A 57,671-nucleotide genomic window follows, 5' to 3' on the forward strand; every position below is an offset into this window, starting at 1 on the left:
CGTAATAAGCTTCCGATCCACCGAATGGGACTGCCATCGGATCCGCCTGACACACTGAGATTCCAATCAGATCTTCACGAGCTGCTTGCTGGACGAAATATGCAAGTGCCCCGCTATGGGAGATTTGGCGTACCCCTACAATTGCTACACCATTCGTCTTCGCCATTTGAATCGCTTCATCCATCGCCTGCTTTGCAGCAACATGTCCCGTCGCATTATCTCCGTGGAACACGGCTGTACTTGGTCCGGTCTTTTCAAATTTGAAATTCGGGTTGGCATTGATGCCGCCTTTAACGATTCGTTCCGCATAATATTCCACGCGGATTGCACCGTGTGAATGCGCACCTTTCGCATCAGCGAATGCCAGCACATCTGCAACGACTGATGCGTGCTCCCCGCTCAGTCCGGCTTTTGTCAGTTTCGCTTGGATCAAATTCATCAGTTCATCTTTTGTGACGTTCAAATCTGTCCCCTCCTGCTTCTTGTTTACTCACTTAGCCGCTTATCAATATTCCAACACACGGTTCCGCACGTTTCGTACGTGCCCGGAAATTGCTGTTAATGTTCGAAAGACATCACGTGTCCGCAGCGCTTCGATAATCTCTTTATGCTCTTTGACCGCGTCTTCCTGATCTACTTCCCCTCTCACATGGTAAAAACGTGCGATATGAAGGTGGCTATATAAATTTGCATGCGCACTCGTCAAGAAATCGTTGCCACCCGCCTCCATTAAGAGGTGATGGAACTGATCGTCTAATCGGACAAACTCGATGACTTTCTTATATGACTCGTTTGTATCCACCAACGACATCTCTTCCGTCAACTCCGCCAGTTTCGGCAAAAGCTCCATCTGGTTGGCGCGGATGATTTTTTCAGCCGCATCGCTTTCCAGCAGGATACGCACCTCGAGCATATCCCTCATGCTTTTCGCATCCAGGATCTCACTGACACGGTACCCTTTGTTATGTTCTTGGATAACCAGCTTCTCGACACTCAAGCGAGTCAGTGCTTCACGTATCGGAATCGTACTGACATCGATTCGTTGTGCTAGCTGGGAAATATTTATTTTCTCACCAGGAGGCAATTGCCATTCAAAAATCATTTCTTTCAATGAGTTATAGGCATAGTCGGTGACTTCCCGTTTCATCGTCGTCATGGGAGACCTCCTTCTGAATTAGTTGGAATTAATTGAATATAAAATTAGTGTACTAATAATATATGATTTAGTCAATAAAAATCGTTTTCAATATGACAATCATTAAAAAACAGAGAAAGGATCATTAAAAAATATACGATTAAACCCAAAAACAGCACCACTCATAATGAGCGATGCTGCCAAACATTCATTTAATCAAGTAAGCCGGATCTTTCCCAGTCGCTTTATCCACGATATTCATGACTGCTTTTTCTCGGATTTCACGGTAAGCATCTACTGAATACCATGCAGCATGAGGTGTCAGAACAACTTGATTCATCTCGCGCAGTGCGTGTTCACGCGGCAAAGGCTCTTCCTCTGTCACATCGAGGAATGCACCTGCAAGCTGCCCTTTTTGCAGAGCAGCCACCAGTGCTTTCTCATCGATGATCGGACCTCTCGCCGTATTGACGATATAGGCGGTCGACTTCATCATGTTCAATTCGGCTTCTCCGACCAAGTGATGCGTTGCCTTGATCAGTGGTACATGAACCGAAACGAAGTCACTGCTCGACATGATTTCATCGACTTCCGCTTTCACAACTCCTTCTTGCGCCATCTGTTCTTCCGTGACGAAAGGGTCGTAAGCTTTCACTTGGTAACCGATCGCTTTCAGCTTTTCACCTAGACGGCGCGGAATCTTCCCGTAACCGAGAAGGCCGACGACCGCTTCACTTGAGCGTAACGGAATTTCAGCTTTCTTGAAATCCCATTCGCCGTTTCTTGTGTGCCGATCATGGAGGAACAATCTTCGTGCTGCAGAAAGGATTGACGCAAGCGCATGATCGGAAACTTCATCTATACAATAGTCATTGACGTTCGCCACTTGAATGCCAAGCTCTTTAGCTGCTTCAAGATCGACCATATTGATGCCGATCCCAAAACGTGAAATCAGCTTCAAGTTCGGTGCTGCTTCCATGATTTCCCGGTCAATATTTGCATACAAGATCAGCAGAGCATCACTTTTCTTAGCAGCCTCGATAATTTCAGCTTTGTCATGCGATTGAAGAATCGTCAATTCGACCCCAGCTTCTTTGAAAATCCGTTCTTCCAGAAGCGTATCTTCCCAATCATGGTCGACGAGCGTTACTTTAAACATAATTGATTCTTCCTTTCTACGTCAAAATCAAAGACAATCCTGAAATATAAGTTACAATCAACAACGTGATAACCAGCCCTATGAAAGGTGGAATGATCGCTTTACTCAATTGAACGATCTTGATATTGGATACACTTGAAGCTACGAATAAGTTTAATCCGAGTGGCGGTGTAATGAACCCAAGACTCAAGTTGACGATCATGATGATCCCGAAGTGAATCGGGTCGATGCCCATTTGCATCGCCAGCGGCAATAGGACTGGCGTCAGGATAATGACTGCCGCGATGGTTTCCATGAACGTACCGACAACCAAAAGCAAAACGTTGATCAATAGCAGAAAGATAATCGGATTATCCGTAATGCTCAACATTGCAGATGCCACTTCATTCGGAATTTGTTCCAGTGCCAAGATACGGCCGAATACCGCAGCTGCTGCGATGATCAGCATGATTGTTCCAGTTGTAAGTGATGAATCGTAAACAGCAGCCAATGATTCTTTCCAAGTCATCTCGCGGTAAATCAAGAAGCTTAGAACTAAACCGTATACAACCGCTACAACTGCAGCTTCTGTCGGTGTGAAAATCCCGCCGTAAATCCCGCCCAAAATTACGACCGGCATCAAGAGTGCACCTTTCCCACGGTTGATTGCCTGTAATCTCTCTTTCCATGTAGCACGTGGGTCTGTCTCATAAGCATGTTTACGTGCATGCAGAACAGCCCAAATGATTAAACTTAAGCCCATTAAGATACCCGGGATGATTCCTGCCATGAACAAGTCCCCAATGGACGTTCCAGAAGAAACCCCGTAAATTACCAAAGGAATACTCGGTGGAATGACGATTCCGATTGTCCCTGCTGCTGCGATCAATGCTGTAGCGAATACTTTACTGTAGCCGCGCTTGACCATCGCAGGAATCATGATTGTTCCGATCGCTGCAACAGTCGCAGGACCTGAACCCGAAATAGCCGAGAAGAACATTGCAGTCAAAATCGTTGCAATCGCGAAACCGCCGCGGTAATGGCCGACGAACGAACTTGCGATGTTCAATAACCTCTCAGAAACTCCGCCTTTCCCCATCAGCACTCCTGCCAAAATGAAGAATGGAATCGCCATCAAAGGAAATGAGTCGTTAGCTGTAATCATTACTTGCGTCATCAAGCTGAACGGCAAAGAAACATCAGTGAATAGAATCGTCACTAGGCTGGCGATCAATAATGAGAAGCCAACCGGAACAGACAATAATAGTAGAACGATCAGTGAAACGAATAAAACGATTGAAGCACTCATACAATCGGTCCCTCCTTATGCTCTGGTTCCTCATCTTGATAAATATGGATAGATGCTTGAACCAAGCGGAGGATCGCAAAGAGAAATCCTACCGGTAGGGAAGTATACACAATCCACATCGGTATTTGTAAAGTTGCAGACTTCTGGTTGAAGGTCTGCATTTGTTCAACCAATAAGTAACCTTGAATCAATAGGAAGACAGAAAGAGCCATCAATAATATGTAGACAAATTGCTGAAGAACACGTTGAAGTGTTTTTGGTAAACGCTCCATGATGAGATCGATTGCAATATGCCTCTTCTCGACAAAGGCAATGCCGACTGATAGGAAAATCAGCCAGATGAACAAATAACGTGAAGCCTCTTCTGTCCAGGACATCGCATCCCCAAGGACATAGCGTGTAAACACTTGAAGGAAAATCAAAATGACCATAACAATCATCGATGCTGTAATAAATGCTTTCTCGAATCCATTCAAGATCCTAAGCAAGTTTTTCATAAGACGACCTCCCTTAAATAGGACCGGACAGTCATTGGCTGACTGTCCGGATTTAGTTCATTATCGGCCTAACTCTTCCATCAAAAGGTCAAACAATTCCGCACCAGCCAATTCCTTGATTTCAGGGTAAACGACTTCCATCGCTTCTTGGAAATTCGCTTTCTCTTCATCAGAAATCTCGACCAATTCCAATCCTTCACCTGTTAACAACTCAAGAGATGCACCTTCATCTTCAGCGGATAATTCACGGTTATAATCACGCGCCTCGATTACTGCATCTTCTACAACTGTCTGCAAATCTGCTGGCAAGCTATCATAGAATCCTTGGTTGAAAATTACTGGCCAAGGAGAATACATGTGGCCTGTCAGTGTCAAATACTCTGTTACTTCCTGGAATTTCTGTGCATACGTAAGTGCTAACGGTCCTTCAGCAGCATCAACTGTCCCTTGTTGCAATGCTGTATACAGCTCGTTGAATGCGATCGGTGTAGAGTTCGCTCCAGTAGCATTCCATGCTTTGATCTGCTGCTGGCTTTCTAGTGTACGCATCTTTAATCCATTCATATCTTCCATTGAAGAAACTGCTACATTGTTATTGAACAAATGACGGAATCCATTTTCCCAATAACCGAGCCCTTTGATGCCGACTTCCGACAATTGATCCAGTACTTCCTGACCTACTTCCCCGTCCAACGCTTTATGCGCTTGAGCAGCATCGGTGAACAAATACGGGATATCCCACAAGTACATACCAGGGCTGAATGCTGTCAATGGTGCACTTGAAGGAGCTGCCATCGTCAAGTTGCCCAATTGAACCGCTTCGATCATTTCACGTTCCCCGCCCAGCTGGCTGTTCGGGTAAATTTCTACAGTGATCTTTCCATCAGAATTCTCTTCGACCAATTCTTTAAATTTCTCGAAAGATTTGTGTCCAAAGTGCTCAGTCGTTGTAGCATGTCCTGCTTTAATTACGAATGCATCCCCGGAGTCTGATGACTCACCTGCGTCAGCTTCTTCATCGCCACCACACGCTGCCAAGATTGTCATAAAAGCAGCAATTATTAATACTAATCCCCATTTTTTCATTTTTCATTTCCCCCTTATGCTTTTTGTTTTTCTTTTGCCAGTTCCTGTGCAATTCCGATGATCCAATCTTCTTGTCCACCAACAGCATTCATTTCTCCAACACGAACTAAAATATCACGTGCATCTACTCCGTATTCTTTACCTGCCCGCTCAGCGAACAAGAGGAAGCTCGAGTAAACGCCTGTGTATCCAAGCATCAAGCTCAAGCGGTCAATCTGCACCGGACGCGTCATCATCGGTTTCACAACATTTTCTGCTGCGTCCATTGTCTTGAACAAGTCCACGTTATGCGGAATGTCCATTTTGTTCATTACTGCTACAAGTTGTTCCAGTGCAGCGTTCCCCGCTCCAGCTCCCATACCAGCAAGACTCGCATCGATCCGGTCGACACCTTCTTGAAGAGCGACAATTGAGTTCGCAACGCCAAGAGACAAGTTGTTATGCGCATGGAATCCAATATCTGTAGAAAGATTCTCTCTGAACAATGAAACGCGACGTTTTACATCATCCATCGTCAAAGCACCTGCAGAGTCTACGACGTAAATCGTTCCTGCACCGTACGACTCCATTTTCTTCGCTTCTTCCAACAAGTTTTCAGGAGTGGTCCGATGAGACATCATCAAGAAGCCGACTGTATCCATTCCAAGCTCCACACCTGCTTTGATGTGTTGTTCTGAAACGTCCGCTTCCGTACAATGTGTTGCAACACGTACCACTTCCGCTCCAAGCTGCTGCGCATTTTTCAAGTGGTCGATCGTTCCGACACCCGGCAGCAACAAGACTGCAACTTTTGCGTTCTTCGCGTTCTCGACTGTCGTACGGATGATATCATCTTCCGTTTCTTTCGAGAATCCGAACTGGATTGAGCTTCCGCCAAGTCCATCTCCGTGTGTCGCTTCGATAATGTCGACTCCTGACTCGTCAAGCAGTCGTGTCAGCAATGCAATTTGCTCATTCGTGTACTGGTGAGAAATGGCGTGCATGCCATCACGTAATGTTACGTCGTTAATCAATACTTTTTTTGAAGTCATGCTTGTACCTCCTTAGCCATTGATCCTGCAATCAATTCAGCTGTACGAATGGCAGCCGATGTGATGATATCCAAATTCCCTGCATATTTAGGAAGAAAATCACCCATGCCTTCTACTTCGATTTGAACAGTTACTGTATCTTCCTTGAATACCGGCTCTGACTTGTAGCGGTAACCTGGTACGTATTGCTGAAGCTTCGCGATCATGTCATCGATTGAAGCTTTCACTTGCTCATGTATCTCTTCTGAATGCTCTTCGATTTTTACGAAGATTGTGTTACGCATCAAAATTGGCGGTTCTGCCGGGTTCAAGACAATCAATGTTTTCGACTCTGCAGCTCCACCGACTTCACGCAACGCTTTCGCTGTCGTCACTGTGAATTCGTCGATGTTTTGGCGAGTTCCTGGTCCAGCACTTTTACTTGAAATCGATGAAACGATCTCAGCGTAAGGCACTTTCACAATATCCGAGATCGCTTTAACGATCGGAACCGTTGCCTGGCCACCACATGTCACCATGTTGACGTTGTCCAAGCTCGTAATGTCTGCAGATTCCAAGTTAACTGCTGGAATGATGAACGGCCCTACTGCAGCTGGCGTTAAGTCGATTGCTTTTTTTCCGAGCTCTTTCAGGATCTTCGCGTTTTCCAAGTGGGCTTTCGCTGAAGTTGCTTCGAAGACGATATCCGCTTGCTCATGGATTTCCTTGAATCCTTCGATTCCGTTATAAACAGGAGTTAACCCATGCTCTTTCGCTAACGCCAATCCTTTGGAATTCGGATCGATACCGATCATAACCGTCGGCTCCAATGTTTCACTTCTCAATAACTTATACATAAGATCTGTTCCGATGTTTCCGGAACCGATAATCGCACATTTCACTTTTTGTTGTACCATAATCAATTTCTCCCCTCTTGCAGTTCCAGGACTGCTTTGCTGTAGTAGTCGGATGCACCAGTCAAGTGGCGTTCGAGAAGCTGTTGTGCCAGCTCGATGTCACCATCGAAGATTGCATCCACCACGACCTTATGTTCTGAAACGATATCTTTTTGCCTTCCGGCAGTGAATTCTGATGTGACTTCGATCAGTGTCTTAATGACGCCATTCATCGAAGACCATAAACTGATCAATGTTTTGTTTCCTGTCATCTTGACCAAACAACAGTGGAAACTCAAATCCGCATCAACGTTCAACCCTTTGCCTGCGACTGTTTCTTCCATCTTCTTCAAATCTTCATAGAGGAGCTGTTTTCCTTCTTCCAAGAGATCTGGTTCCAGCTGAGTCAAAGCGTAGGTCTCAAGCAGAATACGACTATCGTATAGATAACGAATATCCTTTTCGCCGAATGGTTGTACAATTGCGCGCCCATTAGCGGCTCTTTGCACGAGTCCTTCTCGTTCAAGCTGAGAAATTGCTTCTCTGATCGGACCACGGCTGATATTCAGTTCTTTAGAAAGGATGGATTCCTTAAGATGCTCCCCTTCTTCAAAACCTTGCAGTAAAAGCTTCTTCCTCAAATAATCCAAAACTTGGTCGCTTATCGGCCTTTTTTCTACCTCAAGCAAACAACCACCTCATAATATAGTTTTCTGAACTCTCGTTGTAAACTGTTAACAGATAACACTACAAGTAATGTAACCGCTTGCAGTCAGAATTGTCAATACTATTTTAAACATTAAATTTTTTTTAGTCTTATTTCTTTCTGAAGATATAGATTGAAAAAGAGGCGTGGTACAGATTTTACGACACGGAGCAAATGCCACCCTTTCCACCTCCTAATGACCTGTAATGGGGGCGTACGAGATTTTTTCTGAATCATATCACTTAATTTAGAGGAGATTTTGAATGGCTAGATTAGACAATAAAATAGCAATCGTAACAGGAAGTGGTTCGGGATCGGAGCGACAATCGCAAAACGCTTCGCGGAAGAAGGCGCGAAAGTTGTACTTGCGAACGCAGCACTTTACTTGGCGTCCGACGAAGCTGGGCGTGTGACTGGCACCGAGCTTGTCGTCGATGCGGGCATGTCGTTGTAAGCGGAAGTTTCCTCCTAATCATATGAATGCCCCAGCGGATTGATCTGCTGGGGGGTATTTGAGGTGCCAGACACAAAAGTGCCAGACACTTTTGTGTCTGGCACTTTTTCTGAACTTATCTCATCCCGATCGATGTGAGCAGGACGATCCAAAACGGTCTGATCGGACGGTTTTCTTTGTGGCGGAATTGCTGTTTCAAGTGGCGGGATTTGGCTTCTGAATGCAAGTCAGCGATTTTCTGTTTGACAACTGCATCATCTGTCCGGAACATACGATTTCCTCCCATTTACAGGGATAGCTCCCCGATATTTTGCATAGCGGCTGCTGGATTGACTTCTTCTGTCGTTTGTTCTTTCAGCTCTCCGCTATTCGCACGGATTTTCGCTTGCACAGCGCCGAATAATTTCGGCTCCATGACTTGGATTTCGCCCAGCAAATCAATAGAAGACAAGCTATTTTGGACCGTCTCTTCTGTCACATCCGAAGAGATTGTGAGAAGCCCGTTCACAATGAGTGTCAATGGTTCTGCGAACGACTCGAAGCGGCTCTTCGTCCATGTCTCATCCCCTTCGATCAGAACGAATCGATCATCAAATGACAACACTTCCGTTTCCAAACGGTCCAGCTTTTCATAGACAAGATCTTCGATTTCTTCATGGCAAACGATGAAGGATTTAGAATTGATTCGTGAAATCGCTGCGTCAAACGCTTCGCGCGACAAATCCTTTTCAAGAATGAGCGGTTTTTTTGTCAGCAGCTTCGCTTTCTTCAAGCTGCGGATCGAGCGCGAGTTGAGTTTCAAAGACTTACGTAACGGCAGATAGCCCGCCGGAATGACTTGAACGACGCCATTCGGTGCGCTGCTCATCTTTGCATGCAGCGATTCTTCCTGCTCTGCATGCACAGTCACCAAGCCGTTTACTTCGATATCGCTGATTTTTTGGTTGAACAGCTCCATATCCAAGTCTTGCGGTAACGTCAGAGTTCCGTTAACGACCAGATGCAGCGGTCCTTTCGCTGCGCGCAAATAGGAATTGCTCAGCTCGACAGCACCATTTTCAAAACGGGGCGGAGTGTCTTCATATGTGTGAACGGAGCGGCTGCCTTCCGAGAACAGCTGACTCACCATGCCCGTCAAATGTGCTGGCACATAAATCGTACCGTTGATGATGAAGTCCATGTTTTCCGTTTCCAACTGCTCAGCTGTCAGGTCGTTCGCCAGAATTACTGTGCCATTGACGACCATTTTCAACTGTTTCGTCAGCGAGCTAACATACGCCGCATCGATCGTCAGAATACCATTGAAATAACTGTAGCCGTCCGGCACTTCGATCGTCTTCCCGACGTTGCCGATATTCAGCGATGCGAGCAGCCCGCTTTGGCCTGTGCGGTATAAGACCACCCCGACATTGCCGATTTTTTCATATCCTTGTACGCTTTCTTCCGTTGCATTCAATAAATTCAAGACGCCTACGTTCCCGATTCGCTGTTTCATCAAAAATCCTCCTCCATCGCTTTTCTCAATTTTTTAATCGCAACATGCAATTTGTAGCGCACGGTCGCTGCCGGAATGTCCAGCTGCTCCCCGATTTCCTTGCTTGTCATGCCGAGCCAATAGCGTTTGAACACGAGGTCGCTCAAATCCGGGGACAAGTGGGATAATAAATCACTCATTTCCAACTGGCTCACAGCGTATTGCCGCTCGGGAAAATCCGTCTCCTCTTCCCAGATGGACAAACGCGCCTCTTTCCTGCGGTCATCAATCAAGCGGTTCTTCATGACTCGGAAGAACCAGGCCCGCTGCTTGTAAATCGGCAGCTCCAGCAGATTGTCCTCTCCCAGCGACTTTTCCAGTGCATCTTGCACAAGATCGTACGCTTCCTGCTCGTGCCGGGCGATGGAACGGGCAAAACGGATCAAGTCATCTTCGAGATTTTCATACATCAATTCCGCTCCCATTCCATCCCCCACTTTCTGTGTATTTCCTTATTCCCTAAGATAACGGATGAGAAGCGCGAAGTGTTTGAAAAAAAATGAGTGCCAGACACTTTGGTGTCTGGCACTCGCCTTTCTCTTACTGGACCGTATACCCGCCGTCCAGGACGACCGCTTGCCCTGTCATGCCTTTCGCCGATTCGCTGGCAATATAGAGCGTCAAGTCTGTGATTTCCTTGATGTCGAGCAAACGTTTTTGTGGAACGAGTGGATAAAGCACTTCTTCAAGTACTTGTTCCACTTCGATGTTGCGCGTTTTCGCCAGGTCTGCGAATTGATTGCGTACGAGCTGCGTGTCGACGTAGCCCGGGCAGATGGCGTTGACTGTAATGCCGTCTGCTGCTGTTTCCAGTGCTGCGACTTTCGTCAAGCCGATGACGCCGTGCTTGGCAGAGTTGTAAGCCGCTTTTCCTGCGAACCCGATGACGCCGTTGATCGATGCCATGTTGATGATGCGGCCAAATTTCTGCTTGCGCATGTGCGGCAATGCGTGCTTTGTCGCGATGAATGGTGCCGTCAGCATGATCTGGACGAGGAGTTCGAATTTTTCTGTCGGGAAATCTTCAAGTAGTGAAACGTGCTGCATGCCGGCATTATTGACGAGAAAGTCCAGCCGTCCATATTTTTCCACTGTGAACTCGATTGCGCTCTTGATGTCCGCTTCTTTCGTCACGTCACAGACGATGCCTGCAGCAATGCCCGGCAGTTTCGCTGCAGCCGCTTCTACTGTGTCTTGTACTAAGTCGGAGATGACCACTTTCGCGCCCGCCTCCGAAAACGCCTGTGCGATGTCGTAGCCGATGCCCCGTGCCGCTCCTGTAATGAATAATACTTTTCCTTCCATCTAAACCCCTCCTGATTAGATCGCGGTCCAGCCGCCGTCCACTTTGATCGTTTCGCCCGTGACGAAATTCGCTAAATCCGAAGCGAGGTACAACACCGCTCCCGACGTGTCTTTCGGCTGGGACAATCCGTCCAGCAAGATGCGGCTGTGGACTTCTTTTTCAAAGTCTTTATCTTCGAACATTTTCGCTGTGAATTCCGTTTCGATGAAGGTCGGTGCGACTGCATTGACCCGGATGCCTTCTTGCGCCCATTCAACGGCCAGTGCCTTCGTCAGCTGCACAAGGCCGCCTTTGCTCGAACAGTATGCCGCGCGCTTGATGAAGCCGACAAACGCCATTTGGGACGCGATGTTGATGATGCGCCCGCCCTTTTGCGCGAGCATATACTTCGCTGCAGCTTGGCTTGCGAAAAAGGCTGTCTTCAAGTTCAAATCAAGAACAGTATCCCAATCTTCCTCCGTTACTTCTATCGCAGGCTTCGCGATGTTCACGCCTGCGTTATTTACGAGCACATCGACTGTGCCAAACGTTTCTGCAGCGGTGTCGACGAGCCGTTTCACTTCTTCGATGTCGCTCAAATCTCCTGCAACTGCAATGCACCGTGGATTATGTGACTGTAATTCCGCCAGCGTCTCATCGAGTGCCGCCTGATTTCTCCCGGAAATGACGACATTGGCATTCAGCTTGGCGAATGTCAGCGCGATGTCTTTCCCAATTCCTTTACTGCCGCCCGTGACGATGATCGTCTTATCTGCAAGTTCCGTGAAATAATTGCTCATTTTCCCGCCTCCAAGTCCTGCTTCAGGAAATGAACGAGTGTCTGCTCCCGTTCCGCATTGATTTCCCGGGAAGTTTCCTCGTCCCACTCATAAAATCCTTCGCCTGCTTTGTCACCTAGCTTCTTCTCTTCCACGAGTCCTGTCAACACTTCGCCGGAGCTGTCCGCTTTCGACAAGTCTTCGAACAAATAATTCGAAATGGCCGAGAACACGTCCAGTCCGCCCATGTCCGCTGTCATAAGTGGCCCTGTGACAGGGAGCCTGTGCCCGATGCTGTATGTCACTGCTGCGTCGATGTCTTCTTTCGACGCTGCGCCTGAGTCAAGAAGTGCCTGCGCTTCACGGAACAACGCATACTGCAGACGGTTGCCGATGAATCCTGGCAATTCTTTGTTCAAGAGAATCGGTTTCTTGTTCATGACCTTCAACAGTTCCATAGCACGTTCTACAGTTGACTCATCCGTGTGCTGTCCTTTAACCACTTCCACAAGCGGAATAAGGTGTGCCGGGTTCCAGAAATGTGTCACGACGAAACGGTTCGGGTGTTTCAAGTGTTCTGCAAGCAGGCTCGGTTTGAAACCGGACGTGTTACTCGCGATGATGACGTCTTCCGCCACCAGTTCTTCAAGCTGTGCATACAGCTTATGTTTCAACTCGAGTACCTCAGGAATCACTTCAATGATGAACGTAGAATCTCCCACAACTTCTTGAAGAGATGTCGACAAGGAAATACGTCCGTTGATCGCTTCCGCTTCCTCTTTAGAGAACAACTCGTTGTCCGTCATGACCTGGAGCTTCTGGCCGAGGCCTTTCGCGGCAGTTTGCAGATCGGTCTCGCTGATGCCGTAAACTTTCACAGGCTGTCCTGCCCATGCTGCTGATAACGCGATTGAATGGCCCATCGTACCGCAGCCGAGAATCGAAATCTTTTCCATCCTGAACACTCCCCCAAATAATGATATGTATAACGAATGATACCCAACAAACCGGAATGCTTCCAGTCTGTTGGGTAGATGAATCTTATAGGCCTAGACCGAATGAAAAGAGAATGACTGCGACCACTGATCCTAGTAATGGAACGACGACGGTCATTGCACCGAATGCAGGGTAAGCATCTTTGTGCGTCTCACCAGCGATCGAGCGGATTGTTGTGACAACGTAACCGCCCTGCGGCAAGGAATCAAGAGAACCGGAAGAAATGGCAACCGTTCTGTGCAATGCCTCTGCGTTGACCCCCAAGTCGAGATAGTGCGGCGCAAGAAGTGGCAATGCGATTGCTTGTCCACCGGATGATGAACCAGTCAAACCAGCGATGATCGCAACCGCTAGTGCCCCACCGATCAGCGGGCTTCCTGGAATGTCTGTCATGACGCCGACTGCTGATTCGAATGCTGGAGTCGCTTTTACGACACCGCCGAAACCAACAACTGCAGCGGTATTCGCAATTGCGATGACCGCTCCCATTGCCCCTTCACTGAATGCTTCCCCGATGTTCCGGAAATACTTGCGGTTGATGATGTAAGTCGCAAGAATACCACCAGTCAAAGCAATGATCAGTGCAGATGTACCGAGTGAATCGTGGAAGAAGAACGAAATAAGCAAGACCACAAGAAGCGGGATCATGCTAAGTAGCGGATCCGGCAAATCTTTCCGCGCTTCCGCAGAAGGATCTGTTGCACGTTCAACAAAGTGCTCGCCTTTTGAAATGGCTTTGTTGATCATCTTCTTCAACCACCAGTAACCGAAAATCATCATGAATACTGCAACGAAAATACTAACTTCCCACCCTGCAAGTGGAGACGTTCCCAAGAATTCGATCGGAATCCAGTTCTGGATTTCAGGTGAACCAGCAGACGTCATCGTGAATGTCGTAGAACCGAACGCTAGTGTTGCTGGGATAAAGCGTCGTGGCAAGTTCGCTTGTTTGAACAAGCTAAGTGCCATTGGGTAAACCGAGAATGCTACAACAAACAAGCTCACGCCGCCGTATGTTAGGACCGCACAGGCGATGACAACAGCCAAAGCCGCACGTTTCATACCGATTTTGCTGACTATCCATTTCGACACACTGTCAGCCGCGCCGCTATCTTCCATGACTTTACCAAAAATGGCACCCGTCATGAACATTAGCCACCAAGAAGCGATGAAGCTCGTGAAGCCGCTCATATAGTTCGTTAAAAAGTTCTCTGCGCCTTCAGCAGCCAGCTGCGGAAATATCGGCAATCCGTTAAGGATCGCTACGCATAGCGCTGTAAGAGGGGCAGCAATCAGCAAGTTCATCCCTCTCATCGTCAAATAAATCAGCAGCGCCAGTCCGCCGATCAAACCAATCATACCTAACATAAAAAATTCCCCCAAACCCCTTTAAATAGTTACTGAATAGATAATTTCTTTCATGCAAAAAGGCGTGCCGAACGAGGCAGCCATCCTTTTAAGAACAGAAACTGCGGGAGTCACTCCCGCAGTCTGGACCAGCTCTTATTTTTTGCCGTAACGTCTTACACGCAGAAGTGCTTGTTCTGCGTGACCTGCAAAGTTTTCCAACTGGCACAGGCGTGCAGCGTATTCGCCGATGTACGCACTCGCTTCAGGAGTCGTCACTTTTTGGTATGTTACAGTTTTGATGAACTTGCCAACCCACAGACCACCAGTATAGCGTGCTGCGCCTTTTGTCGGCAATGTGTGGTTTGTCCCGATTACTTTGTCTCCGTAAGCTACGTTCGTTTCAGGACCCAAGAATAAGCAACCGTAATTCGTCATGTGCTCCAAGAAGTAGTTCGGGTCCTCCGTCAAGATTTCAACGTGCTCGAATGCAAGACGATCCGCTTCGATACGTGCTTCTTCGATGGAATCGACGATCAGGATCTGGCCGTAGTCATCCCAAGAAACGCGTGCGACGTCTGCAGTCGGCAATGTTTCCAGCTGACGTTCGATTTCTTTCACTGTTTCTTCAGCAAGCTGTTCAGAAGTCGTGATCAATGCACCTGGTGACGTCGGACCGTGTTCGCCTTGTCCAAGAAGGTCTGTCGCGATCATTTCTGCATCTGCCGTGTGGTCTGCAACAACAAGCGTTTCAGTCGGGCCAGCGAACAAGTCGATGCCGACTCTTCCGTAAAGCTGGCGCTTCGCTTCTGCTACGAATGCGTTACCAGGTCCGACGATCATGTCGACCGATTCGATTGTTTCCGTTCCGATTGCCATCGCCCCCATCGCCTGGATTCCGCCAAGCAAGTAGATCTCATCAGCTCCAGCTAAAGACATTGCAGCGATTGTTGCGTGTGGAATCTCACCGTTGATCGGTGGTGTACAAGCGATGACACGTTTCACGCCAGCGACTTTCGCCGTCATGACGCTCATGTGCGCAGATGCAACCATCGGGTAACGGCCGCCCGGTACGTAACAGCCGACGCTTTCGACCGGAATGTTCTTATGTCCAAGAATGACGCCTGGGATGTGCTCCACTTCCACATCGTTCAATGAAGCAAGCTGTGCTTCCGCGAATGCACGGATGTTTTTCTGAGCGAATTTGATGTCTTCGATCACTTCGCCCGGCACTTTGGAAACGATTTCATTTATTTGCGCTTCAGTCAGTCGGAACGATTCAGGTGCCCATTTATCGAATTTCTCCGAGAGTTCTCTGACCGCCGCGTCACCGCGTGTTTCAATATCTTTCAAGGCGCCCGCTACGATTTCCGACACTTTGGAATCATTCGCGCTCACTTCTTCCTGTGATTTCCCTGCTTTAAACACTTTCACCATAATTAATTCCTCCATTCTAAATGAATACGTATGCAAAAACGTTCTAGAGAAAGAATATGGCACATTATCAAAAAAGTCAACCATCTTTTCACGTGGTTCTCCGTTCAACAAGACTGCCGTCCACTTCGACTGCCTGTGCGAGCCCAGTATACGCCTCGATTTCCTTCAGTAAATAACCGACCGTCTCCGCAACCATTTTTTCAATCGGCTGTTCCCAAGTCGTCAAGCCATACGAAGACCAGCCGGCCATTTCAATGTTATCGAACCCGACCACTTTCGTCTCTGCCGGCACCGCAACCCCGTGCTTTGCAAGCGCATCGAGCACACCGAGCGCCATAATGTCATTGGCTACAAAGAACGCATCAGGCAACTGCTTCCCCTCCACGATCTGCACCGCCGTCTTATATCCACCTTCATATGTATAGTCCGACGCATACTTCCGGTAATCGACGTTCCGCTTATCAAGCACCTCGAAAAAGCCTTTCTGCCGCTCCCGACTTGTCGACGTATTGGCGTTCCCCGCGATATAAACCATATCCTCCGCGCCTTTATCGATCAAATACTCCGCAACTTTCCGGCTCGCCTCAAAGTTGTTGCAGCACACCGAATAAAATTCATCGGTATCCAATTTCCGGTTGAAAAAGACGACCGGAATTTGATTGACCCGGAACTCCTCCGCTACCTGCAAGCTCAGCTCCGCATCGGTAATGACCACGCCCGCTACGTTATAGTTCAGCAGCATCTCTACATCGTCCGTCTCGATTTCGTCATGGTTCGTATGCACGAACAGCACACTGTATCCCCATTTCTTAAAAGCCGTCGTAAACTGCTTCAGCACTTGCGGATAAAACGGGTTCTGCACGCCTTTCATCACCAGCCCGATGATCCTTGTCCGGTTCGTAATCAAGCTGCGTGCAAACTCATTCGGCCGGTACCCTAATTCTTCTGCGGCCGCCATTACTTTATTCCGCGTCTTCTCCGACACTTTCGCCCCGTCAAAAAACACTCTCGATACGGAAGACTGGGAAACGCCTGCCAATCTTGCCACATCTTTCGCCGTTACAGCAGCCTTCATCCTCCTCAGCCCCTTCCAAATTTCTCGACTTTCAGAATACACTATAATGGCGGTGTTGGCACGTGGAAATTTATTTTGGAATTTTGGAGGTGGAAAAAGAGTGTCAGACTTTAGCGTCTAACACTCATCCCCCTGTCATCCGAATGGCCTAAACGCCCACTGAAACTCGTCGAACGGCTCATCAATCAATTTCCGGTAAACAACTGGCAGCGCCGTTGCGGTGAAGTCGATGGATTTGCGTTTCCTCAATATGCTCGAGTAGGTCGTGTATTGATAACGATAGCGCAGCTCGAAGCTAAGTTCCGGGAACTCATCGAACATGGTCTCAAGAAGCGGCAGCGGCGGATCCCACGGCGTCATGAATGCATAGAAGATGCCTTCTTCCCGTTGTTCGACCATGCCGTGGGGTGCCGTGTTCCACTTCGTCCCCCAGTTCGTGAGCTCCCACGAGAAGTCATCTCTCTCCTCTTTGGGACTTGGCACCAACGCTTCGAACGATAATTTCACGAGCGTGCCATCCGCACCTCCCAAAATCTGATTCCACTTCTCCAAAGCCAGCTCATCCCCGCTGACAACCAGTAAATTCTCAACCCAATCTGCCATGATTCCCGCTCCTTTCATTCGAACACAAAAATATCTCCTAAAATTGAACACACTACATCAATTTCCCAAGAAAAAAGTGCATGAAAATGTGTGTCTAATATTTTAAGAGATAGCAAAGAGCTCCATATTTCACGTGCTAGTGAGTTTCATTATAGTGAAGTGGATTTGATTGTCAACAGAAGGTAATTTCCAGCGACGTCTAGAGTCTGAAATCTTATGAATACCGATTAAATCCTGTACAACGTCGGTTATCGCCCGTTTCCCACTGTATCCCCGGTTATTTGGAGCGGATGCCCGGTTATCTGCTTCGGTTCCCCGGTTATTCGACCTGGATGCCCGGTTAAAGCTTCCCGATACCCGGTTACCCGTCCCAGCTCTGCCTCTGAACCCCCAGCTACAGAAACAAAAAATGCCAGACACCCAAGTGTCTGGCGCAATCCCCTTCACAGCTTCATCAAAAGTTTCGCGATAAGCGCTGCGCGTTTCGGGAGTTCTGAGATATTGATTTGTTCGTTGCGCGCATGAATTCCGACGCCGGATACTCCGAGGCCATCGATTGTCGGAATGCCCATGGCAGCAGTCAGGTTGCCGTCGCTTACGCCACCGACTGCAGCTTCTTTCAGATCAAGACCAAGTTCCTGCCCGACTGCACGCGCCATTTCGAACAATTGGGCAGATGCTTCTGTCCGCTCCATCGGCGGACGTGAGATACCACCTTGTACTTTAAGTTCCGTACCTTCGAGAAGTGGCGTGAGACCATGGATCAACTGATTGATGCGTTCCTGTTCGGCATTCGTCGAGGCCCGAACGTCTACACCAATTTCTGCACGGTCCGAGACGACGTTCAGTTTCCCGCCACCCTGGAATAGCCCAACATTCAGCGTAGTGCCAAGCTCGTAGTTCGTTTGTGACTCCAGATATTCGGTCACACGTACCGCGGCCCGAATCGCACTCGCTCCTTCTTCATGGTTGTTCCCCGCATGCGCGGACTTCCCAGTGAACTCGATAGTGTAACGCGCCGAGCCTTTACGAGCCGTTTTCAGCGCCCCAGTCCCGACGACAGGAGGCTCCGTGACGAGTGCATAGCTGCAGCCTTCCGCTTCTCGTCGGATGACATGACGCGAAACGGGACTGCTCAATTCCTCTTCACTTGTAAACAAATACTTGATTTTCTTTTCCATCGGCAAGCCGAGCTCGCGAATGGCTTTCAATGCCCAGATTGCTTGAACGAGACCACCTTTCATATCGAGGATGCCTGGTCCGTAAGCAATATCGCCTTCTACACGATAAGTTAGCTCGCCCGGATCCCAAACCGTATCGAAATGGGAAAGAATTAATACACATTCTTCTCCTTCTCCCGACTCGAACTTCAAGTGGTCGCCGTAATCTTTCTCTGGAATCACTTCCGCCTGGTGACCAAGGTGACGTTCGAGCAATTCCTGGATACGCGCTCCACATTGATTGCTCAGCTCTTTGTTCAAAGATGGCGAATCGCTTTCGACAAGATAGCGAATATCTTCAAGCAATTCTTCGTGATGATCTTCCATATATTTCAGTACTGGATCCATTCGTTTCACTCCTGTTCTACGAATTATTTATACCCTGTAACAACTGCGAGGCCGACCATGACGATGCCGACGATTACCCAAAGAAGGACGAGTGGCAGGACAAACTTGAACCATTTCGAATATGGGATCTTTCCGACTGCAAGTACTGCCATAAGAATGCCCGAAGTCGGCGCGATGATGTTCGTTGTTCCATCACCAAGTTTGAACGCAAGAACCGCCGTTTGGCGTGAAATATCAAGCATATCTGCAAGTGGCACCATGAACGGCATGACGATTGCTGCTTGGCCAGTACCGGACGTGACGATCAAGTTGAACAACAAGTTGAAGAGGAACATCGCTTGTGCCGCTAAGAATAGCGGCAACTCTGCCATTGGCGTAAACGCTCCGTTGACGATTGTATCGAGGACTTTCCCGTTTTCCAGTACGATGACAACCGCCTTAGCCAAACCGATGACAAGCGCACCGTATACGATTCCTTGCGCTCCTTTAATGAAGACTTGCACATATTCATTCATTCCAAGACGTCCTACAATTGCTGCAGCGATCGACATCATGATGAAAATACCTGCAAGTTCATTCGTGCTCCACTCGAATTGGAAGACACCAAAAATGAACGTTGCCATGAAAATAAGTGCAGTCAAAAGCACCAATTTGTGACGACCCGTAAACGGCCCGAATTCCTCAATTTTCAGCTGATCTGTTCCGTCTGTTTCAGAAAACTTCAGAAGACTCTTCGATGGATCTTTACTGATACGTTTTACGTAAAGCAAAATATACGTCATCGTAATCGCGAGTAAGATAAAGAATGCAACAAGACGTAAATGCCAGCCCGAGAACAGCGGCAGTTCCGCAATCGATTGCGCAAGTCCGGTAATGACCGGGTCGAATGTGCCTGTTGCGACGCCGACATATTGCCCCAGGTAGACCATTGCGACACCGATGATTGGATCTAGCTTCAGCGCTTTGGCCAGAACGATGCCGATCGGGATGAAGGCAATGATTGCATTTCCGCTAATCCCGACAAAGTCCATGACGGCAAAAATCATGATGAAAACGGCAACTAATATGTATTTCTGATTTTTTGCTCGTCCGATCAAGGCATTGACACCTGAATTGATTGCGCCGGTGTGATCGATGACGCCGACCGCTCCACCAATGATCAAGACCATGAAGATGATTGGTGCCGAATCAATCAGTCCTTGCTGGATTGATGTGAATGTCGACAATAAAGTTGTCGGCTGATTGTCGATGCGCTCGTACGTTCCTTCTATTACAATGTTACGGCCATCGACTTCCTCTCGTTGGAATTCGCCTGCTGGCACGATATAAGTCAGCAGTACTGCCAGAATCAATATCCCAAAAATGATGACGAATGCATCTGGCATTTCAAAACGCTTCTTTTTCACTGTGTCCATAATTTACTCTCCTTCGTCATCGGGTAAGGTGTCCCAAGCCAAGTGGCTGTTCCTCTTCTTTCCCAAATAGTATGTATTTCAAGATTATCGTATCAACTGCATAAGAATGGTGTCAATTTATAGAAAATTAAAGATTTACACTTAACTAAAAATGGCTTGTAATTTTCAACGATTTCATCTTAAAACTTTAAATACATTTTTTATTATCAGAAAAAATTGATTAGATTGAATGTTAGTGTTACATTATTGAAAGGGCTTTCTTTGAATTATATTCAACTTTATTGAACCAACTTAAACCAAGGGGGATGATGGACATGAAAGATTTGAATTCAAGAATTTCGGGTTTTTATAACAAAGAGACTGAAGAGCGTCAGCAAATTCTAAAAGAACGACTCAACTTGACTGATGGCCAGCTGGAGAAATTGCAAACGGACAGTGCGGGCTTACCTTTGGACGTTGCAGATCGAATGATCGAGAACGTCGTAGGGAGATTCCAGCTTCCGTTCGGTATCGCTACGAACTTTACGGTGAATGGTCAGGATTACCTGATTCCGATGGCTGTGGAAGAACCTTCTGTTGTTGCGGCAGCTTCTAACATGGCTCGAATCGCCAGAGAATCAGGCGGCTTCCAAACTTCATATACCGGTTCTATCATGATTGCACAAATGCATATTCTTGACCTCAATGATACAAACGAAGCGCAGCAGAAAATCCAGGATGCGAAACAAACTCTATTGGATCAAGCGAATACGTTTGATAAAACGCTGACTAGCTTGGGCGGCGGCGCGATTGATATTGAGTTGAGAACTTTGCAATTGCGGAATGGCGAGGAAGTTCTCGCGTTACACCTTCTAGTGGATGTCCTGGATGCGATGGGTGCCAACACGGTCAATACGATGACTGAAAAACTGACACCTGAAATCGAACAGCTGACCGGCGGCAAAGTATTGCTGCGCATTCTCAGCAACCTCGCCTCGTACCGCCTGGCCAAAGCCACTGTTTCCATTCCTGTCGAGCATTTGGCAACGGAAGGATTTTCTGGTGAAGAAGTCGCCAAACGAATGGTGCTCGCCAATGAAATCGCTTGGGCTGATCCTTACAGAGCCGCAACGCATAACAAAGGGATCATGAACGGCATCGACCCTGTAGTCCTTGCGACAGGAAACGACTGGCGTGCGATTGAAGCCGGTGCTCACGCCTATGCAGCGCGCGACGGACAATACCGCGCTTTGACAGAGTGGCAGCTCGAAGATGGTCAATTAAAAGGTGTCCTAGAATTGCCTATGGCTGTCGGTATTGTAGGCGGAGCAACGAAAACACACCCAACCGCTCAACTGGCACTTGAAATCATGGGAATCCAGTCGAGCTCTGACTTGGCTCAGCTGATTGCGGCTGTCGGACTGTCCCAGAACATGGGTGCAATCAAGGCACTTGCAACTGAAGGCATCCAGCGCGGACACATGGCGCTCCATGCCCGGAACATCGCTGTTCAAGCCGGTGCTTCGAATGAACAGATCGATTGGCTGACGAAGCAAATGGTCAGTGAAAAGAATGTTCATATCGACAGAGCGAAAGAACTTCTGCAGCAAGTGAAAAATTAAAGTGAAGTGAGTGGACCAATATGAAGCCGGAAGCCATCGGGAAGAAAATCAAAGAGTTAAGAAGAAAAAGAAACTTAACTCAGCAGGAACTTGCAGAAAAATGCGGATTTACGAACAGCTTACTTTCTAAAATCGAGAATGGACAAACAGGTTCTGCGATAGCGACACTTTCCAAGATCGCTTCTGCACTCGGCGTCTCTCTTTCTTGGCTCCTTCAAGATGAAGAGCAGCAATCCCTTATTATTTTGAAGAAGGAAGATCGTCAAACCGTTCCTGCAGGAGAAGAAATCGGGTATCTCTACGAACCTCTTGCAAACCATTCCGTCAGCAGCAAGATCGAACCGGTCTTGGTGAGTGTACTGCCGGAAAATAAGGATCTGACGCCTTATACACATGATGAAGACGAATTCATTCTCGTACTTTCCGGAACAATCAACTTGAATTACAACGGCGAACTTCAAACACTGAACCAAGGAGACAGCGCTTATTTCAACGGCGGGATTCCACACGTTTTTCTGCCGGCGAATGATCGTAAAGCTCAAGTCTTATCTATTTTTATTTCGAAACTGCATTGAGGGGGATTAAACAATGGAAGAAAAGAAACACGCTTATTACGATGTCTGGGGTGACAATGTTGAGCTGAAAGACCTGACTTTCTCTCTTGTACTTTCCATAGCAGGTACGCTGGGGGGATATTTGCTGGCGCCAAATGAAGAGCCGATGCCGCTCGTATTCGGTCTTGTCGGAGGCGTCATCGCTTTCGCTATCTCCAGCATCTTCATAAAGCCGAAACGCCTGGTCAAGATGGATAAGGAAGAGGTGGGTGAATAATGGATTTAACGATTATTTTAATGATGATCGTCGCAAGTGTCGGTGGAGCCGCTCTTTATACGATCATCGGAATCGCGCCGGGAACTGATGAAACAGCGGTCTTGGCGCCTGTCACATTGGCGCTCGTACTACTTGGTGTTTCTCCCTATGTCGTCCTGGCCTTCTTCATCTCGGCGATTGTCGCGAAGAAACTGACGGATTCCATACCGGTCGCTCTCGCCGGGATTCCCGGAGGTGTCATGTCCGCCCCGATGGTGGAACACGCCATGGTGCTCAAGAAACACGGCATACCGGATGTCAGTATCAAAAAAATGGCTTCCGGCTCTGTGATCGGTACGATTGTTGCAATTCCTTTGAGTGTATTGGTTGCGAGTCTGATCATCCCTTATGCGGAAACAATCAGTGCACATTCAGGACTGATTTTCTTCATTGGCGCAATCTTCCTTGCCCTGCTTGCAGCTAACAAAGTGCTTTCATTACTGATGATCATCCCATTTGCATTGCTGATCCAAGGTCTTCGCCATCTTTATTGGGATATCGGCGTAGTGCCTGAAGGAAGTACTGTTTTTGTATCGTTCTTCCTTGGGATTACAATCGGGCCTGTCATCTTCAAGCTTTTTGAACTCTTGAATAAAGAAAACCGCGGTCCCGAGCATGCACTAGGGATTAAAGAGATCCTTCTGAAGAAACCTGAACCAGTAAAAGGGTTTCCGAACCCGTTCAAGATCTTGACGAAAAAAGAAGTCGGAACTTCGGCACTCGGAAGTGTGCTCGGAACAGTGACGTTCTTTTTGACTCCTGTCGGCATGACAATCTTTCTCGGAGAATTCCTGACAAGGCATATCAAAAACCCAGTCGAGAGAGCATCACGTGCGATTTCAACAATGGATGGCTTAACGAATGCAGCCTATCTTTCAGGCACGCTCATTCCGTTGATTGCAATCGGGCTTCCTCTGTCGCCTATGGCAATCGGTCCTGCGAACGCATTATTCAATGCACCACCTGTCTTTACGCCAGAGCATAATATCCATCATATCCTTTCAATGGGCGAAATTGTCATCGCCACCTTGATTGGTGCTGGAATTGCCATTATCATTACTTTCTATGCAACTATTAAGTATGCCAATCAAATCTCTTCATTCGTTTTCAAACGAATTCCGCACGAAGCATTGATCGGCTTATTCGCGGGACTTGTTGCAATGCTCGCATTTATGGATGCCGGCTGGATCAATATCTTCGGCGTCATGCTAGTCGCATTAGTTTCTGGTGCACTTTACCGGCAAGGTGTGAACTACGGCGTCATGTTCATGATCCTCTACGCTGCGCCTTGGTTGCTTGGACTCGTGTGAGCAGGAAAATTATATGAAAAAGGAGCTGTCTCGAGATGAGACAGCTCCTTTTTTTGTGAGAATTGATGAAACACGTAAAGTTTTCTTTACATTTAATTTTTTTATTATATACTCCACGTAAAGATATCTTTACTTTTGAAAATGAAAGCAGGGGTGGATATGCCAGTAAAGAACAATATTCAAAAAATCAGGAAAGAACGCGGGATCAAGCAAATCACCATGGCGGAAGATCTGCAGGTGACACGGCAGACATTTACAGCCATCGAGAAGAACAAATATAATCCGAGTCTGGAGCTGGCATTGAAAATCATCAAATACTTCAATTTGCCGATCGAAGAAGTATTTATTTTAGAGGAGGAGAAAAAATGATGAACAAAAAGAAACTGCAAAAATGGAATTTCACACTGGCAGCAATGGGTGGACTGATCGGGATGCTTCTTGGAACAGTTTTCACTAAGGGGCTGGATTGGTCCGCGATCCTTGGGGCTTTTACTGCTTTCGCAATCATTTTTCTCATCAACTTCTTTTATGTACGTTCTAAAAGCGACAAGACGCCAGAAGTGGACGAACGGACAATCCTCAATATGCGGAAATATTACGCAATCATCGCAAATGTATTCCTGGGCATCCTGTTCCTGTCTTTGGCAGCTGTTACCTACATGGGGTACGAGCAAATCTCCCTTTCCTATCTCTGGATTTTCATCATTTCCTATATGCTTATCAGTGGTGTTGGAGCACTTATCGTTAATAATCGGTAAGAAGACAGCAGATGTCTGGCACAACCAAAAAACACTGTGTTCCCATATGAGAACACAGTGCTTCGTATTTGTTTCTTCACTTCTTCCGTAGTGCCGCTTCCCTCTGGATATCCTTCATGAATGATACCCCCATCAAGATAATCACGATGGCAAAGGGCAAGGCTGCGATGATCAGCATGTTTTGCAGTCCCTGGGTTCCGCCGAAATAGACGACGACTGCCGCGACCGCCGATTGAATCAGGCCCCATGTGACTTTGACTGAGTTACCTGGATTCAAGAGACCATTCGTGCTCAGCATACCGAGTACGAAGGTTGCGGAGTCAGCTGATGTGATAAAGAAGATCGCGATGACGAATAGAGTCAAGATCGACAAGAGTATGCCAAGCGGATATTCGTGCAAGACACCGAACGTCGATGTTTCGAGTGAAAATGTTGAAATCGTAGCAATGCCGAACTGCTCGAGCTGCAGCGCAGACACACCGAAGACGGAGAAGAAAATAAAGCAGACGACTGCCGGCAGCAAAAGAACCCCCGTCATGAACTCCTTGATGGTCCGGCCTCTCGAAATACGGGCAATAAAGATCCCGACAAATGGTGCCCATGAAATCCACCATGCCCAATAAAAGATGGTCCAGGCGTTAATCCAGCTGCGGTTGTCGCCATCCATCGGTGCGAGGCGCAGGCTCATCTTGAAAAAGTCCGTGACGTAACTGCCGAGCGTGTGCGTGAACATGTTGACGATGTACATCGTCGGACCCACGATGAAAAGTAAGATGAGCAAAACAAAAGCGAGTCCCATATTGATATTACTCAAATACTTGATTCCGCGTCCAATCCCTGACCAGGCAGACCAGCAAAATAGCGCGGTTGCGACGATTAGGACGATCAATTGGACCACGAAATTATTCGGCGTTCCGAACAAGAAAGACAGACCGCCTGTAATCTGGGCAGAACCGAAGCCAAGCGTGGCTGCGACGCCGACCACTGTCGCAAACACCGCGAGTATATCAACCGCTTTTCCGAGCCACCCTTTCATCAGCTTTTCTCCGAATAGCGGAATCAGTGTAGCACTGATCAAGCCGGGCGTGCCCCGGTTGAACTTAAAGTAGGCCAAGATCAGCCCGACAATTCCATAAATAGCCCAGGCATGGATACCCCAGTGGAAGAATGAATATTTCAAGGCATCAAGCACAGCCTGATCCGTTCCTTCTTCCGCTACTGGGCTGCTCGTGAAGGCGTGTGAAATCGGTTCGGCCGTCGTCCAAAAGACGAGACCCATCCCCATTCCAGCACTGAACAGCATGGCAAACCAGGACAGCCGGCTGAATTCCGGCTTGTCATCCTTCTTTCCCAGTTTTACATTGCCAAAGCGCGAAAACATCATGTAAACACAGAAAACAAGGATGGCGATGACCAACAATAAATAAAACCAGCCGAATCGCGTAGTCAATTCATTCGTGATCGTTGCGGTAAATGTATTCAAGTTTTCCGGAGCAAGTGCTCCCCATAAAACGACTGCGAGTGAAATCAAAACAGAAATCCAAAATACTTGCGTTGCTTTCTTCATGCGTCACCTCGTGAATCTCTTATATTTGGCTTCTATGGCTTGCGGAAGTTGAAAAAAGTACTATTAGTCCAACCCTTTCCCACCAGTTAAAGCGTCCCACCCTCTTCCCATTATTTTTTAGCCAGTACTATACTAACATATGTCTACTGTGAGTGGAGCTGTATGCCGGCATTTGTCTTCTATAGCCGGCGATGTCCGGTTATCTTGGGTGGATCCCCGGTTATCCAAATTCAACCCCAACCCAATCTTGCCTCGGAGCGGCCGCGGCCGCTCCCATCAAATCGGATCCTGGTTTTAAGTAGTTACTCGGCGGTGATAGGGGGAAATGCGATGAATGCCGTTCAAGTGGCGACGAACGTCACTTAACTCTCTTCCTATAACAATTATCTGCAAACGAATGTAAGTTAACTCACGACGAATACAAGTTATCGACCCGCAAACGCCGGTTACTTTCCAAGTCAACAAAAAACCGGACCCAAGAGAGCGCGTTCTCCAGGATCCGGAAAAGTTTCCTTCTATTATTCAGCTGGCGTCAAGTCTTCAATCGAGTCGATGTCCATGTAAGTTGGCACGACGAAACCGATTTTAGCGCCTTCGAGGTTTGGTCCGAGGTCCACCATGTCACCGCCATAAGTTTCAAACTGCGATCCGTGTGTTCCTGGCAACCATGCAGCAACCATTGCGTCTGCTTGGCCGTCAGCTACTGCTGACCACATGACAGCGTTATCAAGTGGTGTTACTTTCACGCTAAATCCTTGTGCTTCAAGCACTTTTGCAACAACGTTGGTCGATGCGACTTCTGTATCCCACTCAACGTATGCAAGCTCGATTTCCGTACCTTCGACAGGCTCTACTCCTTCTGTCCACTCAGCTACCTTGTCGCTGTTTTCTTCAATCCAAGTCGAAGTTGCTTCATCTACAGAAGTCCCTTCGGAAATTGACAGCATGATGCTTTCGATGTCCGCTGTTTCCCAGTAGAAGTTATCAAGAATTGCATAGGCTTCCGGGCTGTCTTGCTCCAAGCCTTCACGCACCATTGTGTTGATCGTTTCAGCGTCACCAAAGACGCCTTTTGGATCCTCAAGATATTTCAGGTCGTATTCCTGGAACTTCCAGTGCGGGCTCCAGCCTGTTACGATGATTGGCTCTTCTTTGTCGATCGCAGCGCCAAGTTCCGTTGCCATCGCGCCTGATGAAGAAGTGACCACTTTCCAGCCGTCCATGTTTTCGTACTCTTCCGTTGCTGCTTCAGATGCTGCAACAACGCCAGCGCCCGGCTCGATCCCAGTGATCTGATAACCCATCTCTTCCCCGTAGTTCACTTCGCCTGAATCAGTTGTGCCTTCATCTTTCACTTCGTCGTCGCCGCATGCTGCAAGCAACATCATTGGTGCGACTGCAACTGCTAACCCTAGGTGTTTCCATTGAATTTTTTTCATAAAATGATCATTCTCCTTTTTTTGTGAAAAATTGTCGTGCGCTCTTTCAAAAAGACTTAAGCATTCGTTTTTTTCTTCGTGGAAAAGCTTTGTGTCAAACGGTCAATGATGATCGCTAAGATGACAATTCCAAGACCAGCAACGAATCCAGTACCGACGTCGGCGCGCTGCAGTGCAGACAACACTTCGCGGCCTAGGCCCGGTGCACCGATCATCGATGCGATGACGACCATCGATAGCGCTAGCATGACGGTCTGGTTGATCCCAGCCATGATTGTCGTCTTCGCCATCGGCAGTTCCACTTTGAACAATTTCTGTGCACCTGTACTACCGAATGCTTCCGCTGCTTCCACGAGCTCTTCGGAAACTTGGCGGATCCCCAAATTCGTGAAGCGGACGGTCGGTGGTGTCGCGAAGATCAGTGAAGCGAAGATCCCCGGCACCATCCCTATACTGAAGAATGCGACCGCCGGAATCAAATAGACGAATGCCGGCATGGTCTGCATGAAATCGAGGGTCGGCGTGATGATTTTCTCTGCTATTTTGCTCTTCGACATCAATATACCGACCGGCACCCCGATGACGACGGACAAGAGACTCGCCACGAGCACGAGTGAGAAGGACAGCATGAGCTCTTCCCATAGCCCTTGGTTCCAGACGAGCAACAGCCCGAGAATCGAGAAGATTGCGAGACCGAAGCGTTTTCCGCTCAAGAAGAATGCAAGGACAGCAACGAGCAGGATGACAATGACCGGTGGCACTGACGCAAGCATGTCTGCGAAATCCTCCAATCCGTCACCGAATTCGTTCTTGATCGGATCGAATAGGAATGCAAATGTGTCGGAGATTTTATCTGTCGCCTTCGAAACCCATCTGGATAGTGGAATTTTTTCGACGTTTTCCATGAAATTAAGCATGTGTCAGATTCACCTCGCCTTGTCCTGCAAGTGCCGAAATCACTGCGCCGCGTACGATGATGCCGAGCAGTTTGCCATCTTCCACAACCGTGATCGGCACCGGTGAATCATGACTGATTTCAAAAATTGCGTTCATCAATGTATCTTTCGTAACTGCCGGTGCGTCCGTTTTCAGGATTGACTCCAAGCTCGTACTGCCGCTACGAAGTGCCGCTGAAGCGTCGTCCGCTGTCACATAGCCTTGCAAATTACGCGCACTGTCCGTTACGTAAATGCTCGAGATGCCCTCTTTTTGCATGCGATCAAGTGCCACCCGCGGACCGTGTTTTTCGATATTGACCGTTTCCGGACGCTTCATGATGTTGAACGCCGTCAAGACTTTCGAGCGGTCGACATCTTCTACGAACTTCTCGACGTAATCGTTCGCCGGGTTCATCAAAATCTCTTCCGGTGTCCCGACTTGCACGATCGATCCATCTTTCATCAATGCGATCTTATCGCCGATGCGAAGTGCTTCGTCCAGATCATGTGTGATGAAGATGATGGTCTTGCGCATCGTTTCCTGCAGCACCAACAGCTCGTCCTGCATCTCTTTGCGGATCAACGGATCGAGTGCCGAGAACGCTTCGTCCATCAGCATTACTTCCGGATCGTTCGCAAGCGCTCTTGCAAGACCGACACGTTGCTGCATCCCGCCGGATAACTGGGATGGATATTGGTTCATATAGTTGCCGAGTCCGACCATCTCAAGAGACGTGCGCGCTTTTTTACTGCGCTCTTCTTTCGCCATTCCTTGCACTTCAAGGCCGTACTCCGCGTTTTCCAGGATCGTGCGGAACGGGAACAATCCGAACTTCTGGAACACCATACTCATTTTCGTACGACGTACACGAAGCAGATCTTTCTTGTTCATCGTCGCAAGGTCCTCGTTATCGATGAAGACGTGCCCTTCCGTCGGGTCGATGAGACGGTTGAGCAGTCGTACTAATGTCGACTTCCCACTTCCCGATAACCCCATGATGACGAAAATCTCGCCTGCTTCCACTTCAAATGAAGCGCGGTTGACACCGACCGTACTCCCTGTCAACTTCAGAACTTCTTCTTTCGTCTTGCCTTCACCAAGCAATTTCAAGGCTTGCTTCGAGTTTTTCCCGAACACTTTCGACAAGCCTTCCACTTTTATCACCGGCATAGAAACAGCACCTCTCTTACCATTTTTTTGCTCTGCATGGTCAGGAGAGTTTATGGAATTGCTCTTGCGCAACATTATTTCCCGAACAGCCCGAGCGCAACAAAAAAATTGCCGCCGACAATCGGACTTCCGTGAAAAACCCATATACCTAACTCTTTTCGAACTCCTGACGCAAAACCGTATGATAACAACCATACGCTAAATTACCTACCTTTTCAAACCGATTCCTTCATTTCCCGCCATTTCCGATGGCTTTTCACCTGCAAAATTCACCTTAGAAAATCTCGTTTTTTTACTATACTCAACCCCCTTATCGCCTTCATGGCGGTAGCTCCGACTGTTATCTAAAAAATCTGATCCTTTTGTCATATGTGCGTGGAAAAGTTTTTGAAAAAATTTTTGTAAATCGGGTTTTTGATGCATTATTCAGCCTATTCCTTTTGGTTTTTATCCCGTTTCGTAAAATGAAACTTTGGAGGATGACAGTGAGGAATGGAGCATTTTTGGTGGTGATTTTTTGAGGGAAAGTGGAGTGCAAGTTAGAGGTGGATAAATGCGGTGCATGTATTGATCGATGTATGTGGCACCCTAGTGAATCTCAGTTTGAGTAGGGATAAGTTCTTCCGTTTTCTGGATAATAATGGTTATTTCTTGAATATTCCCGGTTACCGTCGAAATATCCTCGGTTAAATGCTGAATATCCCCGGTTACCGATCTTGTAAATTGAAAAACAACAGGTGGACGCACATGCGCTTCTGGTGATTTACACGATGAATCCAAGTTATCTCTCGAACAATCCAAGTTATCCTCCAATGAACACCAGTTAAACTCGATTGGATACAAGTTAAACTCCTCCCAACACCGGTTATCGATCGCACACGCCGAAAACCCGCCCCAGTAAAATCACTGGAGCGGGTCGAAAAATCATTCACACAAAACCGGACTCGTGCAATCACGCCCAAACGGCTTCCCATTCTTTAATGCTGTAATCTCGTGCTCCTTCTTGAACATACGGATCATTCAGGACAAGGTTTTCACAATCTTGATAAGAATCCGCCCTGTAGATCACCAAGCCGCCCGAGCCGTCTGTAAATTTTCCGTTCGCGTGGACTTTCCCTTCATTCCTCATGACCTCGAGAAATGCTAAGTGCTGCGGCCTGAATTGCTCACTTTTCTCTTGGTCAAGCATCGGCAAATGGACAGCAAAGAACTTCATAACATCACCTTCTTCACAGCGGTGCCAGGCACTCGAGTGCCTGGCACCGCTCTTTATTCACTCAAACAATGGCGTGACCGGTTTTTCATTATGGACGTGCTCAATCGCCTCGGCCAGCAGTGGCGCGACAGAGAGGACTTTGATTTTCGGTGCCAGCTTTTCTTCCGGCAGCGCGATCGTGTTCGTGACGACGAGTTCTGTCAGTGCGGAGGCCTCGATTTTCTGGACTGCGTCGCCTGATAGGACTGCGTGCGTCGCGCAAGCATAGATGGCTTTCGCACCGTTCGCTGCGAGGACATTAGCTGCTTTGGAAATCGTATCAGCCGTGTCGACAATGTCGACGATGATGATGACGTTTTTGCCATCGATGTCGCCGACGATTTTGACCGTTTCGGGCTCGCCGGGATGTTCTTGACGCTTATCGATGAAACCGATCGGCACGTCCAAGTAGTCCGCCATCTTGCGCGCACGCGTCAGTCCGCCGTTGTCCGGCGCCACCACGATCGCATCTTCCAAGCCTTTATCTGCAAAGTGCTTCGACAGAATCGTGCCGCCGAGCAGCTGGTCGACCGGCATGTTGAAGAAACCTTGAAGCTGCGGTGCGTGCAAGTCCATCGTGATGACGTGCGTCGCCCCAGCCGTTTCCAGCATGTTCGCCACAAGTTTCGCGGTGATTGGCTCGCGGCCGCTAGCTTTACGATCCTGACGTGCATAGCCGTAGAACGGGATGACGACGTTGATTGCGTCTGCAGAAGCGCGTTTCAGCGCATCGATCATGATGAGCAGCTCCATGATGTGCTCGTTTCCAGGCTGTGAAGTCGATTGGATCAAATAAACTTCCGCCCCTCGCACACTTTCCTCGAGATTGATTTGCACTTCCCCATCACTGAAACGTGTAATGGAGCTCTTCCCCAGCTCACATCCGAGCAGATCCGCAATTTCCTGCGCCAATTCAGGATTCGAATTCAGCGTGAACAACCTAAAGTTCCTGCTTAGTTGGTATGGCAATTTGGCTTCCTCCTCCGAATGAGTCGATTGATTTTATCAGCAGGTGCGATTCGCACCTAACAAATCGTACGTTACATTATTAAATAGTTGATTATATTAGTATACAAGGCTTTCCATGCAAATAGTATAGGAAAAGATGTCGGTTTCGTGCTGGAGCACTTCGCTTTAAAGCCCGCTCCACTCGCGCTATACTAGCAACCAAGGAACGATTTCTGAAAGGTGGAGGAATAATGGGACAATCGTTAGAAGGAAAAGTCGCGATTATTACAGGAGCAGGACGCGGAATTGGGCGCTCCACAGCGCTTGCGCTAGCTGACGAAGGAGTTCGCGTCGGACTGATCGCGCGGACTGAAAAAGATCTGGAAGCAGTCGTGAAAGAAATCGAGGCGAAAGGCGGGACCGCTGCATTCGCAGCAGCTGACGTATCATCGCTCGAAGGAGTAGAAACAGCTATCGCAATGCTCACGGAAAAACTCGGCACAGCAGATATCTTGATCAATAACGCAGGTTTCGGTAGATACGCCCCTTTCATGGACCTCACGCCTGACGACTGGACAGGCATGTTCGAAGTGAACGTCCTCGGCATGTTCCATGTCACACGAACCGTGCTGCCACAGATGATCGAGAAAAAACGCGGCGACATCATCAATATCTCGTCAATGTCCGGCGTCAACGGGACGAAAGGATCGAGTGCATACAGTGCGACGAAATTCGGCGTACTCGGCATGACCCAATCACTCGCTCAGGAAATGCGCCAGCACAACATCCGCGTCTCGGCACTCACGCCAAGCCGCGTTATCACGGACTTCTCCGGTGCGGACGTTCCAGATGCAAGCGAGGAGAAATTCATGCAGCCGGAAGACATAGCCGAGTACATGATTGCCCAGCTGAAGCTGCACCCACGCATCTTCATTCCACAGTCGAGTCAGTGGGCGACGAATCCGTTCTAAAAAAATACTTCAAAAAACCGCACCAGGACTTGTCCTGGTGCGGTTTTCTTATCATTACCGAAGAATATTCTTCGCCTTTGCTTCTTTCAACCACATCGGGAATTCGTTCAGCAATTGATCGTATAAGTATTCATCAGACACTTGCGAGATGTCGTCCAAGTGGAAGAAGTTCGCATTATCGACGACGCGGCCTTCCATCGTATCGAGCTTGCGCAGCACGTCGAAATTCGAATCGCCGATGCCGACAAATTGCCAGAAAATCGGCTGGACCGAAGAATCGCTGATGATTTTTTTGATCCCCGGTTTGCATCCACCATCATTGATGAAAACGAGAAAGACTGGATCTTTCCCCGGATCTTCAACCGTGTATTTCCGGATGACATCCGCCATCACTTTCGGCTCATCGTTGCGGCCGAATTTGTGCACCGCATCATTGGACAAAATATTTTTCTCGACATAGCCCATGAACGTCGCTTCGGTCGCTTCCGGCAGGCGGGAAAATTCATTGTCATACACCCACACATCCAGTTCTCCGTCATCATCGAATTGGCTGGCCACAGCCAGCACACGCTCGACCACTTCCTGCACGACGCCTTCTTTATAAAGCCGCCGCATCGAACCGGTGATATCAAGCACCACACCGACCCGCGCAGTAACGCCCTTCAAGTTCTTCTTCTCCAAAACGATGCCCGCCGCTCGTTTCTTCAGCGAGATTCCACTCGCGAACTCCGTTTGTGGTGCTTCCTGTTTTGGCACTTCCTTGACCGAATCTTTTTTCCGCAACTCTTCCGCTGCAGGCACTTCAATCTCTGTAAGCAACTCCTTGTTCTCGTCTACCGCCTTGTTGCCTTTCTTGAACCGATCGAAAAAACCCATTCTGAATTCCTCCCTTTTACTGCTCTTTCTTCTATTATAAATGTCCGCATGAAAAGGTGACAGCAATTTCCAGCTTTTCAGGTACAAAAAAACCGAAGCTTCATCCGCTTCGGAAACTCCTTCATAAAATGAAAAAAGCGCTCCCTATAGGAGCTGCCTTGCTTCATTTATTTATTGACCAAATCCTGATCCGTATAGGTGATTCCTTCAACTGCACTTGTACCTTCACGTAAAGCTTTGGCGAAATCGTCCTGATCTTTCACAAATAGAATCCGGGTTTGTCCAACCTGTGGTTTGCGTTTATTCACATAATCTGTTTTTCGCATCCAATTCACCCCCTGCATCGTGGAAATCTTAAAAGATCCCCATATATCATGTATTCCCCATTTTAGAGAAAGTTAAACATGTTATTAGGTGAGTGTCTGGCACCCGAGTGCCAGACACTCCAGTGCCAGACATTTTCCATTCACAAAATTGCCCAATGAGAAAACTTGCTCAATGGGCAATTTTTATGCTATAACTTTCTAGGGAATAAAAAATGAGGTGACGAGTTGAAAGATGTTGGGTTACGGGACCAGAAGAAACTGGCGACACGCAGAAGTTTGGCAGAAGCGGCTTTTGAGCTGGCGGTGGAGCGCGGCGTGGACGGGTTCGTCGTCGAGGACGTCGCGCGGAAAGCCGGGTATTCACGGCGGACATTTGCGAATTACTTTTCATGTAAGGAAGAAGCGATTGCGAATTCCTTCGCGCTGGATAATTTCCGGCGCTGGGAAGACCGGGGGGATTTTTCACCGGAGCACCATACACCGCTCAGCACCATCGAGCTGTTCATTCGGCGCAGCTTTTCAATCAACAAACTGATTCGTCTCAATCGACTCATCTCGCTTTCACGAGAACACCCTGCGCTCCGCCTTCATGTGACGGGTGTGCTCAGGGACGTGCAGGATTTTGCAAGGCTCGGTATTCGTGAAGAGTTCGGCAGCGCTTATCCGGAAGAGTATTATCATGTCCTGATCGGTGCCGTGTTCGGTGCGATTTTGCCGGTGCTCGATGAAAGCATCGAAGTCCGCTTGCCATCCGGGAATGAACCGGACGGAGCGGACAATGCGTTCGACGACTACATGGCGATAGTTTTCGCCCAGTTACGCAAAGGCTTCAACTAATACAACAAGAGAACGGAGTTGCACTTGTGTCCAAATTTTTCTACAAGATCGGAAAGGCTTCTTACAGCAAACCTTGGCTCTTCATTGCCAGTTGGGTGCTCGTGTTAGGCATCATCATCACCGCCATCGTCGTGAACGGTGTGAATATCAGCAGTGAGACAAGAATCGACGGAACCGCGGCACAGGATGTGCTCGACCAATTGGCGGAAGATTTCCCGGAAGTTTCAGGCGGCCAGGGCAGTTATTTGTTCGAAGTGCCTGAAGGAGAATCAATCGATGACCCTGCCAATGCCGGAGCGCTCGTTCAAGCGGTAACAGAAATTTATGAATCGGACGTCGTCGTAAATCCGCTGGACATGCTCCAGGATCCGGAAGCGATGGCGCAGATGCAGCAATTGCAAGGCGTGATGAACCAGTTAGATACGCCAGAAGTCGCCCATCGCCCATTCGTCGTCCAGGACATGCCGATTCCGGGTGTCCAAATTTCGGAAGACGGCACGATCGCATTGTTCCAGTTCCAAATTACGAAAAATGTGGAAGACTTGAGCGCTGAAGAACGTGAAAAAATCAATGACGCGGCAGCTACCGCGGAAAACGGATCGTCCATCACGGCCATCCCGACAGGTACAATACAAGGTGTCGACATTCCGATCGGCGGCACACATGAAATCATCGGGATCGCCATCGCGGCGATCATCCTCATCGTCACGCTCGGTTCGCTCATCGCAGCCGGCTTGCCTTTGATGGTGGCATTGATCGGTGTCGGCGTCGGTGTCGGCGGTACGTTCGCATTGTCGACACTGTTCGACATGAATAGTTTGACGCCTGTTTTGGCATTGATGATCGGCCTGGCTGTCGGCATCGACTATGCACTTTTCATCGTCAACCGGCAGCGTACGCTCATTCTTGAAGGCGGCCTTTCCGCAAAAGAAGCGGCGGCACGTGCGAACGGTACAGCCGGCAGCGCCGTCTTTTTCGCCGGCCTGACCGTCATCATCGCGCTCAGCGGCCTGCTCGTCATCGGGATTTCCTTCCTGAGCAGCATGGCGCTTGTCGCTTCGATGACCGTTGCAATCGATGTGCTCGTCGCACTGACCTTGCTGCCGGCAATGCTCGGTTTAATTGGTGAACGCATTGTTTCGAAGAAAGCGCTCGCTAAGTACAATTCGAAACCGGCAGGCAAAACGAGTTTTGCCAACGGATGGATTACACGCCTGCTCAAAATAAAATGGGTTGCCGTGCTGCTCGTCATCGCTATTCTCGGGACACTTGCAATTCCGGTTACACAGATGAATCTCGGCATGCCTTCCGGCGCAAGCGCCAATAAAGACACAGCTGCACGCCAAAGCTATGACATCATTTCTGACAGTTTCGGCGAAGGCTTCAACGGCCCGCTCCTGCTCGTTGCAGAACGAGCTGACAGCGAAGCGGTGGATCCGCAGGAATTCGTCCAGCTCCTTATGAACATTTCACAGCTTGACGGAATTGCCGAAGTGACTCCTGGCGGCTTCAGTGAAGACGGAACGATCGCCATCGTGTCGATTATTCCGCAAGAAGGCCCGACCGATGAAGAAACGAAAGCGTTGGTCGAAAGCTTGCGCACGGATTCCACGACTGTGGAAAACACGAATATCGAAGTCGGTGTAACCGGCTTGACTGCGGTCAACATCGATATTTCGGAAAAACTTTCGGAAGTATTCCCGGTCTATATCATGATCATCGTGGTTCTGTCACTCGTCATCCTGCTCGTCGTGTTCCGTTCGGTTCTCATCCCGATCAAAGCGACAGCTGGCTTCCTGCTGAGCATCCTGGCAACGTTCGGCGCAACGACAGCCGTATTCCAATGGGGCTGGTTCGGTTCCTTGTTCGGCATCGATACTGGCGGTCCGCTGCTCAGCTTCATCCCGATCCTGGTGACGGGAATCTTGTATGGACTGGCGATGGACTACCAAGTATTCCTCGTGTCGTCCATGCGCGAAGAATACATCCACGGCAAACGTGGCGACCGCGCCGTCATCAACGGCTATTCGACTGCTTCCAAAGTGGTCGTCGCCGCAGCCTTGATCATGGTATCCGTGTTTTCGGGCTTCATCTTCACGGATGACATCATGATCAAGCAGATCGGCTTCGCCCTCGCCTTCGGGATCCTGGTCGACGCCTTCCTGATCCGTATGATTTTCGTGCCGGCCGTCATGTCGATGTTCGGTGATAAAATCTGGTGGCTGCCGAAATGGCTCGACCGCCTGTTGCCGAACCTCGATATCGAAGGGGAGAAACTGCTGCAGGAATTGGAGAAAGGCAAAAAACAGAACAACTAAAAAAAGAGAGGATGGGTATCTCCTTCTCTTAATTGCCGCCGGTGGTTCCGGCGGTTTTTGTTTTTTGCGTTTTCCGCTTTAAACCACATGCAAGGGTCTCGTCTTTTTCGCGTCCCTGTGTACCGCACAATTCATGACAATTCCGCCGGTTGCATAAACATGCAAACGCCAAGCTCGGGAATAGTGTCCTCCCAAGATCGGCGCTTTTCATGGTATGCAATTGTAGTGTATTTTCTGAATTCTGTAGAATTGTTTCTTACACAGGGACGCTATTTTTATAAGGTTCAAAACACTCTAACTTGTTCCTCATATTGCCAATATAATTGTAGAAGGTTAAAGTTTTGTAAAGTGAAATTAAAAGTCACGGAAAAAAGGGAATATTTTAATAAATCTATTTTAAAGGGATTCCATCAGTTATTAACCGTAAAAAAGAACCTTGGCGGAGATGCCAAAGTTCTTCTTTTGCTTTAATTCAGCTTGAAATTCGTCGTAACTTAAAACCTGGCTTTGTCTGATACCATCTCTCACAGCGGCTTCACAAGAGTCCCGACCGGTCCCGTCAAAATTTCTCCATCCTTCATAACAGTCGTCCCTCGGACAATGGTTGCCACCGGCACGCCTTTTATCTGGAAGCCATCATATGCGGTCACTTTGCTTTTGCTATGGAGGTTTTCCCGTTTGATGGTCATTTGCTTATCCATATCGACGATGGTGAAGTCAGCATCCGATCCCGGCTGCAGTGATCCTTTTTGAGGGTAGACGCCGAATTGCTTCGCCGGATTTTCCGACAGCAGCGCAGCCACTTGTTGAAGAGAAATCCTGCCCTCCGACACTGCATTCAGCATAAGCGGGGCCAGCGATTCGACGCCGCACATCCCTGCTGGCACAGACCACAGATCTCCTTGCTTTTCTTCCTGCGTATGCGGCGCATGGTCTGAACAGACGAGAGAAAACGTCCCGTCTTCGATGCCCTGCCACAACCTGTCCTGGTCCTCCTGATACTTCACAAGCGGATATACTTTCATGGATGGCCCGATCGTTTCGTAATCTTCGTTTGTCAGGAAGAGATAATGGGGGCATGTCTCGGCCGTGATTGGATAGCCCTGCTCCTGGGCCAGCTTGATGGCTTCCGTTCCTTCTTTGGAGCTGACGTGGAGGACATGCAGCCGGGTGCCCGTCTGTTTTGCCATGGCGATTCCCGCCTGGATCGTCATTTCTTCTGCCAGGCTCGGTCTGCCGGCCAGCACGGTTGCATAGTCGGATTTCCCGGTCTCTTTCATTTCATTCGTCAAATGATTGATCAAATCGCTGTTCTCTGCGTGAATGGCGAATGTCTTGCCGGTCTTCGCTACGGCTTCCATCATCCGATAGACGCCGCCGTCATCACTCGGCGGGATGACGTCTTCCATCCCTTCCTTGTAATCGTAGATGAGCCGGTAATTGTTTTTATCCACGGCATAGCCCCAAAAATACTTGAAGCCGATGACGCCGGCATCATTCAGATCTTCCAGGTCACCGATATTCAAATCCCCCAGGCAGATTCCCCACATGCCAAAATCCACATGCGCTTTTGCGCTCAGGTTTTCCAGCTGCGCCTGAAAGTTCTCCGCATTATTCACTGGCGGGTTCGTATTCGGCATTTCAAAAATCGTCGTGATGCCTCCTGCAGCGGCAGCTTTTGTAGAATGGAAAAAGTCTTCCTTGTACGTCGAACCGCCGTCGCGCGAATGCACATGTGTATCGATAAGCCCTGGCAGAATGTGTAATCCTTCTGCATCGGTCGTTTTTTTTGCTTCACCTTCCAGGAGCTCTTGCGAAATGGCCGCAATCTTTCCGCCTTTGATATACACATGCGCTCCGTAAGTCGCTTCGGGTGTAACGATCTTGCCATTTTTGATCAAGTGATCCCACTTCATATTCACTTACCTCCATGTCCTCCAGATTAATGACGATGAGCTGTCGTGGAAGGGACCTTCACTTTCCCTACAAGTGTATTGATGTCCCTGACGTCGTATTGCACCATATATTCTTTAATGCCTTCCAAAATCTCAATCATCGAATTCGGATTGATGAAGTTGGCGGTTCCGACCTGTACAGCGTTTGCGCCTGCCAAAATCATTTCGATCGCATCGTCTGAGTTCATGACGCCACCGCAACCGATGATCGGCAGCTTCGTAACATTCCGGACCTGATAAATCATCCGCACAATGATCGGCTTGATAGCCGGACCTGAGATACCGCCCATGACATTGCCGATTTTCGGCTTCCGTGTATGAATATCAATGGCCATCGCCAAAATCGTATTCGCCACGTTCAGTCCGTCAGCCCCGGCTTCTTCACAAGCGATGGCGATTTCCTGAATGCTCGTTACATTTGGAGTCAGCTTTGCGATCAAGGGCCGGTCTGTTACCCCCCGCACTTTCTGAACCAGTTCAAACGACAGGTCACCATCCATGCCGAACGCTTTGCCGTCTCCTTCCAGATTCGGACAGGAAATATTCAGTTCAATTGCAGCCACACTCGGGATATTGCCGAGAACCTCTGACATTTCCGCAAATTCCTCGATTGAGTCTGCAGAAATGCTGGCAATGAGCGGGACATCGAACTTTTCATATTCCGGAATAATATGCTCAATATAATAAGGGAGCCCCTTACTTTGGATGCCGATGGAATTGATCATGCCGCCATTCACTTCACAGACCCGCGGCGTGTCATTGCCGCCGCGCGGATATTTCGTGATGCTTTTCGGAACGAGAGCACCGAGTGAATTAAAATCGAACAGCTCCGCCATTTCAAATCCGAAAGCACCGGAAGCGGGCATGACCGGATTCTTCAGATGCAGGCTGCCGATCCGTACATCGAGTTTCAAGTTTTCCATTATCCAAGCACCACCTTTTCCAAATCAAATACCGGACCTTCTCTGCACACTCTTACCGAACTGATCCCGTGCTCATCCCTGACATCGCAGACACACGCATAACAGACGCCGACAGCACAGCCCATGTGCTCTTCCAACGCAATCTGCCCGGGAATATTTTTCTGTTCGGCGATGCGCTGGATCAACCGGGACAGCCTCTTCGATCCGCAAGTAAATGCAGCCTTCACCTCATGTTCAACGAGCAAATGATCAACGAGTTTTTTCACATTTTCAACATCGCTTGTCCCGTCCTCTTCCGTCACTTTTATGACCGTCGCACCAAACCCCTGCAGCATGTCAGCTGCCAATAAATCGTTGCGGCTTCTGGCGCTTAAAATAGCCACACACTTCACATTTTTTGCTGCAGCTTCCTGGGCAAGCGCAGCCAGCGTGGCAATTCCCACACCTCTCGCCAGCAGCAGGATCGAATCCCATCCTTTCTGGAGCTCAAAACCGACGCCAAGCGGCCCGAAGACATCGACTTCTTCTCCCGCCTCAACCTTTGTCAGCTGGACAGTCCCTTCCCCTTTTACGAGGTAGAGAAATTCGATGGTCCCCTCATCACGATTGATGCGGTAAATACTGAATGGACGCCTTAAAAAAGGAAGCTCTCCTTCGCCGCACAAAATATTGAAAAACTGCCCGGGGGCAATCGATTCTTCGATCAGCCCCGCATCCAGCTTCATATGCCAATACCGCTCACTTACCTGTAGATTGGACAGCACCGGCAATTTGTACACCTTCATCCCACTCACCTCTTCGCTTCATGGACGACTTTCGCCCATTTTATGATTTCTTCCTCCAGCAATTGAGCCCCTGCTCCGATGTCTTCCAGCGCACTGTATTCTTCCGGGTTATGGCTCAGCCCCTCCTTGGAAGGAATGAAAATCATCCCTGTCGGACACAACCTTGCCATGTTCATCGCATCATGCCCTGCCCCGCTCGGCAGCAGCTCATAGGAATATTGCAGTTTATCAGCGGAATCCTTCAGACTGGTGATCACTTCTGCGGATAAAGTCACAGGAAGCTCGTCTGCTGTTTTTACAACAGAAACCGCAAGTCCTCTTTTTTTCTCCGCCTCGGCAATCGCAAACGTCATTTTTTCAATCACTCTGTCTTTGGACTCTTTGGAAATTCCCCGGATATCGACTTTCAGCTCTGCCAGGCCCGGCACAATGTTCATCGCCCCCGGCTTCACTTCACAGACTCCGACAGTCGCGACTGTTCCATAATGCTGCTCTTCGACTGCGGCAGACTCCAATGCCAGAGAAATTTCCGCCGCTCCGAGAAATGCATCTTTCCGGTAACCCATCGGGGTCGTCCCCGAGTGGGAGGCTTGGCCCTGAACCGTCAAATGAAAACGCGTCGCTCCTGCAATCCCTGTGACAATACCCAGTTGCTTTCCTTGTTTCTCCAGCACAGGGCCTTGCTCAATATGAATTTCGAAGAAGACCGCAAAGTCATCCCCCGAACGTTCAGCCCCCTCTAAATTCAAGGAATATTTCAATAATTCTTCAGATAAAAAAACGCCATCTCTGTCTTTCAGTTCTTCGTACTCCAACCCCAGCGTTCCGCTCATCGCCTTGCTTCCAATCGTGGAAAAACCGAATCTCGCAGATTCCTCTCCAGCAAAAGAGATGATTTCCAGTGGATGTTCTGTTTTGATTCCACGGTCATTCAGGCTCCTGATGACTTCAAGCGCACTGACGACCCCCAATGCTCCGTCATACTTCCCGCCTTCATAAACCGTATCAAGATGGGAGCCGAAAGCAACTGCCGGGAGGGACGGGTTTTCTCCTCCACGCCGCGCGATGATATTTCCCGCTGGATCCTCCCTGACATCCAACCCTTCTTTTCTGCAAAGTTCCGCAAAAAATTCTTTCACAGCACGCTCCTCTTCACTGTAGGCGAGACGATTGATTCCGACTCCTTCATCGCCGAATCCATTGATTTCGTTCAAGGTTTTTTCCAGTCTTTTTATGTCCAACGGCCAGACCTCACTTTCAAAATATCTCTTTACTTTATTATAAAGGAGACCATTGCGTAATTTTCATGGCTAAACACACAGAATATTCCTTCTAATTTTATCGTTTTTTACAGTTTTCATCATACGGCCGCCAGGAAAATCAAAAGACGGCCAAATACAGGCCGCCACTTATCATTTTCTTTTGTTACCACAGTCTGACGATGCCGCTCCCCTTTTCAATTGCGATTTCTGTCCCGTACTTTTTGGACAGCTTTTGCAGGGTCTCCAGAGTCTTTTCATCTTTGCTCAGCTTCGGCCATCCGCGCTGATATCTCTTCTGCCCGAAGCCGAGTTCAATCGGATGCAGGGTGAGTTCCGTCAGTTTCCCGCCCTTCATCTTCCAGCGCGGAATGACGGATTCCCATACGAGTGGATTGACTCCGAGGCCGATTTTATTTCCTTTGCTTCGTGTGTCCAGTCCGTCCGCAACCGTATGATCTTCTGATAAACCGTATTTGTCGTAAAAATCAGCCGGCAAATATTCAATGGTATCGTTCTGGAAAATGAAATTTCCCAGGCTGTAAAAGATTGGCCGTTCTTTGTAAATCTCTAAGCCTCGCAGAATATGTGGCCCATGCCCCAAAATAGCATGGGCACCTTCATCGATGAAAATGCGGCTCACATTTTCAATCACTTTTGCGGCGGATTGCTTGTCTTCTCCCTCCATTTCATGGGAATGAAGACTCACCACTACATAATCCGCCTGTCTTTTTGCTTCATGGATGGATTGGACAATACGCTTCATATCAATCGGATGCGGTGACCGTTCCGCTTTCGAGACTGGGCCTTCAGTGAATTTGTACTCTCCGAATGACACTTCATTCTCCGGATCTTCCGGTAAAAAACCTTCCAGAATATCCAAATTCCTTTTCGCATTGATTCCTGTCCGGTCAGCAACTTCTTTCAGTACCTTCAAATGGTCCCCCGTCGTTTCGTAGGAAGTGATAAAGCGCAGTCCGTTGACTCCCGGCCTGCCTTCTATATCCCTCCGTTGCTCGCCTGCGAGCCACGTCTCATGAAACGTCGTAGTAAGCCCGATCAAGGCGACACGGCCGGACGGTGTTTCCAGATAGGTTGGAGCACTCGCTTCGGCCATGTTCTCACCTGCCCCGGCGTGAACAAAGCCGGCCTTCTCCAAATGTTTCTTTGTTTCAGTCAACCCGGAATATAAATAATCAAGCGTGTGGTTGTTTGCCCAGGCGATGCTGTTGAACCCATATTCCTTTAAATCATCCATGACCTCCGGCTTCGTACTCGCCCAAGTGCCCCCGCATACGGCTGAAGGCATCCTCTTTTCGCCTGGAATTGTCACTTCAAAATTTGTAAACCGGAACTCGCCCGTTTGAATCAGAGCGGCAAGTTCCTTGAATTCAGCCGACTCTGCAGTGGGCAGCCTTCTCGTAATAAAACTGTCTCCTGTCGCGACAAATGAAAGCTCTTTCTCCATCTTCACGTGACAACTCCTTATTTTCCATCAAACCCCTGTTTGCGGATGTATTCTGTCAGGCTCTTTCTTCTTGGCTCGGAAATGTACGCCGCTATTTCCTTCGACCAACCGCTCGTCCGTTTACCGCCAGTCCGCCTCGTGTAATAATCCGTCATCGTTTTATCATATTGCTCCAAAGCGGCAGGAATGTTTTCCTCCCTGTAATGTTCATCATGAAAAACAGCTTCGACAGGCATACGCGGTTTTTGCCACGGGTCCTGATCCGGGTAGCCGAGGCACATCCCCATAACCGGGAACGTATATGGGGGCAGCTTCAGCAACTCTCCAACTTCCTCCGCCTGATTCCGGATGCCGCCGATCATGACTCCACCAAGTTCATACGCCCGCGCTGCCAATAATAAATTCTGTGCCACTAAAGCGGCATCGACGGACCCGACAAGGATATTCTCCAGCTCTTCGACAGCCAGTTTCTGTCCGTGCATCTCTGCGGCTTTGTGCATTTTGTAGAAATCCGCGCAGACTACCAGAAATAGCGGGCATTCTTTTATATACCGCTGATTTCCGCATAGCCGGTGGAGTTCATTTTTCGTTTCCTGATTCTTAATGATGATGATGCTGTAGGACTGCATATTGTGGGAAGTCGGCGCCCATCTCGCTGCATGGAGGATCGTTTCCAGCATTTCTGGTTCGACCGGCCGGCTTAAGAACTTCCGGATGGACCGATGACTTTCAATCAGTTTGACTGCCTCAGGCTTCTCCAATCGGACACGCCCCTTCTGATGTTATTCGAGTATTTTCAGCAGGAATAATGAAACATCCGGAATGTACGTAATCACCATTAACCCGATGAGGTTGAACGCGAGAAACTTCATCAACCCCGGCATCATCTCGCTTAAACTCATTTTGGTAATTGTTTGAGCAACAAATATATTGATGCCGAACGGCGGCGTATACATTCCGATCGCCAGGTTCGCAATCATGATGACTCCCAGGTGCACAGGATCGATTCCAAGTGCCATCGCAGCCGGGAAAATCAATGGCGCTGTGACGATAATTGCCGCGACACCTTCCATGAACATTCCCATGATTAACAGAATCAGGTTAAGGAGCAATAAGAAGATGATGACTGACGTAATATTCGTTGTAATCAGTTCTACAATTGTCTGCGGCAGCCGCTCACGTGTCAGAACCCAGCCCAGTACTTGTGCTGCAGCTACAAGCACGAGAACTTGTGCAGATGTAATGGCTGATTCTACACAGATCGTGAAAAACTCCTTCATATTCATTTCTTTGTAAACAAAGTAACCGATGAGGAATGCGTATACAGCTGAAACCCCTGCCGCTTCTGTCGGGGAGAAAATACCGGAATAAATCCCGCCCAAGATAATGACTGGAACGAGCAGTGCCCACCACGCTCTTCCGAAAGTGGCCCCCAGCTCTTTCAGTGATGCCCGTTTGTCTCTCGGTACATTGTTGCGCTTCGCATATATGTATATATAGAGAATGGAAGACAAGCCAAGAACAATCCCTGCCCCAATACCGGCAATGAACAGACTGCCTACCGAAACTCCTGTTACAGATCCGAAAATGATCAATGTGATACTGGGTGGGATAATCAGTGAAACCGCGCCGGAAGATGCCAGCAAGCCTGCTGAAAACGATTTACCATAGCCATTTTTGATCAAATCAGGATACATGATTTTCCCTATTGCAATAACGGTCGCGGGACTCGATCCCGATAAAGCTCCAAAAAACATACTTGCCACCTGGGTCGTCAAAGCGATGCCCCCTGCAAAATGTCCGACAAGTGCCCGGGAAAAGCGGAGAATCCGGACAGACAATCCGCCTCCGTCCATCAGATTGGCAGCGAGGATGAAAAACGGCAATGCCATCAATGCGAATTGATCCAGGCCGCCGAACAACCGCTGGATCAACACCATCGGTTCTGTATTACTTAAAAACATGACCGAAATGAATGAAGCCAGTCCGAGTGAAATAAAAATCGGAACACTCGTAAACAAAAACAATAGCAACAAAATGCCCAAAGTTATTAACATAGTAAGTTCTCCTTTTTATTCTTCGCTGAGTTCCACTCCGCGCAGCATCAAATACGTTCTATGGACAATATGGAAAATGGAAAGCACAGCTCCCAACGGAATTGCCAGATAGATCCAGAATGTTTTTATTTCGAGCGATGGAGTGATCTGGCCTGTATTCATACTGAACAAGACGAGGTCTATCCCGTATTTGACCAGCAGCGCCATGAAGAGGATGGACACCACATTAATGATTGTCTGCAGGATCACTTTCCCTTTTCCGGAAAAATAATTGATCAGCAAATCGACACCTACGTGGATTCCCCGCCTGAAACAAATAGCGGACCCGATAAAGGCGATCCAAATCATCGCGTAGCGGATGAACTCTTCAGCCCATGACGTGTTGGCAGAGAAAAAATAACGCAAAATAATATTGATAAAAAGAACAAGGGTCGCAGCTAGAATAGCTGAACCGACAAAGATGTCCTCGGTTTTCTTCAATATATTCATGACTTCACCTTTTCCATAAAATTAATAAATGCTGCAGCCTTTCAAGAAAACCGCTGCCGGGCAATCACCCTTCGTAAAAAAAGGAAAAAGCAAGAGATTGATCAACGTAAATACGTATTCAAGTCTCCTGCTTTTTCAGTTGAGTTCGGTCAATCAGTTTCCAATTTCATCTTTCACTTTTTGCAGAAGCTCCAATTGTTCCGGTTTGTTGTAAACTTCTTCATGGAACGGCTCGGAAACTTCTCTGAATGCTTGGATCTCTTCTTCCGTGAGCTCGTAGAAATTCACGCCGGAGTCGATGATCTGCTGCTTATAATCTTCTTCCGTTTCACTCAGATTATCCCGCGCAGCCTGTTTGCCTTCTTCTTCAGCTTCCTTAAGGAGCTCTTTCACTTCATCCGACAGGCCATCGTACCAGCCCTGGTTCGCCATCAGGAGGTATGTCATTGTTCCGTGATAGCTTTGGATGACATGGCCCTGGACTTCATGGTAATTGTTCAGGAAAATTGTCTGAAGCGGGTTTTCCTGACCGTCGACAATCCCTTGCTGCAAGGAATTATAAACTTCCGCATACGGGACAGGGATGGCATTTCCTCCCCATAATTTATATTGATCAATGAGCAGCGGAGATTCCATTACGCGCATTGTCAGTCCTTTCATATCATCAGGACCGTGAACTTCCGTATTCTTTGTAGTGAACAGCTTATAACCGCCAGGCCAGAATCCAAGCCCTTCGAAACCGCCGGAGTTCAGCTTGTCTAGAATCTCTTCCCCGACTTCACTGTCGAGCACGCGGTACTTCTCTTCCGATTCAGCCGGCCATAAATAAGGAAGGTCCACCAGCTTGACATCATCCACGAACGGCGTGACTACAGCAGAAGGCTGCATCGTGATGTCAATTTCCCCGATCTGAGTCGATTCGACCTGTTCTCTCAAGCTCCCGAGCTGTGAAGCCGGATATACTTCCACAGTAATGTTTCCACCGGATTCTTCTTCAACGATTTCCTTGAACTTTTCTGCTCCCACATGTTCCGGGCTTTCCAGCGGCTGGTTATGACTGAACGTGATGGTCATTTCAGGATATTCGCCGTCTTCTCCCTGACTTCCCGCACTGCTGTCAGAGTCTCCACAGCCTGCCAGAATCAAGGCTCCAATCCCCAAAACAGCAGCAAATGATTTCACCCTTTTGAACTCCATAAAAAAACCCCTCTCTTTTTTAAAATCTCAGAAACGTCCATACCAACAAGTCCAAATATTTTCACTTGAGAGAATTGTTGTACATTAATTTTACTCTTATTTTCAGAATACTTAAATGTGCGCTGAGCACAAAAAAAGAGGCAACTAATTGTCTGTTGAGACAAAAAGTCGCCGCTGCAGAATCCATTCGCTATTGTTTTTCCTCTGATAACAGTTCATATATTTTCAGGCCGAGGAACAGATTCATCTTCCCCTCGGAAGTCTTCAAGTCACACTGCGTAATATCCTCGATCTTTTTAACCCGGTATTTCAGCGTGTTAATATGTATGAACAATGCTTCCGCTGTCGTTTTCAGCACTTCATCATAAAAGAAAAGCGCCTTTAACGTTTTAATCAATTCATGATTCGTATCCTGCTGAATGAGCTTTCCGACAGTTTCCTGATAAAAGTCCAGCAGCTCTTCGTTATCCTTCAATTGATCGAGCAGGCGGTAAGCCCCAAGTTCATCATAATAGTAAATGCTGGCGGAGTTGTTGATCGTCCGATTCAGCCGGATCGCTTTTTCTGCCTGCATGAAACTGTTCTGGATGCCTTCGGGGCCTTTCTCTTTTCTGCCTGCCCCGATAAATAACGGAACTTTTGATGTGAGCTGTTCAGAAACCATCTGAAGAATTGCCTGGTAATCCCTGGCCTGCAGATCCATCCGTACTTTCAAAATAAAACACATGCGGCCTTTGAGCTGGCAGATCAAGGATTCAGGATGCATCTTCAGAAAAGCATCCTCAATCTGGTATTCCTTGAGCTGAAATCCACTTTCCTCAAAAGAATGCTCCTCCTGAGAACTTACAACAATGCAGACATACTCGTCTTCGCGCGTGATTCTGTGCTTGTCTCCCCATTCGATGATATTCTTTTCCTTGATATTTTCACTGAACAGCAATTCCTGGATGAAGTCTTTTTTGTACTGCTGCTCAATATCATACTTCACCCTTATCTTAAGGAATTCCAATGCCAGCAGGCTGGAAGCTTTTTCGAGAATAGCCAGATCGATGGGCAGATTTTCATTATTCACTTCCCAGCAAGTGATGTTTCCATAATATTCGCCTTCATTGATAATCGGAGCTGCGATACTGGACACCGTTTCTCCATTAAACTCTCTGTGAAAATACAAGGGGCGCTGAATGACGGACAGCTCATAAATTTGTTCTTTTGTTAAGGGAGCAAATTGATGGCTGAATTCCGGTACATCGATGAACGGGAACTCCGCTTCAAGTGTAATTAGATTTTTCGTCAAATACCCGACATTCTCGACGAATTCCTTTAACCCTTTCGTATTTCTGGAAATCTCATGCAAAATCCTGCTCGCCTGCTCCAGATCTTCCTGCAGAACCACTTTCTCATTAAAGATATAGTGCATGACAGGAGACAGGATATCCAGATACTTGATATGATCCGGAATTTCAATGATCGGAAAACCGAGCTTATCACCGCTTCTGATAATTTCTTCCGGTATTTCATCGACGAACTGAGACGGCTTGATTGCCAGCGCAGTGGCACCGGCAATGTGGAGATTCTGCACAAGCATGTTCTGGGCATGTGTATCATCCTTGATTGCAAACAGGGAAGTCAATATGAGCTCTTTGCCCTTCAGCCATTGGACGATTTCAGGCACTTCCATAATGGTTACGCTGTCAATTACTCTCGAAAGACCTTCATGCCCTGCAATCACTTTGCAATCGCCGAACTTCCCTATCTTCATCGCATTTCTTAACGTAATGCTCATGGTGACTGCTCCTTCGAACGCATATAATGTGAGTGCTTTCCACTGCTTCGTATGATTACTTGAATTAAGTCAGCTGGAATTCCTTCTTCAATCCCTCATAATCCAGATCCAGCACTTCGCAGCAGGCTTTCACTTCCGCGAAGAAGTCGAAGTCTTTTTCGACAGGCCGGTCACGATATTCCGAATAAAAGAGGATCAATTCATGCAGCTTCGTGAAAGCTTCAATTTTCGGATCCTTTTCCATCAACTTTCTCCTCACTTCCAGTCCTTTTTCTAAATCAAACCGATTAAAAGATTTGGACTTTTCTTTTTATTATACACTATTTTTGTCGGCTGGTGACAGCTGCTTTGGGCGACACTCATGTCCGCAATTAAAAAAACCGCAAATATAAATATTTGCGGGTTCTATATCGTCATCTCTTCCAAACATTCCTTAACCGGGAATATATGAAGCTTTTTTCACTGCATGATTACCTGCCAAATAACCGAAAGCAACAGCTGGACCTAAAGTACTTCCTGCTCCTGGGTATCCAGGACCCATAATACTTGCTGCCACGTTACCTACTGCATAAAGGCTGGGGATTGGTTCTTCATTAACGTCAAGTACTTGTCCATGTTCATTTATTACGGCGTCTCCTTTTGTTCCAATGGCCCCCGGATAAACGCGGAGTGCGTAATAAGGACCTTTTCCTATGGGACCAACACTTGGATTGATCGGATGCTCTGGATCCCCGTAATACCAATTGTATTCACTTTCTCCTCGATGAAACTCAGGATCCTTCCCATTTAAGGCATGATTATTATATGACTCGACTGTATTTTTCAAATTCTCCGGATTTACTTCAATTTTATTTGCAAGTTCTGTGATGGTATCAGCTTTAACAAGCCAATCCGGATTTTCTTCACCTGGCAAACTCGTGACCACCGTATATTTAGATGTAAATTCGTCGTCAATGATAATCCAGGCAGGAAGATTGATATAGCCATACTCTACTGCATCAAAATAATGAAAAGCCTTAGATGTGTCGTTATAATTAGCTGCTTCATTGACGAAGCGTTTACCGTGCTTATTAACCATAATACTTCCCGGCAATGAACGCTCGCCCCGGGTCATGCGATATAATTGCGTACCTTCAAATTCTTCGCCTTCGATTTTAACTGTAGGTACCCAAAAAGCTTCATTCAAATTCGCTAAATCTGCACCGACTTTCATCACCATTTTAAGCCCATCACCAGTACTCAAAGGTAAACTGGCTGGTGCCGTCAAAGGCCCTCTTAGAAAGCGTTGCCTGTATTTCTCATTCCATTCGAATCCACCAGTTGCTAAAATGACATTTTGGTGCGCGCCGATATTTATGCTCTGTCTTAATTGTGAAAAATTGCTCTCTCTAGTTTAGCGTTTACAGACGGGAATCCTATACGGCCTCACGATGGACTACCAAGTGTTCCTCGTGTCGTCTATGCGCGAAGAATACATCCACGGCAAACGCGGCGACCGTGCCGTCATCAACGGTTATTCGACCGCTTCCAAAGTGGTCGTCGCTGCAGCGCTGATCATGGTCTCCGTGTTCTCAAGCTTCATCTTCACGGATGATATCATGATCAAGCAGATCGGCTTCGCCCTCGCATTCGGGATTCTGGTCGATGCCTTCCTGATCCGGATGATTTTCGTGCCGGCCGTCATGTCGATGTTCGGCGATAAAATCTGGTGGTTGCCGAAATGGCTCGACCGCCTGTTGCCGAATCTCGATATCGAGGGGGAGAAACTGCTGCAGGAATTGGAGAAAGGCGAAAAACAGAACAACTAAAAAAAGAGAGGATGGGTATGTCCTTCTCTTAATTGCCGCCGGTGGTTCCGGCGGTTTTTTGTTTTTTGCGTTTTCCCCTTTAAACCACATGCAAGGGTCTCGTTTTTTTCGCGTCCCTGTGTACCGCACAATTCATGACAATTCCGCCGGTCGCATAAACATGAAAACGCCAAGCTCGGGAATAGTGTCCTCCCAAGATCGGCGCTTTTCATGGTATGCAATTGTAGTGTATTTTCTGAATTCTGTAGAATTGTTTCTTACACAGGGACGCTATTTTTTTATTGTCTACGTAGCACCGTGGGGATCGATCCGGCCGGTTTCTTTGGAGATGCGGGAGCCGTAATACAAACGCAAAAACCCCGCTGCAGCGAATGTGCTGGAGCGGGGTTTTGTATTTCCTTCCAATAGATCAGTTCATCAAATTCGGCAGCCACATGATCACTCCTGGTATGTAGGTTACCATCAAAATCACGATGAGCGACACAATCAGGAAGCCCGGCAAATAGCCGATGGTCGACTTCATGGAAGCGTTGGCGATTTTCCCTGCAAGGAACAGGTTGATGGCCATTGGCGGCGTGATCAGACCGACTGCCAAATTAACGACAACGATAATGCCTGCATGAACAGGATCGAGTCCGGCAATAGTGACGAGGATCGGGTAGACAATCGGCGTCACCAGGATGACTCCTGTCACCGAATCCATCAGCATTCCGATGAAAATCAGGAAGCCTACTACGATCAGGATGATGAGCCAGTTCTGGTCAGTCCACTCCATCAGGACTTCCGCCAGCTTTTGCGGAATCTGCTCGATTGTCAAAAGCCTCGAGAAGATGGTTGCAAATACAAGCGTGATCATCAGCATCGACGTGTTTAACGCAGCAGTCATTGAAACAGATAAGATATCATGCACATTCAGCTCGCGATAAATCAGGGACGCGACCAGGATGGCATAGACGACCGCGACGACCGCAGATTCTGTCGGTGTGAAAAAGCCGCCATAAATGCCGCCGATAATGATGACCGGCATGAGCAATGCCCAGAATGCCGTTTTTCCCGTGATGAAAATCTTGCGTAAACGTTTCGTTTCCACTTGATCCTCAACGGCCGTTTCTTCAAACTCGTTCAAGTCGAAGCGCCGCGAATAGAATTGGTTCACGATGATGAACCCGAAGATGAACAGCAATCCCGGGATGATGCCCGCAATGAACAGATCACCGATGGAGGTGTTTGAGATAAAACCGTACATGACCATTGGAATACTCGGCGGGATGATAGCACCGAGAAATGCACCGGAAGCCGTGAGCGCTGCTGCATATCCTGCGGGATAGTTAGCACGCTTCATTTCGGGAATCATCATGCCCCCCACTGCTGCAACCGTTGCAACACCGGAACCGGATACGGCACTGAAGAAGCCGCTTGCAATGACGGTGATGAGCCCCAAATAGCCCTTCACTTTCCCGACTAAAGCGCCCGAGAACGCGACGATGCGCCGCGAAATACCGCCTTTACTCATCAATTCCCCTGCGTAGAGGAAGAGCGGAATGGCCATCAGCGGAAATGAGTCGAGCGATGAATACAATACGGCTCCGAACATATTTGCGTCCAGTGATGAGCCAAATAGAATATAAATGGCCGACGAAAAGGCGAACGAGAAGACGATCGGTGCGCCCAATAGTAAAACGACAACAAAACTGACAAGCATGAGAATCATGGGCGCTCCCTCATTTCCAGCACTTCTTTCCCTGTTTTCAGAATGTAATGAATCAGGGTCAGAACACCTCCGGTTAGAATCGGCAAGGTAATAAGCCACATCGGCCAGCGCATGATGCTTGTCGTTTGACCTGTGTCCAGGAGTTGTAGGAAGTAACTGCCTGCCAGTGAGACAAGCATGAACGCGAATAGAATTCCCATGACATTGATGATGATGCTCATGATTTTTTCTTTTTTAGGCGTGTTCAGTAATCCATCGATCAAATCGATCCGAATATGATAATTTTGCTGAAACGTCGCTGCAAGCGCTAAATAAGTAAGCCAGATCAACGATATTTTTGCCACTTCCTCAGTCCAGGGAAGCGTGATCGGCAACAGCTTCCTTGATAACACCTGCAAAAACACGGCGGCTGCCAAAATGATCATCAGTCCGGCAGCCAGCATATTTTGCAGCTTTGAACTTATCGTAAAGTACTTTTCAAGCATGAGATTTCCCCCTCATAGCGATTCGAAAATCACTTACTGCGTATAGCCCGCCTCTTCCAGCACGAGGTCGACCAACTCATCTCCTGCTTCACTCCGGATCTGATCGATGAACGGATGGGAAGTTTCTTTGAATTTCGCACGGTCTTCATCTGTTAGATAATACGTTTCAAGTCCGGCTTCTTCCATTGATGAGATGGCTACTTCGTTGAAGTTGCGAATTGCCTCTCTTTCGATTTGCGCTGCTTCCTGTGCCGCTTCCTCCATCAGCGCCTGGTCTTCTTCAGACAGTTTTGCCCAGGCATCTTCACTGATGAAGAATCCGATCGGCGAGTATTGGTGGTTCGACACTGTCAAATAGCTTTGGTGTTCGAACAATTTACCGGCAAAAGAGAGAATCGGTCCGTTGTCCTGCCCGTCCACAACCCCTTGCTGTAAAGCTGTGTAAATGTCAGGGAACGGCATCGGTGTTACTTGTGCACCCAGTTCTGTGTACCAATCCGCCAGCACTTTACTTTCCGGAACACGCATCTTGATTGATGAAAGGACTTCAGGAGACTCCACAGCTGCTACATTGTTTGTGATGACACGAAAATCGTTATGCCCCCACGCTAACGTTCGGATTCCGTTGTCAAGGAGAATCGATGCAAACTCTTCCCCAGCAGGCCCGTCCATAAACGCTTCTGCCTCTTCAAAAGTGGACATCAAAAATGGAATGTCTAGTGCAGTCATTTTTGGATCAAATGCGGAATAAACAGCAGAACTTAGAAGTCCAATATCCAACGAACCGTTTTGAACCGCTTCCAGCATTTCACGTTCTCCGCCGAGCTGTCCGTCAGGGAAAACGGTTATTTGGATCCGGCCGTCCGTTTTCTCGCCAATGCTGTCGGCCCATGCCTGCGCCCCTTCATAGTGCGGGCTCCAGTCCCCGACAACTACGCCTGCTCTGAATTCATGTGAGCCACCTGGTTCCACCGCAGTTGCACTGTCTTCGCTGTCGTCCCCGCCACACGCTGCCAATACAATGATCGAAGAAAGCAAGATTAGCGCCAATAAGTACTTTTTCATTTCATTCACTCCTTCTGCTTGATTACTTTCCATCCAAAATCAATAATTCCGGCTGCTGCAAAATTGTTTTCACTGCATTCATAAAGCGTCCTGCCGGGTCCCCGTCGATGATGCGATGATCGAATGTCAGCGACATCATCATCATTTGACCGATCGTAATTTCATCGTCCACCACAATGGGCCGCTTCTCGATTTTGTGGATGCCCATAATTGCGACTTCCGGATAATTGATGATTGGCGTTCCGAACAATCCACCCGTCATTCCCGTATTCGAAATCGTAAATGTACTTCCGGTCAATTCATGTGCTTTCAGTTTCCGTACCCGTGCCTTTTCCGTTAATTCTTCAATTTCTTTTGCAATCTCGAGCACCGACTTCCGGTCCGCGTGCCTGATGACCGGCACAAGCAAACCGTGCTCAGTCGAAGTCGCGATGCCGATATGAACCGCTCCGTGGTAGTGGATCTGCATCTTCGCTTCATCGACACTGGCATTGAAAATCGGATTTTGCTTCAAAACGCGTGCAGCCGCTTTGATGATGAACGGCAGGAACGTCAATTTGACCGTCTCCTGTTCAGCATATGGTTTCAACTCGTTCCGGAGACGGACGAGAGACGTCACATTCACTTCTTCGACACCCGTGCACATGACCGCATTGCTTTGCGCAAGCGTCATCCCTTCGAATATTGCTTTCCGTGTTCCGCGGATCGGCTCAGTCCAGCCTTCTGCCGCAGGTTCTCTCCGCGTTTCCGGCCGGGCTGCCTGCTGAGGCCTCTGAGCTTCCGGGGTTTCCGACACTTCGGCGCTTTGCTCTTCAATATGCCGCTGCAAGTCCGCTGCAAGAATCTTTCCGCCCTTGCCTGTTGCTTCCACAGTCAACAGATCGACACCTGCTTCCCGCGCTGCTTTCCGGACCGATGGCGCAGCCAAGATCCGCTGCTTCGGCTTCCGTTCTTCCGGTTGCTCCGCCTCTTCCGCTTCTTTCATTTCAGCCGGCAACTTCTCCGGGACATCCGGCACTTCCGTTTCTCTTGCAGCTTCACCTTTCGCACTTTGCTCATCCACGCCTGAAAACAGGACAAGCGTTTCACCCACTTTAACGGGTTCACCAGGCTCAGCACCGAATTTTTCAATCCTGCCGCTGACCGGCGCAGAAATTTCGACAACCGCTTTGTCCGTCTGTACTTCCACGATGTTGTCGTTCTCCTTCACCTCATCGCCGACTTCCACCAGCCAGCCGACAATTTCCGCCTCGTGCAACCCTTCCCCAATGTCCGGCAACGTAAAATCATATGTGGCCATGCAAGCACTCCTTCTCTCCAACTATTATGTGTCTTCCAATACCGTTTTGATCGCTTCATTCAGCCGCTTTTCATTCGGCAGCCAATCCAATTCCACCTGTGCCGTCGGATACGGAGTATCGAATCCGGCAACCCGCAGGATCGGGGCAGATAAACTGTACAGCGCTTTTTCACTTAGGATGGCTGCGATTTCCGCCCCCACACCGCCCGTCTTGACCGCTTCGTGTACGATGATGGCTCTGCCCGTTTTTTCCACAGATGCAGTGATTGTTTCGATATCGATCGGTGCGACCGTGCGCAGGTCGATTACTTCGATTGAAGTTTGGTGTTCTGCAGCCCACTTCTCGGCGGTCGCTTTGACCATGTGCACCGGCGGACCCCAGACAATGATCGTCAAGTCTTCGCCCTGTCTCAACACATTCGCCCGTCCGATCTCAATGGTGTAATCTTCTTCAGGGACTTCCTCCTGGAAGGCCCGGTATAATTTCATCGGCTCCAAAAACAACACAGGATCCGGATCACGCATGGCCGCCGCCAGCAGGCCTTTTGCATCGTAAGCCGAACTTGGCATGATAATCTTCAGTCCCGGCGAATGCAGGAAGATTGCTTCCAGACTATCGGAATGTAATTCCGGTGTGCGGATGCCACCTCCGTACGGCGCTCTGACGACCATTGGGGCTGTTTGCGTGCCGCCGGAGCGGAACCGGAGACGCGAAGCTTGCGCAGCCATCTGGTCCATCGCCTCGTAGATGAATCCCAGAAACTGAATTTCTGCCACTGGCCGCAACCCTCTTGCAGCCAACCCGACCGCTGCCCCGATAATCGCAGACTCAGCGATTGGTGTATCAACTACGCGCTTTTCACCGAATTGCTCAAACAAGCCATCGGTCGCCCGGAAAACGCCTCCATTTTTCCCGATGTCTTCCCCCAGTAACAACACGCGGTCATCTTGTTCCATTTCATATTTGAGCGCCGAATTGATCGCTTGTACAATCGTCATCATCGTCATTGGCGGCTGGCCTCCTCAACTTGCGCTTGTTGTTCGCTCAATTGCGCTGTTTTTGTTTCGTAAACGTGCTCGAATACATCTTTCAATTCGCTGGCCGGGGCAGAAGATGCAGCCTGGAACGCTTCCGATACTTCCGCATCTGCCTGTTCATAGAGCGCGCGGTCCTTCTCTTCATCCCATATCCTCTGCTCAGTCAAATATGTTTTCAGTCGCACCAGCGGATCTTTTGCTGTCCACGTTTTTTCATCATCCGCCATGCGATATTTCGTCGGATCATCCGCCGTCGTGTGCGGTCCCTGGCGGAATGTTTCTGCTTCGATCAGTACCGGCTCGCCCGCCTGTGCTTTAGCAATCGCTTCTTTCATGACCGTGTACACGGCGACAGCGTCGTTTCCGTCTACCCGCACTCCTGTGATGCCATACGCCAATGCTTTCTGCGCAATCGTGCGGCTTGCCGTTTGTTTACTCACCGGTACGCTGATCGCCCATTGGTTATTCTGGACAAAAAAGATAATCGGTAATTTGTAGACGCCTGCGAAATTGAGCGCTTCATGAAAATCTCCCTCGGAAGTTCCACCATCGCCGATGTATGCAACACTAACGCTCTCTTCCCCTTTGTACTGGCTCGCCCACGCACCTCCGACCGCATGGAGGAATTGGGCCCCGATGATGATCTGTACCGGAAAGACGTTTGCCTGTTCCTGCGCCAACCCTTTCAAATGTCCCATCGCATACAGCAGGAATTGAGACATCGGCACGCCCCTGACCATTGAGACGCCAATTTCCCGGTAACTGGGATACACCCAGTCATTCTCCCGCATCGCGAAAGCGCTTCCAATTTGCGCCGCCTCTTGTCCCTGTAACGGCGCATACGTACCGATCCTGCCCTGGCGCTGCAGCTTCACCGCCCGCTGATCAAACAC

60 protein-coding genes (2 of these 60 running past the window's edge) are annotated in these 57,671 nt (G+C 48.4%); 12 read left to right on the top strand and 48 right to left on the bottom strand.

Annotated features, from left to right (window positions below):
- From allD to GIW82_RS06335, 9 genes are all read right to left on the bottom strand, one after another.
- Positions 1-463 carry the beginning of an ureidoglycolate dehydrogenase gene (allD, locus tag GIW82_RS06295; protein WP_154749008.1) on the bottom strand. 587 nt of this gene lie to the left of the window's left edge, so 463 of the gene's 1,050 nt are visible here — the first part of the coding sequence; it begins with the start codon at positions 461-463; its stop codon lies beyond the left edge, outside the window.
- A 42-nt stretch (positions 464-505) separates the two neighbouring features.
- Positions 506-1,156, bottom strand: coding sequence for a GntR family transcriptional regulator (locus GIW82_RS06300; protein WP_154749009.1), 651 nt, complete (start codon positions 1,154-1,156; stop codon positions 506-508).
- A gap of 187 nt (positions 1,157-1,343) precedes the next feature.
- Positions 1,344-2,294: a C-terminal binding protein gene (locus tag GIW82_RS06305; RefSeq protein ID WP_154749010.1), complete on the bottom strand. Its 951-nt coding sequence runs from the start codon at positions 2,292-2,294 to the stop codon at positions 1,344-1,346.
- 16 nt (positions 2,295-2,310) lie between these two features.
- On the bottom strand, positions 2,311-3,582 hold the full coding sequence (locus GIW82_RS06310; RefSeq protein ID WP_154749011.1) for a TRAP transporter large permease: 1,272 nt from the start codon (positions 3,580-3,582) through the stop codon (positions 2,311-2,313).
- The gene (locus tag GIW82_RS06315; protein WP_154749012.1) at positions 3,579-4,079 is read right to left on the bottom strand and encodes a TRAP transporter small permease; all 501 of its coding nucleotides are present in this window, start codon (positions 4,077-4,079) and stop codon (positions 3,579-3,581) included. Before GIW82_RS06315 ends, GIW82_RS06310 begins: the two co-directional genes overlap by 4 nt.
- 60 nt (positions 4,080-4,139) lie before the next feature.
- Entirely contained in the window at positions 4,140-5,126 is a 987-nt protein-coding gene (locus GIW82_RS06320) for a DctP family TRAP transporter solute-binding subunit (protein ID WP_195913966.1), read from the bottom strand.
- 53 nt (positions 5,127-5,179) lie between these two features.
- Positions 5,180-6,196 carry a 4-hydroxy-2-oxovalerate aldolase gene (gene dmpG / locus GIW82_RS06325; protein WP_154749014.1) on the bottom strand — a complete coding sequence of 339 codons (1,017 nt, stop codon included), beginning with the start codon at positions 6,194-6,196 and terminating at the stop codon, positions 5,180-5,182.
- Positions 6,193-7,092, bottom strand: coding sequence for an acetaldehyde dehydrogenase (acetylating) (locus GIW82_RS06330; protein WP_154749015.1), 900 nt, complete (start codon positions 7,090-7,092; stop codon positions 6,193-6,195). The genes dmpG and GIW82_RS06330 overlap by 4 nt, the downstream gene beginning before the upstream one ends.
- 2 nt (positions 7,093-7,094) lie before the next feature.
- Entirely contained in the window at positions 7,095-7,760 is a 666-nt protein-coding gene (locus GIW82_RS06335; RefSeq protein ID WP_154749016.1) for a GntR family transcriptional regulator, read from the bottom strand.
- Positions 7,761-8,040: 280 nt separating this feature from the next.
- Here GIW82_RS06335 and GIW82_RS14845 point away from each other — a divergent pair, with 280 nt between their 5' ends.
- Together GIW82_RS14845 and GIW82_RS06340 are read left to right on the top strand one after the other, a co-directional pair.
- Positions 8,041-8,190 carry a hypothetical protein gene (locus tag GIW82_RS14845; RefSeq protein ID WP_230309200.1) on the top strand — a complete coding sequence of 50 codons (150 nt, stop codon included), beginning with the start codon at positions 8,041-8,043 and terminating at the stop codon, positions 8,188-8,190.
- Positions 8,163-8,231, top strand: a complete 69-nt coding sequence (locus GIW82_RS06340) for a hypothetical protein (protein ID WP_230309328.1) — start codon at positions 8,163-8,165, stop codon at positions 8,229-8,231. Before GIW82_RS14845 ends, GIW82_RS06340 begins: the two co-directional genes overlap by 28 nt.
- A 115-nt stretch (positions 8,232-8,346) precedes the next feature.
- On the opposite strand, the gene GIW82_RS06345 is transcribed toward GIW82_RS06340, so the two are convergent.
- From GIW82_RS06345 to GIW82_RS06400, 12 genes are all read right to left on the bottom strand, one after another.
- A complete protein-coding gene (locus GIW82_RS06345; protein WP_154749017.1) occupies positions 8,347-8,502 on the bottom strand; it encodes a hypothetical protein in 156 nt (51 codons plus the stop codon).
- 15 nt (positions 8,503-8,517) lie between these two features.
- Positions 8,518-9,726, bottom strand: coding sequence for a hypothetical protein (locus tag GIW82_RS06350; RefSeq protein WP_154749018.1), 1,209 nt, complete (start codon positions 9,724-9,726; stop codon positions 8,518-8,520).
- Positions 9,726-10,190: an RNA polymerase sigma factor gene (locus tag GIW82_RS06355; protein WP_154749019.1), complete on the bottom strand. Its 465-nt coding sequence runs from the start codon at positions 10,188-10,190 to the stop codon at positions 9,726-9,728. Before GIW82_RS06355 ends, GIW82_RS06350 begins: the two co-directional genes overlap by 1 nt.
- 115 nt (positions 10,191-10,305) lie before the next feature.
- Positions 10,306-11,070 (bottom strand): 3-hydroxybutyrate dehydrogenase, encoded by a 765-nt coding sequence (locus tag GIW82_RS06360; protein WP_154749020.1) that lies wholly within the window; start codon positions 11,068-11,070, stop codon positions 10,306-10,308.
- A gap of 15 nt (positions 11,071-11,085) precedes the next feature.
- The gene (locus GIW82_RS06365) at positions 11,086-11,850 is read right to left on the bottom strand and encodes an SDR family NAD(P)-dependent oxidoreductase (RefSeq protein WP_154749021.1); all 765 of its coding nucleotides are present in this window, start codon (positions 11,848-11,850) and stop codon (positions 11,086-11,088) included.
- Positions 11,847-12,785 carry a 3-hydroxyacyl-CoA dehydrogenase family protein gene (locus GIW82_RS06370; protein WP_154749022.1) on the bottom strand — a complete coding sequence of 313 codons (939 nt, stop codon included), beginning with the start codon at positions 12,783-12,785 and terminating at the stop codon, positions 11,847-11,849. Before GIW82_RS06370 ends, GIW82_RS06365 begins: the two co-directional genes overlap by 4 nt.
- Before the next feature lie 85 nt (positions 12,786-12,870).
- Positions 12,871-14,193: a GntP family permease gene (locus GIW82_RS06375; protein ID WP_154749023.1), complete on the bottom strand. Its 1,323-nt coding sequence runs from the start codon at positions 14,191-14,193 to the stop codon at positions 12,871-12,873.
- A 135-nt stretch (positions 14,194-14,328) separates the two neighbouring features.
- Positions 14,329-15,609: a histidinol dehydrogenase gene (gene hisD, locus GIW82_RS06380; RefSeq protein ID WP_154749024.1), complete on the bottom strand. Its 1,281-nt coding sequence runs from the start codon at positions 15,607-15,609 to the stop codon at positions 14,329-14,331.
- Positions 15,610-15,697: 88 nt separating this feature from the next.
- Positions 15,698-16,684 (bottom strand): LacI family DNA-binding transcriptional regulator, encoded by a 987-nt coding sequence (locus GIW82_RS06385; protein ID WP_154749025.1) that lies wholly within the window; start codon positions 16,682-16,684, stop codon positions 15,698-15,700.
- A 135-nt stretch (positions 16,685-16,819) separates the two neighbouring features.
- Positions 16,820-17,287, bottom strand: a complete 468-nt coding sequence (locus GIW82_RS06390; RefSeq protein ID WP_154749026.1) for a hypothetical protein — start codon at positions 17,285-17,287, stop codon at positions 16,820-16,822.
- 443 nt (positions 17,288-17,730) lie between these two features.
- On the bottom strand, positions 17,731-18,855 hold the full coding sequence (locus GIW82_RS06395) for a M20 family metallopeptidase (RefSeq protein ID WP_154749027.1): 1,125 nt from the start codon (positions 18,853-18,855) through the stop codon (positions 17,731-17,733).
- Positions 18,856-18,878: 23 nt separating this feature from the next.
- The gene (locus GIW82_RS06400) at positions 18,879-20,270 is read right to left on the bottom strand and encodes a YfcC family protein (protein ID WP_154749028.1); all 1,392 of its coding nucleotides are present in this window, start codon (positions 20,268-20,270) and stop codon (positions 18,879-18,881) included.
- 314 nt (positions 20,271-20,584) lie between these two features.
- Here GIW82_RS06400 and GIW82_RS06405 point away from each other — a divergent pair, with 314 nt between their 5' ends.
- From GIW82_RS06405 to GIW82_RS06430, 6 genes are all read left to right on the top strand, one after another.
- Positions 20,585-21,871, top strand: coding sequence for a hydroxymethylglutaryl-CoA reductase, degradative (locus GIW82_RS06405; RefSeq protein WP_154749029.1), 1,287 nt, complete (start codon positions 20,585-20,587; stop codon positions 21,869-21,871).
- Positions 21,872-21,891: 20 nt separating this feature from the next.
- Complete coding sequence (locus GIW82_RS06410) at positions 21,892-22,446, top strand: helix-turn-helix domain-containing protein (protein WP_154749030.1); 555 nt, start codon at positions 21,892-21,894, stop codon at positions 22,444-22,446.
- Between the two features lie 13 nt (positions 22,447-22,459).
- Complete coding sequence (locus GIW82_RS06415; protein ID WP_154749031.1) at positions 22,460-22,702, top strand: hypothetical protein; 243 nt, start codon at positions 22,460-22,462, stop codon at positions 22,700-22,702.
- On the top strand, positions 22,702-24,051 hold the full coding sequence (locus GIW82_RS06420; protein ID WP_154749032.1) for a tripartite tricarboxylate transporter permease: 1,350 nt from the start codon (positions 22,702-22,704) through the stop codon (positions 24,049-24,051). The genes GIW82_RS06415 and GIW82_RS06420 overlap by 1 nt, the downstream gene beginning before the upstream one ends.
- A gap of 159 nt (positions 24,052-24,210) precedes the next feature.
- Positions 24,211-24,420 carry a helix-turn-helix transcriptional regulator gene (locus GIW82_RS06425; protein ID WP_154749033.1) on the top strand — a complete coding sequence of 70 codons (210 nt, stop codon included), beginning with the start codon at positions 24,211-24,213 and terminating at the stop codon, positions 24,418-24,420.
- The gene (locus tag GIW82_RS06430) at positions 24,420-24,809 is read left to right on the top strand and encodes a hypothetical protein (RefSeq protein ID WP_154749632.1); all 390 of its coding nucleotides are present in this window, start codon (positions 24,420-24,422) and stop codon (positions 24,807-24,809) included. The genes GIW82_RS06425 and GIW82_RS06430 overlap by 1 nt, the downstream gene beginning before the upstream one ends.
- Positions 24,810-24,885: 76 nt before the next feature.
- Here GIW82_RS06430 and GIW82_RS06435 read toward each other — a convergent pair whose 3' ends face one another.
- The 7 genes from GIW82_RS06435 to GIW82_RS06465 form a co-directional block, all read right to left on the bottom strand.
- On the bottom strand, positions 24,886-26,376 hold the full coding sequence (locus GIW82_RS06435; protein ID WP_154749034.1) for a glycine betaine uptake BCCT transporter: 1,491 nt from the start codon (positions 26,374-26,376) through the stop codon (positions 24,886-24,888).
- 518 nt (positions 26,377-26,894) lie between these two features.
- A complete protein-coding gene (locus GIW82_RS06440; RefSeq protein WP_154749035.1) occupies positions 26,895-27,815 on the bottom strand; it encodes a glycine betaine ABC transporter substrate-binding protein in 921 nt (306 codons plus the stop codon).
- Between the two features lie 56 nt (positions 27,816-27,871).
- On the bottom strand, positions 27,872-28,720 hold the full coding sequence (locus GIW82_RS06445; RefSeq protein ID WP_370456112.1) for an ABC transporter permease: 849 nt from the start codon (positions 28,718-28,720) through the stop codon (positions 27,872-27,874).
- 4 nt (positions 28,721-28,724) lie between these two features.
- Positions 28,725-29,924 (bottom strand): quaternary amine ABC transporter ATP-binding protein, encoded by a 1,200-nt coding sequence (locus GIW82_RS06450; RefSeq protein WP_154749037.1) that lies wholly within the window; start codon positions 29,922-29,924, stop codon positions 28,725-28,727.
- A 207-nt stretch (positions 29,925-30,131) separates the two neighbouring features.
- On the bottom strand, positions 30,132-30,347 hold the full coding sequence (locus GIW82_RS06455) for a hypothetical protein (RefSeq protein WP_154749038.1): 216 nt from the start codon (positions 30,345-30,347) through the stop codon (positions 30,132-30,134).
- Positions 30,348-30,876: 529 nt separating this feature from the next.
- The gene (locus GIW82_RS06460) at positions 30,877-31,140 is read right to left on the bottom strand and encodes a YciI family protein (RefSeq protein WP_154749039.1); all 264 of its coding nucleotides are present in this window, start codon (positions 31,138-31,140) and stop codon (positions 30,877-30,879) included.
- A 57-nt stretch (positions 31,141-31,197) separates the two neighbouring features.
- Positions 31,198-32,148, bottom strand: a complete 951-nt coding sequence (locus GIW82_RS06465; protein ID WP_154749040.1) for a ribose-phosphate diphosphokinase — start codon at positions 32,146-32,148, stop codon at positions 31,198-31,200.
- A gap of 230 nt (positions 32,149-32,378) precedes the next feature.
- Here GIW82_RS06465 and GIW82_RS06470 point away from each other — a divergent pair, with 230 nt between their 5' ends.
- Positions 32,379-33,098, top strand: a complete 720-nt coding sequence (locus GIW82_RS06470) for a 3-ketoacyl-ACP reductase (protein WP_154749041.1) — start codon at positions 32,379-32,381, stop codon at positions 33,096-33,098.
- A 54-nt stretch (positions 33,099-33,152) separates the two neighbouring features.
- On the opposite strand, the gene GIW82_RS06475 is transcribed toward GIW82_RS06470, so the two are convergent.
- Positions 33,153-33,974, bottom strand: coding sequence for a vWA domain-containing protein (locus GIW82_RS06475; RefSeq protein ID WP_154749042.1), 822 nt, complete (start codon positions 33,972-33,974; stop codon positions 33,153-33,155).
- 167 nt (positions 33,975-34,141) lie between these two features.
- Complete coding sequence (locus GIW82_RS06480; RefSeq protein WP_154749043.1) at positions 34,142-34,300, bottom strand: hypothetical protein; 159 nt, start codon at positions 34,298-34,300, stop codon at positions 34,142-34,144.
- Between the two features lie 225 nt (positions 34,301-34,525).
- Here GIW82_RS06480 and GIW82_RS06485 point away from each other — a divergent pair, with 225 nt between their 5' ends.
- Positions 34,526-35,137: a TetR/AcrR family transcriptional regulator gene (locus GIW82_RS06485; protein ID WP_154749044.1), complete on the top strand. Its 612-nt coding sequence runs from the start codon at positions 34,526-34,528 to the stop codon at positions 35,135-35,137.
- Positions 35,138-35,163: 26 nt separating this feature from the next.
- Positions 35,164-37,455 (top strand): MMPL family transporter, encoded by a 2,292-nt coding sequence (locus GIW82_RS06490; protein ID WP_370456113.1) that lies wholly within the window; start codon positions 35,164-35,166, stop codon positions 37,453-37,455.
- Positions 37,456-37,979: 524 nt separating this feature from the next.
- Here the strand turns inward: GIW82_RS06490 and allB are convergent.
- The 12 genes from allB to GIW82_RS06550 all read right to left on the bottom strand — a co-directional run bounded on the left by allB (position 37,980) and on the right by GIW82_RS06550 (position 50,728).
- Complete coding sequence (gene allB, locus GIW82_RS06495; RefSeq protein WP_154749045.1) at positions 37,980-39,371, bottom strand: allantoinase AllB; 1,392 nt, start codon at positions 39,369-39,371, stop codon at positions 37,980-37,982.
- 26 nt (positions 39,372-39,397) lie between these two features.
- Positions 39,398-40,333 carry a dihydroorotate dehydrogenase gene (locus GIW82_RS06500; protein ID WP_154749046.1) on the bottom strand — a complete coding sequence of 312 codons (936 nt, stop codon included), beginning with the start codon at positions 40,331-40,333 and terminating at the stop codon, positions 39,398-39,400.
- The gene (locus GIW82_RS06505; protein ID WP_195913968.1) at positions 40,333-41,118 is read right to left on the bottom strand and encodes a dihydroorotate dehydrogenase electron transfer subunit; all 786 of its coding nucleotides are present in this window, start codon (positions 41,116-41,118) and stop codon (positions 40,333-40,335) included. The genes GIW82_RS06500 and GIW82_RS06505 overlap by 1 nt, the downstream gene beginning before the upstream one ends.
- A 5-nt stretch (positions 41,119-41,123) precedes the next feature.
- Positions 41,124-42,359 (bottom strand): M20 family metallo-hydrolase, encoded by a 1,236-nt coding sequence (locus GIW82_RS06510; protein WP_154749047.1) that lies wholly within the window; start codon positions 42,357-42,359, stop codon positions 41,124-41,126.
- A gap of 184 nt (positions 42,360-42,543) precedes the next feature.
- On the bottom strand, positions 42,544-43,845 hold the full coding sequence (locus tag GIW82_RS06515; protein ID WP_154749634.1) for a CapA family protein: 1,302 nt from the start codon (positions 43,843-43,845) through the stop codon (positions 42,544-42,546).
- 17 nt (positions 43,846-43,862) lie between these two features.
- Positions 43,863-44,606: an oxygen-insensitive NADPH nitroreductase gene (nfsA, locus tag GIW82_RS06520; protein WP_154749048.1), complete on the bottom strand. Its 744-nt coding sequence runs from the start codon at positions 44,604-44,606 to the stop codon at positions 43,863-43,865.
- Positions 44,607-44,627: 21 nt separating this feature from the next.
- Positions 44,628-45,902: a TRAP transporter large permease gene (locus tag GIW82_RS06525; RefSeq protein ID WP_154749049.1), complete on the bottom strand. Its 1,275-nt coding sequence runs from the start codon at positions 45,900-45,902 to the stop codon at positions 44,628-44,630.
- A gap of 15 nt (positions 45,903-45,917) precedes the next feature.
- On the bottom strand, positions 45,918-46,391 hold the full coding sequence (locus GIW82_RS06530; RefSeq protein ID WP_154749050.1) for a TRAP transporter small permease: 474 nt from the start codon (positions 46,389-46,391) through the stop codon (positions 45,918-45,920).
- Between the two features lie 153 nt (positions 46,392-46,544).
- Positions 46,545-47,573, bottom strand: coding sequence for a TRAP transporter substrate-binding protein (locus tag GIW82_RS06535; protein ID WP_370456114.1), 1,029 nt, complete (start codon positions 47,571-47,573; stop codon positions 46,545-46,547).
- Positions 47,574-47,778: 205 nt separating this feature from the next.
- Positions 47,779-49,371: a PucR family transcriptional regulator gene (locus GIW82_RS06540; RefSeq protein WP_154749051.1), complete on the bottom strand. Its 1,593-nt coding sequence runs from the start codon at positions 49,369-49,371 to the stop codon at positions 47,779-47,781.
- A gap of 64 nt (positions 49,372-49,435) precedes the next feature.
- Positions 49,436-49,615 (bottom strand): hypothetical protein, encoded by a 180-nt coding sequence (locus GIW82_RS06545; protein WP_154749052.1) that lies wholly within the window; start codon positions 49,613-49,615, stop codon positions 49,436-49,438.
- Between the two features lie 189 nt (positions 49,616-49,804).
- On the bottom strand, positions 49,805-50,728 hold the full coding sequence (locus GIW82_RS06550) for an FAD-binding protein (RefSeq protein WP_370456174.1): 924 nt from the start codon (positions 50,726-50,728) through the stop codon (positions 49,805-49,807).
- A gap of 55 nt (positions 50,729-50,783) precedes the next feature.
- On the opposite strand from GIW82_RS06550, the gene GIW82_RS06555 reads away from it, so the two are divergent.
- Positions 50,784-51,179, top strand: a complete 396-nt coding sequence (locus GIW82_RS06555) for an MMPL family transporter (protein WP_370456175.1) — start codon at positions 50,784-50,786, stop codon at positions 51,177-51,179.
- A gap of 409 nt (positions 51,180-51,588) precedes the next feature.
- Here GIW82_RS06555 and GIW82_RS06560 read toward each other — a convergent pair whose 3' ends face one another.
- The 6 genes in view from GIW82_RS06560 to pdhA are tightly spaced (at most 33 nt apart) and all read right to left on the bottom strand, a layout consistent with a single transcriptional unit that may run on beyond the window.
- Entirely contained in the window at positions 51,589-52,890 is a 1,302-nt protein-coding gene (locus tag GIW82_RS06560) for a TRAP transporter large permease (RefSeq protein WP_154749053.1), read from the bottom strand.
- The gene (locus GIW82_RS06565; protein WP_154749054.1) at positions 52,887-53,375 is read right to left on the bottom strand and encodes a TRAP transporter small permease; all 489 of its coding nucleotides are present in this window, start codon (positions 53,373-53,375) and stop codon (positions 52,887-52,889) included. The genes GIW82_RS06560 and GIW82_RS06565 overlap by 4 nt, the downstream gene beginning before the upstream one ends.
- Before the next feature lie 33 nt (positions 53,376-53,408).
- Entirely contained in the window at positions 53,409-54,440 is a 1,032-nt protein-coding gene (locus GIW82_RS06570) for a TRAP transporter substrate-binding protein (protein WP_195913969.1), read from the bottom strand.
- Between the two features lie 22 nt (positions 54,441-54,462).
- Positions 54,463-55,740, bottom strand: coding sequence for a dihydrolipoamide acetyltransferase family protein (locus GIW82_RS06575; RefSeq protein WP_154749056.1), 1,278 nt, complete (start codon positions 55,738-55,740; stop codon positions 54,463-54,465).
- A 24-nt stretch (positions 55,741-55,764) separates the two neighbouring features.
- Positions 55,765-56,748, bottom strand: coding sequence for an alpha-ketoacid dehydrogenase subunit beta (locus GIW82_RS06580; RefSeq protein WP_154749057.1), 984 nt, complete (start codon positions 56,746-56,748; stop codon positions 55,765-55,767).
- Positions 56,745-57,671 carry the 3' portion of a pyruvate dehydrogenase (acetyl-transferring) E1 component subunit alpha gene (gene pdhA, locus GIW82_RS06585; RefSeq protein ID WP_154749058.1) on the bottom strand. The gene runs 135 nt beyond the window's last position, so 927 of the gene's 1,062 nt are visible here — the last part of the coding sequence; its start codon lies off the right edge, out of view; the stop codon is at positions 56,745-56,747. The genes GIW82_RS06580 and pdhA overlap by 4 nt, the downstream gene beginning before the upstream one ends.

The sequence above is a fragment of the Planomicrobium sp. YIM 101495 genome (genome assembly GCF_009707665.1).
GTDB lineage: Bacteria > Bacillota > Bacilli > Bacillales_A > Planococcaceae > Planococcus.

Coding starts and splice junctions, on each gene's coding strand:
- GIW82_RS06435 (WP_154749034.1), bottom strand. CDS start 26,376: ATGAAGAAAGCAACGCAAGTATTTTGGATTTCTGTTTTGATTTCACTC.
- GIW82_RS06480 (WP_154749043.1), bottom strand. CDS start 34,300: ATGCGAAAAACAGATTATGTGAATAAACGCAAACCACAGGTTGGACAA.
- GIW82_RS06405 (WP_154749029.1), top strand. CDS start 20,585: ATGAAAGATTTGAATTCAAGAATTTCGGGTTTTTATAACAAAGAGACT.
- GIW82_RS06345 (WP_154749017.1), bottom strand. CDS start 8,502: ATGTTCCGGACAGATGATGCAGTTGTCAAACAGAAAATCGCTGACTTG.
- GIW82_RS06505 (WP_195913968.1), bottom strand. CDS start 41,118: ATGAAGGTGTACAAATTGCCGGTGCTGTCCAATCTACAGGTAAGTGAG.
- dmpG (WP_154749014.1), bottom strand. CDS start 6,196: ATGACTTCAAAAAAAGTATTGATTAACGACGTAACATTACGTGATGGC.
- GIW82_RS06330 (WP_154749015.1), bottom strand. CDS start 7,092: ATGGTACAACAAAAAGTGAAATGTGCGATTATCGGTTCCGGAAACATC.
- GIW82_RS14845 (WP_230309200.1), top strand. CDS start 8,041: ATGGCTAGATTAGACAATAAAATAGCAATCGTAACAGGAAGTGGTTCG.
- GIW82_RS06515 (WP_154749634.1), bottom strand. CDS start 43,845: ATGGAGAAAGAGCTTTCATTTGTCGCGACAGGAGACAGTTTTATTACG.
- GIW82_RS06565 (WP_154749054.1), bottom strand. CDS start 53,375: ATGCTTGAAAAGTACTTTACGATAAGTTCAAAGCTGCAAAATATGCTG.
- GIW82_RS06355 (WP_154749019.1), bottom strand. CDS start 10,190: ATGGGAGCGGAATTGATGTATGAAAATCTCGAAGATGACTTGATCCGT.
- GIW82_RS06440 (WP_154749035.1), bottom strand. CDS start 27,815: ATGAAAAAAATTCAATGGAAACACCTAGGGTTAGCAGTTGCAGTCGCA.
- GIW82_RS06410 (WP_154749030.1), top strand. CDS start 21,892: ATGAAGCCGGAAGCCATCGGGAAGAAAATCAAAGAGTTAAGAAGAAAA.
- GIW82_RS06530 (WP_154749050.1), bottom strand. CDS start 46,391: ATGAATATATTGAAGAAAACCGAGGACATCTTTGTCGGTTCAGCTATT.
- GIW82_RS06570 (WP_195913969.1), bottom strand. CDS start 54,440: ATGAAAAAGTACTTATTGGCGCTAATCTTGCTTTCTTCGATCATTGTA.
- GIW82_RS06430 (WP_154749632.1), top strand. CDS start 24,420: ATGAACAAAAAGAAACTGCAAAAATGGAATTTCACACTGGCAGCAATG.
- GIW82_RS06385 (WP_154749025.1), bottom strand. CDS start 16,684: ATGAAGGCTGCTGTAACGGCGAAAGATGTGGCAAGATTGGCAGGCGTT.
- GIW82_RS06375 (WP_154749023.1), bottom strand. CDS start 14,193: ATGTTAGGTATGATTGGTTTGATCGGCGGACTGGCGCTGCTGATTTAT.
- GIW82_RS06390 (WP_154749026.1), bottom strand. CDS start 17,287: ATGGCAGATTGGGTTGAGAATTTACTGGTTGTCAGCGGGGATGAGCTG.
- allB (WP_154749045.1), bottom strand. CDS start 39,371: ATGAAGTGGGATCACTTGATCAAAAATGGCAAGATCGTTACACCCGAA.
- GIW82_RS06400 (WP_154749028.1), bottom strand. CDS start 20,270: ATGGACACAGTGAAAAAGAAGCGTTTTGAAATGCCAGATGCATTCGTC.
- GIW82_RS06470 (WP_154749041.1), top strand. CDS start 32,379: ATGGGACAATCGTTAGAAGGAAAAGTCGCGATTATTACAGGAGCAGGA.
- GIW82_RS06425 (WP_154749033.1), top strand. CDS start 24,211: ATGCCAGTAAAGAACAATATTCAAAAAATCAGGAAAGAACGCGGGATC.
- GIW82_RS06365 (WP_154749021.1), bottom strand. CDS start 11,850: ATGAGCAATTATTTCACGGAACTTGCAGATAAGACGATCATCGTCACG.
- GIW82_RS06560 (WP_154749053.1), bottom strand. CDS start 52,890: ATGATTCTCATGCTTGTCAGTTTTGTTGTCGTTTTACTATTGGGCGCA.
- GIW82_RS06460 (WP_154749039.1), bottom strand. CDS start 31,140: ATGAAGTTCTTTGCTGTCCATTTGCCGATGCTTGACCAAGAGAAAAGT.
- GIW82_RS06545 (WP_154749052.1), bottom strand. CDS start 49,615: ATGGAAAAGGATCCGAAAATTGAAGCTTTCACGAAGCTGCATGAATTG.
- GIW82_RS06475 (WP_154749042.1), bottom strand. CDS start 33,974: ATGGGTTTTTTCGATCGGTTCAAGAAAGGCAACAAGGCGGTAGACGAG.
- GIW82_RS06525 (WP_154749049.1), bottom strand. CDS start 45,902: ATGTTAATAACTTTGGGCATTTTGTTGCTATTGTTTTTGTTTACGAGT.
- GIW82_RS06395 (WP_154749027.1), bottom strand. CDS start 18,855: ATGGATCCAGTACTGAAATATATGGAAGATCATCACGAAGAATTGCTT.
- GIW82_RS06370 (WP_154749022.1), bottom strand. CDS start 12,785: ATGGAAAAGATTTCGATTCTCGGCTGCGGTACGATGGGCCATTCAATC.
- GIW82_RS06575 (WP_154749056.1), bottom strand. CDS start 55,740: ATGGCCACATATGATTTTACGTTGCCGGACATTGGGGAAGGGTTGCAC.
- GIW82_RS06315 (WP_154749012.1), bottom strand. CDS start 4,079: ATGAAAAACTTGCTTAGGATCTTGAATGGATTCGAGAAAGCATTTATT.
- GIW82_RS06500 (WP_154749046.1), bottom strand. CDS start 40,333: ATGGAAAACTTGAAACTCGATGTACGGATCGGCAGCCTGCATCTGAAG.
- GIW82_RS06445 (WP_370456112.1), bottom strand. CDS start 28,720: ATGGAAAACGTCGAAAAAATTCCACTATCCAGATGGGTTTCGAAGGCG.
- GIW82_RS06305 (WP_154749010.1), bottom strand. CDS start 2,294: ATGTTTAAAGTAACGCTCGTCGACCATGATTGGGAAGATACGCTTCTG.
- hisD (WP_154749024.1), bottom strand. CDS start 15,609: ATGGTGAAAGTGTTTAAAGCAGGGAAATCACAGGAAGAAGTGAGCGCG.
- GIW82_RS06360 (WP_154749020.1), bottom strand. CDS start 11,070: ATGGAAGGAAAAGTATTATTCATTACAGGAGCGGCACGGGGCATCGGC.
- GIW82_RS06320 (WP_195913966.1), bottom strand. CDS start 5,126: ATGACAATCTTGGCAGCGTGTGGTGGCGATGAAGAAGCTGACGCAGGT.
- GIW82_RS06450 (WP_154749037.1), bottom strand. CDS start 29,924: ATGCCGGTGATAAAAGTGGAAGGCTTGTCGAAAGTGTTCGGGAAAAAC.
- GIW82_RS06455 (WP_154749038.1), bottom strand. CDS start 30,347: ATGCATCAAAAACCCGATTTACAAAAATTTTTTCAAAAACTTTTCCAC.
- GIW82_RS06300 (WP_154749009.1), bottom strand. CDS start 1,156: ATGACGACGATGAAACGGGAAGTCACCGACTATGCCTATAACTCATTG.
- GIW82_RS06350 (WP_154749018.1), bottom strand. CDS start 9,726: ATGAAACAGCGAATCGGGAACGTAGGCGTCTTGAATTTATTGAATGCA.
- GIW82_RS06580 (WP_154749057.1), bottom strand. CDS start 56,748: ATGACGATGATGACGATTGTACAAGCGATCAATTCGGCGCTCAAATAT.
- GIW82_RS06420 (WP_154749032.1), top strand. CDS start 22,702: ATGGATTTAACGATTATTTTAATGATGATCGTCGCAAGTGTCGGTGGA.
- GIW82_RS06310 (WP_154749011.1), bottom strand. CDS start 3,582: ATGAGTGCTTCAATCGTTTTATTCGTTTCACTGATCGTTCTACTATTA.
- GIW82_RS06415 (WP_154749031.1), top strand. CDS start 22,460: ATGGAAGAAAAGAAACACGCTTATTACGATGTCTGGGGTGACAATGTT.
- GIW82_RS06540 (WP_154749051.1), bottom strand. CDS start 49,371: ATGAGCATTACGTTAAGAAATGCGATGAAGATAGGGAAGTTCGGCGAT.